Source organism: Sphingobium sp. B8D3A, from assembly GCF_025961995.1.
Taxonomy (GTDB): Bacteria; Pseudomonadota; Alphaproteobacteria; order Sphingomonadales; family Sphingomonadaceae; genus Sphingobium.
In genome coordinates, this window is the sequence record NZ_JAOQOS010000001.1 from 2781553 (window position 1) to 2838622 (window position 57070).

Genomic DNA, 57070 nt, shown 5'->3' on the forward strand with positions numbered 1-57070 from the left:
CCATAATGGATCAGCACCCGATAGAAGCCGCGCCCGAGATCCTCGACCTGATAGCGATAGGAGGCATCGACGGTCGGCACGTCGAGCACCTTCACCGTCAGCAGCACCACCCGCTCGTGCAGCACCTTGTTATGCTTGAGATTATGCAGCAGCGCGTGCGGCACGCCGTCCGAGGTGGAGGTCATGAACACCGCCGTGCCCTGCACCCGCACGGCGCTGTTGGCGGCCGAGGCGACGAAGACCGGGATCGGCATGGCCGCTTCGCTCAGCCGATCGACCATCAGCCCACGGCCCTTGGCCCAGGTGGTGAGCATGGTGAAGATCACCAGACCGACCAGCAGCGGGAACCAGCCGCCGTCCGGCACCTTGGTCAGGTTGGCCCCGAAGTAGGCGATGTCCACGATGAAGAAGATCGCCAGCGCGCCATAGGCCAGCAGGCGGTTCCACTTCCACAGCGAGAGCAGCAGCACCGCGAGCAGGCAGGTGTCGATGAACATCGCCCCCGTCACCGCGATGCCATAGGCCGCGGCGAGATTGCTGGAGGAGCGGAACGAGAGCACCAGCAGGATGACCATCACCATCAGGCCCCAGTTGATTACTGGGATATAGATCTGGCCCTGCGCGCTGGCGCTGGTGTGCTTGATCTTGAGGCGCGGAATGAAGCCGAGCTGGATCGCCTGCTGGGTGAGCGAAAAGGCGCCGGTGATCACGGCCTGGCTGGCAATGATCGTCGCAACGATGGCGAGGATGACGAGCGGCAGGCGGAAGTTTTCCGGCGCCAGCAGGAAGAAGGGGTTGCGGATCGCGTGATCCACCTGATCCGCCGGCAGCGAAAGGATGAACGCCCCCTGCCCCAGATAATTGAGCATGAGGCCGGGCAGCACGAAGAACAGCCAGGAAACCCGGATCGGGTTGCGCCCGAAATGCCCCATATCCGCGTACAGCGCTTCCGCGCCGGTGACGGCGAGCACGACGGAGCCGAGCGCAAGGAAGGCCAGCAACTTGTCGGTCAGGAAGAACTGGAAGGCATACCAGGGATTGAGCGCCAGCAGGATCGCCGGATCGGTCGCGATATGCATGATGCCGAGGCCCGCAAGCGTCGCAAAATAGACCAGCATGATCGGCCCGAAAAGCTGGCCGACCCGCGCCGTTCCGCGCGACTGGATAGCGAACAGGCCGATAAGGATCGCCACGGAGATCGGCAAAACCAGTGGCGCGAAATGCGCGTTGACGGTGATGAGACCTTCCGACGCGGACAGCACGGACATGGCCGGGGTGATCATCGAATCGCCGTAGAAGAGCGCGGTGGCGAAGACCCCGAGGATGACGATCGGCCCGGTCCAGCGCTTGCGCCCGCTGCGGCGGTTCACCAGCGCGAGCAGCGCCAGGCTGCCGCCTTGCCCCTTGTTGTCGGCCCGCATGATGATCGAGACATATTTGATCGTCACGACGATCATCATCGACCAGAAGATCAGGCTGAGCACGCCGTAGATATGCAGCGCATCAGGCGCGAGCGGGTGATGCCCCGCGAACGTCTCGCGGAAGGCGTAGATCGGGCTGGTGCCGATATCGCCGAAGACAATACCCATCGCCGCCAGCGCCATCTTGCGCAGGCTATCCGGGCCATGCCCATGACCAGCGGCCGCAGGATTCCCCGCCGCAAAGTCTCGTGGCTGTTCGGTGGGGCTCACTTGCCCGCCTGACTCGCAATCATCAATCGCGCTTCCCTTGCCCAGGCCCTGCCCTGAACGCGCGGCGCCCTAGCACTTCGTCGAGAGGCACGCAACGCACCATCAGGGGCCGGCATTTCCGCTTTGGGGCGCCCCAGCCTGCGGGGCATCGCCCTGAGATGGGCCACCCTGCGCCATGGCATCGCGCCGCTCGATGAGCGCATTGAGCAACGCCACGTTGCGGATCAGCTCTTCACGCAGCTCGAAATCCTCCGGCAGGCGCGCTGCCAGCTTCAGCCAGACATCACGCGCGCGGTCGAACTGACCCGATTCCGCTAGGGCAAGCCCATAGAAATAATTGGGAGAAACGCCGTCCGGCTGGAAATGCAGGGCCTGCGCGAAGGCATAATCCGCCGCCGGGGTCAGCGTGCCATTGCCATGCGCGACCAGCGCATTGCCCAGCCCCACCCAGATGTTCGCGTCATCGGGATATTCTTTCAGGCCCGAGAGCAGCACATTGGCGGCGCCGGCCGTGTTGCCCTTGCGGGCGAGCGCGTCGGACACGACGAACCATTTGGTCGCGCCGGTCAGCCGCTCGCCGATTTCCGAGCGCTTCTTGGCCAGCGCCTCATCGAACTTCACGCGCGAGTCGTTGGCTGCGACCGGCTTGTCGGCCAGACCCGGACTGCCCTGCCAGGCATAGCCGGCGAGGCCGAGCAGCAGCGCAGTGGCAACCGGCGCGGCATGGCGGAGCGGCAGGCGCGCACCCAGCATGATGCCGATGCCGACCATGAGCGCGATGCCCGCTGCGATCAACAGGCCGGTCATGCCTTCGCTCCCTTGCGGCGGCGCATCCGCCCATATGCGAGCGCCCCGCCCGCGCCCAGCAGCATCAGCGGTGCCGCCCAGAGCGGCCAGAGAATGGGGTCCGCGGTCGGCTTGTAGCTGATCCAGTCCCCATAGCGCTCGATGAGCCAGGCGCGAATGGCCTCAGGGTCTTCGCCCGCGGCGATGCGCTCGCGGATGATCGAGCGCAGGTCCGCCGCCATGCTCGCGTCGCTGTCCGCAATGGACTGGCTCTGGCATGTCAGGCAGCGAATCGTGTGCATCAGCTCGGTTGCCTTCGCCTCCAGCGCCGGATCGTCGAGCTGGCGATTGGCATAGGGTGCGGGCGGCAGTGCCGTCTGCGCGAAGGCGGGCGCCGGCAAAATCACAAGCAAGGCCGGCAGAATGAGCGCGCCTCTCATGATTGCGCCTCGCGCAGCTTTTCGAGGATCATGTCCACATCCTGCGGGCCGATCACGCCGATATGCTGGTAGCGGATGATGCCCTTGCCATCGACCACGAACGTCTCCGGCACCCCGGAGGAGCCCATATAGAACTGCAGGGCACTGCGCTCATCCAGCCCGATGCGCTGATAAGGATTACCGTGGCGCGTGAGGAAGTCGTCCACATCGGCACGGGCATCGCGGATCGCGACGCCATCAATGGGGACGCCGCGCTGGGCGAGTTGCAGGAGCACCGGCGCCTCGGCGATGCAAGGCACGCACCAGCTCGCGAAGATATTGAGTAGACGCGGCTGGCCGTCCGCCATCGCCTTGGTCGAGAGCGTCGGGCGACTGGAGGCGCCCGCCGGCAGGTCCATCGGCGGCACCGGTTTGCCGATCATCCGCGATTGCACCACCGTCTGCTGCTCACGGTTGAGGCCGAGCGAGGCCACGCCGAGGAAGATCACATAGGCGATCAGCGGAATCCACAGGATGAGCGAGCGCTTGCCGAACTTCATGCCAGCGCCTCCTGCGGATGCTCCGCAGCGGCGCCAGATGCGCGCGCGATCCGCGCCTGCTTACGCTCGCGCCGGACGCGGCCGACCAGCGCCAGCGCGCCGCCCAGCGCGATCAGGCCCGCGCCGCCCCAGATCAGCGTGACGAACGGCTTCCACCAGATGCGCAACTGCCAGCGGCCATTTTCGAGCGCTTCACCGAGCACCAGATAGAGCTGGCCGTTCCAGCGGGTGAGTTGGATGGACTCGTTGGTCGGCGTCGGCGGATCGGTGAAATAGCGGGCCTGAGGCCGCGCGGTGCCGATCACCTTGGCGCCACGCCGCACGACAAGCTGCGCTTCCATGGCGGTCCAGTTCGGCCCGGCATAGGGCCGCACTCCTTCCATGGTCACGGTGTAGCCGGCGATCTCGAAAGAGTCCCCCGGCGCCGCCGCCGCCAGCCGCTCGGATGAAAAGGCCGATTCGCTGGCCATGCCGGCCAGGCTGACTGCGCAGCCCAGATGCGCGATCACCATGCCATAAGTGAACATCGGCGTGCGCCGCAGATTGCGCTTCCAGAGCGGCGCGACGCTGGCCACGGCAACGGCGGCGGCCATAACGAGGCCCAGCAGCGGCAACCAGCCGATCGGGCGATCCGCAAACAGCAACACGGCGATCAGCGTGACCACGGCAGCGCCGATGGCGGGAGCCGAACGCCGAAGCGCCGCGCCCGACTCGTCCCGCCGCCAGCGCAGCAGCGGCCCGACGACCAGCGCGGCCATCAGCACCAAAGTGATCGGACCGATCACCGCGTTGAAATAGGGCGGACCGACAGAGACACTCTGGCCCAGCATTTCGGTCAGCAGCGGATAGAGCGTGCCAATGAGCACCAGCCCCAGGATCACACACAGCAGCAGATTGTTGACGACGAGCAGCGCCTCCCGGCTGAGCGGATCGAACCGCGCGCCCTCGTTCACCGTGTGAACCCGCATGGCGAACAGCGCCAGCGCGCCGCCGATATAGAGGCCGAGCAGAATGAGGATGAAGCTGCCACGCGTGGGATCGACCGCGAAGGCATGGACGCTGGTCAGGATGCCCGAGCGCACGAGGAAGGTGCCGATCATCGACATGGCGAAAGCGACCACTGCCAGCATCACCGTCCAGGCGCGCAACGCATCGCGGGCAGCCAGGACCGAAGCGCTATGGAGCAACGCTGTCGCCGCCAGCCAGGGCATGAGCGAGGCATTCTCGACCGGATCCCAGAACCACCAGCCACCCCAGCCCAGCTCATAATAAGCCCAGTAGGAGCCGGCAGCGATGCCGATGGTCAGCAGGACCCAGGCACCCAGCACCCACGGCCGGATCGCACGGGCGAAGCGGGCATCCACCTGCCGGGTAAGCAGCGCCCCCACTGCGAAGGAGAAGGCCACGGACAGGCCGACATAGCCAAAATAAAGCGTCGGCGGGTGGAAGGCGAGACCGGGGTCCTGCAACAGTGGATTGAGCCCCTGCCCCTCGACCGCCGGGGGATTGAGGCGCTGGAAGGGATTGGAGGCAAACAGCAGGAAGGCATAGAAGCCAAGGCTGATCGCCGCCTGCGCGCCGAGCGTCGCGAAATGGGTCGCGCGATCGAGGCTGCGCTCGAACAGCGCCACCGCGCCGCCAGCAAGGCTCATCACTGCCACCCAGAGCAGCATCGAGCCCTCGTGATTGCCCCAGGCTCCGGCGAATTTGTAGATGAACGGCTTGAGCGAATGGCTGTTCGCCGCGACCAGATAGACCGACATGTCGGAGATCAGGAACAGGACGATGAGCAGCGCCATGGCGAGACCCGCCAGCACGCCCTGCGCCACCGCCAGCGGCCGGATGAAGCGCGCCGCATCGGCATTGCCGCGCGCAACGGCCAACCAGGCGAGCAGCAATTGCAGGCCGGCGAGCGTGGCCGCGAGCCACAGGGCGGCAAGGCCGGCTTCAGCGATCATTGGCCGCTTGCATCCACCTGATGGGTCTGCGGATCATATTTGATGCCCTCCATCTCGCGCGGCATGTAGCGCTCGTCATGCTTGGCGAGGATGTTGGTCGCGCGGAACACGCCGTCTTCCCCAAAGGCACCTTCCGCCACCGCGCCGCTGTTCTCGACAAAGAGGTCGGGTGTGATGCCGGTGAAGGAAGCCGGCAGGGTGGCCTTGCCGTCGGTCAGGCGAAAATCCACGGTTGTGCCGTTGGCGTGGCGCTTGATGCTTCCTGCTTCGACCATGCCGCCCAGACGAATCGCGCGGCCGGGCTCAACCTTGGCGGCCAGCGCTTCGGCGGGCGTGTAGAAATAGGCAGCCTGCGAGCGCAGCGCGGACATCGCCAGCAGCACGCCCCCGATCATCGCTGCCAGCGCCAGCACCACGAGGATGAGGCGCTGATGCTTGCGCTTGGGGCCAGCTCTGTTCGTCGTCACCGCAACCATTTCAATCCCGCTCCAGCAAATCCCGCGCCCGGCGCTCCGCCTGCCGCGCGCGAGCCCAAGCCCACAGGCTGGTCGCAACCGTCGCAACGAAGGTGAGGCCATAAGCTGCAATCACGAAAGGCCAGGGATTCATCGTTTATCCTCAGCCCCGCGACATCCGGCGCAACCGCGCCTCGATCCGATTTTCCGCCAGCATCGCCCGCATCCGCAGCAGCACGATCGCCGTGAACCAGAGGGTAAAGCCGAGCACGGTCAAGCCCAACGGCCAGAGCATGGAGGGCGCGATGCTGCTGCTCATGCCGACCACGCTGATGCTCTTGGCCTGGTGGAGACTGTTCCACCACACCACCGAATAATGGATGATCGGCAGATTGAGCGCGCCGATGAGCGCATAGATCGCCGTCACGCGGCTGACGCCGCCGGCATCGCCCCGCTCCACGCTGGCGCGCGCCAGCGCGATGTAGCCGATGTAGAGGAACAGCAGCAGCAGCATGGAGGTCAGGCGTCCGTCCCACTCCCACCACGTCCCCCAGGTAGGCCGGCCCCAGATCGATCCGGTCGCGAGGCACAGGGCGGTGAAAACCGCGCCCGGCACAGCAATGGCCCGACCTGCCACACTCGCCAGCGGGTGGCGCCAGACGAGCTGCATGATCGCCGCGATGGTGAGGCCACTCCAGCCGCCCATGCCCAGCCAGGCCGCCGGCACATGAATGTAGAGGATGCGGAAGCTGTGCCCCTGAAGATAATCCGCCGGGGTCATGAACAGCCCGGCCCAGCAACCGGCGAGAATCAGGAGGATGCCGCCCCAGAAGCACCAGGGCGTCGCAGGCACGGCAATCGCCAGGAAACGTCGCGGGTTCGCAAGGACGTGCATCCCGCCCCTTTAGAGGCAGCGGGGCAGGCGCGCCAGTGGCTTTGGCCAGAGAATGTGACGCCGCATGTGACCCCGAATGTAACGTCCCGCCGCGCTCAGCGCAGATAGGGGTTGGCGCGCTTGCGGGTCTTGCGGTCGATGCCCATCAACAGCCCCAGCGAGATCATGATCGAGAGCATCGCGGAGCCGCCATAGGAGACGAGCGGCAAAGGCAGGCCGACGACCGGCGCGAAGCCGACGACCATCATCATGTTGATGGAGATGTAGAGGAACAGGCTGCACGTCAGCCCCGCCGCCAGCAGCTGGTCGAAACGGCTGGCAGCATCCCGCGCGACGTTCATGCCCCAGCGCAGCAGCAGCCAGAACAAGGCGATGATGACCGTCGCGCCGAGCAGCCCCCACTCCTCGGTTATGGCCGGAAAAATGAAATCGGTATGCGACTCAGGAAGATAATGGAGATGGCTCTGACTACCTTGCAGGTAGCCCTTGCCGAAGAAGCCGCCCGAGCCAATGGCGATGACCGACTGGGTGATATGATAGCCCGCGCCCAACGGGTCAGCCTCCGGGTTCATGAAAATCGTCACGCGCCGCTGCTGGTGCGGCAGCAGGAAGCTGTAGATCACCGGGATCAGCACGATCGCGGCCGCGCCCGCAGCCGCGTAGAGCCGCAGCGGCAATCCCGCGAGAAAGGTCACGACCGCCACGGACAGCACCAACATCATGCCCGTGCCCAGATCCGGCTGGAGCAGGATGAGCGCGAAGGGCACCACCGTGAGCGCGACCGGCGGCCATAATGCCGTGAAGGAGCGCGTCGCGGCGGGCGGCAACATCTCGTAGAATCGCGCCACCATGCCGATCACAGCCAGCCGCACGAACTCGGAGGGCTGCAACTGCATGAAGCCGAGATTGAGCCAGCTCCGCGCCCCGCCCCCCACGATGCCCATCATCAGCACAATGATGAGCAGCGCGAGACTCGCCAGATAGGCCGGGAAGAGCAGCGGCTTGAACTGCTCGGAGGGGATGTAGGAAATCACCAGTGCCAGGATCAGAAACAGCGCAAAGCGCAGCAGATGCGCACCGGCCCACGGCACCATCGAACCACCAGCCATGGAATAGAGTGCGAGCGCGCCGACCACCGCCAGCGCCGTCACGATGCCGATGGCACGCCAGGACTGGTTGGCGATCGCAGGCGGGACATGCACGAGCATCATTGGACGGATCTTGAACCGGAGTTTGGGAGAGCGACGTTGCCCTACCCGCCTAATGCCTTTCCGCCTCCAGTGAAAGCACGCGCTTCACCCCTTTGCCTCAGGCAAGCGCTCGGCAGATCGAGCGGGCTTGCCACGCCTGACCTGCCGAAGCCATGTTTTCTCCCATTCTCATCCCGGCAAAGCGTAGGCGATCACTTCATCGCCAATCGGTGTCTCCATGAAATGGTGCCCACCCGCCATGATGACGAGATACTGCTTTCCGTTCACCTCATACACGCTCGGCGTCGCCTGACCGCCCGCCGGCAGCGTATCCTGCCAGAGGGTCTTGCCCGTCTCGATGTCGATGGCGCGGATCAGATTGTCAGTGGCTGCGGCGATGAAGGCCACACCGCCAGCCGTGACCACTGCGCCACCATTGTTTGGCGTGCCGATGTTGATGGGAAGCATGGACGGAATCCCCCAAGGGCCATTGCGCCGCGCGGTGCCGAAGGGGCGATCCCAGATCGTCTGGCCGGTCCGCATGTCGATCGCGCGAATACCGCCATAAGGGGGACGCTTGCAGAGTAGGCCAGTCAGCGACAGCCGCCAGCCGGCATTCACCGAGATGGCATAAGGCGAGCCGGCCTGCGGGTCTTGCGAGCCGTGACCGCCCCCCTCGCTCATGCTGCCGCCCCGCGCCTTCTCGTCGCCACGCGGCGCCGGGAAGCCGCGACGGTCCGCCTCGGCGCGCGGCACCAGGCGATTATAGTTGGGCATATTATTGTAGTTGGCGAGGATCACGCCGCGTACCGGATCGATGGCGAGGCCGCCCCAGTCCGTGCCGCCATTATAGCCCGGATATTCGACGAAGTGCTTGTCCGCCGTGGGAGGCGTGTACCGCCCGCGATATTCTGCCTGCCGATATTGGATGCGACAGACCATCTGGTCGATGGGGGACATGCCCCACATGTCGCTTTCCTTGAGGTCGGGGAAGGCGAGCGTGTGGTAGGTGGAATAAGGCTGGGTAGGGCTGCGCCGCTGCGGCTCCACACCGGTGCGCGGCACCGCCCGCTCCTGCACCGGGAAGATCGGCTGGCCGGTGCGACGGTCCAGCACATAGATTTCGCCCTGCTTGCTCGGCAGGATCAGCGCCGGCACCGTGCCGGAGCCATTGGGGAAATCGACCAGCGTGGCCTGCGCCCCGAGGTCATAATCCCACACATCCCGATGCACGGTCTGGAAGCGCCAGCGGGGCTTGCCGGTCGTCACGTCCAGCGCAACCAGCGAGGATGAAAAGTCGTCCTCCTGCGGGCTGCGGCTTCCGCTCCAGTAATCCACCGCGGAATTGCCCATCGGCAGATAGACCAGCCCCAGCGACTCATCGCCGCTGGCAATGGTCCACATATTGGGTGTGCCGCGCGCATATTCCTGTCCGGCCGGTGGATCGCCCGCCCAATCCGGGTTGAGCATGTCCCAAGCCCAGCGCTTCTCGCCCGTGACCGCATCATAGCCCTGGATGACGCCGGACGGCGCATCCCGCTTTTGCCCATCCAGCACTTGGTGCCCGGTCACGATGACGCCTCGCACGATGGTGGGCGGCGATGTGATCGAGACCATGCCCGGCACCACCTTGCCCATGCCGCGCTTGATATCGACCGCGCCGTTCTCGCCGAAGTCGGAACAGGGCCGGCCGGTCTGCGCATCCACGGCAATCAGGCGCCCGTCCAGCGTACCCTCGATGATCCGCGTCGCGCAGGCCTGCCCTTCCGTGGCTTGCGGCACGGCATAATAAGCGACGCCCCGGCACGCCGCTGTATAGGGAATCCACGCATGGTCGACCTTGGGATCGTAGCGCCAGCGCTGCTGACCGGTCGCCGGATCGAGCGCGATGAGAATATTAGTGGCCGAGCACAGATAGAGCGTATTGCCGACCTTCAGCGGCGTCGTTTCGGCGCCATATTTGTTGTCGGCCATGTCCTCGGGCAGATCGCCGGTGTGGAACACCCAGGCGCGCTGCAATTTTCCGACGTTGGCGGGCGTGATCTGGCCCAGCGGAGAATAACGCTGCGCTGCGTAACTCCCGCCATAAGCCGGCCAGTCCGTCCCAGGCCGCAACAGCGAGGGATCGGCCACCGTCGAGGCCAGCCGCGCCGGCATCGCGCCCACGTCCGGCAGGTTGAGGCGGGAGATCACGACGCCACCCACGGCCAGCACCAACACGGCTGCCACGCTCGCGATGACCGGCAAGCGCCAGTGCCAACGCACGGGCTGAAGCGCCGGCAAGGTCAGCAGCACGAGAATCAGGAGCACCGTCGGGCCGACGGTGAAGGGAATCAGCGCCCACCCATCGAGCCCGGCCTCAGCCAGCCCCCAGATGATCGAAAATCCATAAGCCGCGAGGTAGACCCAGACGCCCAGCACCCGCTGTCGGATAAGAAGAAAGCCCGCCAGACCGAGGAGCACCCCGGCAAAGAGGTAATAGAGGCTGCCGCCCAGCACCGCGAGCCACGCGCCGCCGATAGCCAGCACGAGGCCGACCAGCGCGATAATCACGCCGACGATGGTTGCGAAGAGGGAGCGAGCACGCGCGCGGGACGTCCAATCAACCGGCATGGCGATCTCCTTTTGCGAGGGAAACAGCCCCCGGGCGGCATGGTTCCGAACTTTATGCCCTTCGCCAATTTTGGCAGCTTCACGCGCTTATGGCGGCCCCACCCGTGCCTAACCCGGCGCATTCACCACCTTTCTTGCGACAATGGGGCGACAAAGCAGTTTGACGCTCCTATATGGCCGGCAACGAGGATCGCGACACGGCGGGAATCGCACCCCGTCGGCTATGAGTAGAGCCATGCTGACCACGCACCCATTTGATGACGACAAGCTGCGCGAAGAGTGCGGCGTTTTTGGCGTATTTGGCGCCGACACAGCCTCCGCCATGGTGGCGCTGGGCCTTCACGCCCTGCAGCATCGCGGGCAGGAAGCCGCCGGCATCACCAGCTGGGACGGTGAGGAGTTCCACACCCACCGGGCCATGGGCCATGTCGCGGGCAACTTCGACAAGGACGATGTGATCCGCCAGCTCGCCGGCCATGTCGCCTGCGGCCATGTGCGCTATTCGACCACCGGCGAGACCGCGCTGCGCAACGTCCAGCCGCTCTATGCCGAGCTGTCCTCGGGCGGCTTCGCCATCGCTCACAATGGCAACATCTCCAACGCGATGAACCTGCGCAAGCGGCTGGTGCGCGATGGCGCGATCTTCCAGTCGACCAGCGATACCGAGGTGATCATCCACCTCGTCGCCAAATCGCGTTACCGGACCCTGCTGGATCGCTTCATCGATGCGCTCAAGCAGGTCGAAGGCGCCTATTCGCTCATCTGCCTGACGCGTGAGGGCCTGATCGCCTGCCGCGATCCGCTCGGCATCCGTCCGCTCGTCATGGGCCGGCTGGGCGATGCGATCATCTTCGCCTCCGAGACGGTGGCGTTCGATGTGGTCGGCGCGGAATATATCCGGCAGGTCGAGCCCGGCGAGCTGATCGTGGTGACGCAGGGCGGCGAAATCCGCTCGCACCGCCCCTTTGGCGAGACGGCGCAGGCCCGCCCCTGCATCTTCGAGCATGTCTATTTCTCGCGGCCGGACTCCATCGTGGACGGCAGCAGCGTCTATTCGGTTCGCAAGGGCATTGGCGCGCAGCTGGCCATCGAGAGCCCGGTCGATGCCGATCTCGTGATTCCCGTGCCGGATAGCGGCGTGCCTGCCGCCATCGGCTATGCGCAGCAATCGGGCATTCCGTTCGAGCTGGGCATCATCCGCTCGCATTATGTTGGCCGCACCTTCATCCAGCCAGGCGACAAGGTTCGCCATTTGGGCGTGAAGCTCAAGCACAACGCCAATCGGGCGCTGATCGCCGGCAAGCGCATCGTGCTGATCGACGATTCGATCGTCCGCGGCACCACCAGCCTCAAGATCGTGCAGATGATGCGCGAGGCCGGCGCCAAGGATGTGCATATGCGCATCGCCAGCCCGCCGACCCGGCACAGCTGCTTCTACGGCGTCGATACGCCCGAGCGCGCCAAGTTGCTCGCGCACCGCATGGACGTCTCGCAGATGTGTTCGTTCATTCATGCCGACAGCCTCGCCTTCGTGTCGATCGAAGGCCTTTACCGGGCGATCGGCGAGGCCCGCCGCAACGATGAGCTGCCGCAATATTGCGATGCCTGCTTCACCGGCGATTATCCCACCACCCTCACCGACTTCGACGATCAGGCCGAAGTGAACCAGCTCGAACTGCTGCGCGAACGCGTGGTCTGAGCCGGAGCGGAGACAGCATGACCGACACGACCGACAACCGGCCCCTGGCCGGGCGCCTTGCCCTCGTCACCGGCGCCAGCCGGGGCATCGGCGCGGCCACCGCGATCGAACTCGCGCGCGATGGCGCGCATGTGGTTCTGGTCGCGCGGTCCGTGCCGGATCTTGAAGCGGTGGAAGAACAGATCCACGCCGCAGGCGGCAGCGCCACCATCGCCCCGCTCGACCTGACCGACGGGGAGAGCATCGGGCGCCTGGCCAAGGCGATCAGCGGGCGCTGGGAAGCGCTTGACGTGCTGGTGCTCAATGCTGCCACGCTGGGCACGCTTGCTGCCGTGACGGCCATCGACACCAAGGAATTTGCCCGGCAGCTCACGCTCAACATCGCCTCGACTCAGGCGTTGATCGCGGCCTTCGATCCCATGCTGCGCAAGAGCGCGGACGCGCGCGTGGTGGCCCTCTCCACCGGCGTCGCGACGGCGCCACGCGCTTATTGGGGCGCCTATGGTGCCTCCAAGGCGGCGCAGGACGTGCTGGTGAGCGCCTATGGGCAGGAAGTCACCAAGATTTCCAAGGTCCGCACCCACATCGTCAACCCCGGCCCCACCCGCACCACCATGCGCGCCCGCGCCTATCCCGGCGAAGACCCGGCCACGCTCAAGACACCGGACGTGGTCGGTCGTGCGATTGCCGATCTGGTGGTCAGCGATGCGGCCGACGGCACGCGGGTCGATCTGCCGCGGTAAGAGTGGCGGCCGGCGTTTAGGGCCGGGCTTACTCGATCAACGATTTGGGGCAGTGCTTTTGCGCCCTGGGCTCCTGCCTGCGCAGGAGCACAAGGTGGTGTGGAGCATCATCTTTTTGCTTCGATTGATATGACGTTCAACTTAAGCCACGAAGCAACGCTGTGCTCCTGCGCAGGCAGGAGCCCAGGGCAGCGAAGATCAACGTCGGCAGCTCGGGTAGAGCTCTGATAAGCGCTCCGACAATCCGCCACCCGCTCAGATCACTCCGTCAAATCGCTCCACACATTCTTGATCTTGCTAAAAAACCCGCTCGACTGAGGACATTCCTCGCCGGTCTCGGTGGCGCGGAACTCCTCCAGCAATTCCTTCTGCCGGGCCGAGAGTTTGGTGGGCGTTTCCACCTCGATCTGGATGACCAGATCGCCCCGGCCGCGCGCATTCAGGACCGGCATACCGGCGCCGCGCTGGCGCAGTTGCTTGCCGGACTGAATGCCGGCGGGAATGCGGATTTCGTGATCCTCGCCGTCCAGGCCCGGCACCTCGATGGTGCCGCCCAAGGCCGCGAGCGTGAAGCTGATCGGCACGCGGCAGAACAGGTTGGTGCCGTCCCGCTCGAAAATCTGGTGCCGCTTCACATGCAGGAAGATGTAGAGATCGCCCGCCGGCGCGCCGCGCGGTCCGGCCTCGCCTTGCCCGGTGAGGCGAATGCGCGTGCCTTCATCGACGCCAGCCGGCACCTTCACGTCCAGCGAACGGCGCTTGTCCACGCGCCCCTCGCCGCGACAGGCGCGACAGGGTGATTTGATCCGCTGGCCCGCGCCATGACAGCTCGGGCAGGTCCGCTCGATGACGAAGAAGCCCTGCTGCGCCCGCACCTTGCCGTGGCCGCCGCAGGTCGGGCAGCTTTCCACGCTGGTGCCCGGCTCCGCGCCGCTACCATCGCAGGCGTCGCACTGAGTGGAGACGTCGATCTCGATGGTCGTGTCACGGCCATGGAAGGCATCTTCCAGCGAGATTTCCATGTCGTAGCGCAGGTCCGCGCCGCGCCGCGTCTGTTGACGGCCACCCCCGCCAAAACCATCGCCGAAGATCGTCTCGAAAATATCGGAGAAATCGGAGAAGCCGGCCTGACCGCCGCGTCCGCCGCCCATGCCCCCCTGCTCGAAAGCGGCGTGGCCGAAGCGATCATAAGCCGCACGCTTTTGCTCGTCCTTCAGGCAGTCATAGGCCTCGTTGATCGCCTTGAACTTGGCTTCGCTCTCCTTGCAGCCCGGATTGCGATCCGGATGACACTGCATGGCCAGCTTGCGATAGGCCGACTTGATCGTCGCGCCATCCGCCGTCCGCTCGACTTCGAGCAGCTCGTAATAATCGATTTTGCTACTCATGCCCCGCAGCAGTCCCAAGCAATCGCCCGGCCGGCCAGTTCATGGGCCGGCCGGGCGTCATTTCCGTTCAATCAGGCTTTGTTGTCTTCGTCGACTTCCGAGAACTCGGCGTCGACGACGTCATCATCAGCCTTCTGGGCCGTGCCTTCGGCGCCCGGAGACGCGGCCGCAGCCTGCTCCTTCTCGTAGATCGCCTGACCGAGCTTCATGGAGACCTGAGCCAGTTCCTGGGTCTTGGTCTTCATCGCCTCGACATCGCCGCCCTCGACCGCGCTCTTGGCCGCGGTGACAGCCGCCTCGATCTCGCCCTTGAGCGCCTCGTCCACCTTGTCGCCATGCTCGGCGAGTTGGCGCTCAGTGGTGTGGATCAGGCTCTCGGCGTTGTTCTTCGCCTCGGCGCCCTCGCGACGCTTCTTGTCTTCCTCGGCAAAGCGCTCGGCATCCTTGACCATCTGGTCGATGTCGGAATCGCTCAGACCACCAGAAGCCTGGATCTTGATCTGCTGCTCCTTGCCGGTGCCCTTGTCCTTGGCCGAGACGTTCACGATGCCGTTGGCGTCGATGTCGAACGTGACCTCGATCTGCGGCACGCCGCGCGGCGCCGGCGGAATGCCGACCAGATCGAACTGGCCGAGCAGCTTGTTGTCCGCCGCCATTTCACGCTCGCCCTGGAAGACGCGGATGGTCACTGCCTGCTGATTGTCGTCAGCCGTCGAGTAAACCTGGCTCTTCTTGGCCGGGATCGTGGTGTTACGGTCGATCATGCGGGTGAACACGCCACCCAGCGTCTCGATGCCGAGCGACAGCGGCGTCACGTCGAGCAGCAGCACGTCCTTGACGTCGCCCTGCAGCACGCCGGCCTGAATGGCAGCGCCCATGGCGACCACTTCGTCCGGGTTCACGCCGGTGTGCGGTTCCTTGCCGAAGAACTCCTTCACCACTTCGCGCACGCGGGGCATGCGGGTCATGCCGCCGACGAGCACGACGTCGCTGATCTCGCTGGAGGAGACGCCTGCGTCCGCGATCGCCTTCTTGCAGGGCTCCAGCGTGCGCTTGATGAGCGCCTCGACCAGCCGCTCAAGGTCGGCACGGGTGATGGTCTTGACCAGGTGCTTGGGACCAGTCGCGTCGGCGGTGATGAACGGCAGGTTCACCTCCGTGGTCTGCGCGCTGGAGAGCTCGATCTTGGCCTTCTCGGCGGCTTCCTTCAGGCGCTGCAGGGCCAGTTTGTCGCCGCGCAGGTCGATGCCTTCGTCCTTCTTGAAACCGTCAGCGAGATATTCGACGATCTTGGAGTCGAAGTCCTCACCGCCGAGGAAGGTATCGCCGTTGGTCGACTTCACCTCGAACACGCCGTCGCCGATCTCGAGGATCGAGATGTCGAAGGTACCGCCGCCAAGGTCGTAGACCGCGATGGTCTTGCCTTCGCTCTTCTCAAGCCCGTAGGCGAGCGCGGCCGCGGTCGGCTCGTTAATGATGCGCAGCACTTCAAGGCCCGCAATCTGGCCGGCGTCCTTGGTCGCCTGGCGCTGCGCGTCGTTGAAGTAGGCCGGCACGGTGATGACGGCCTGCGTCACGGTCTCACCGAGATAGCTCTCGGCGGTTTCCTTCATCTTCTGCAGGATGAAGGCGGAAATCTGCGAGGGACTGTAGTCCTGCCCGCCAGCATTCACCCAGGCGTCGCCATTGGGACCCTTGGCGATGTTGTAGGGGACCAGCTCCATGTCCTTCTTGGTCAGCGGATCGTCGAACCGGCGACCGATCAGGCGCTTGACGGCATAAACGGTGTTGTCCGGATTGGTCACGGCCTGACGCTTGGCCGGCTGGCCAATGAGCCGCTCGCCATCCTTGGCGAATGCCACGATGGAGGGCGTGGTGCGCGCGCCTTCCGCATTCTCGATCACTTTCGGCTTGCCGCCGTCCATCACGGCGACGCAGCTGTTCGTGGTGCCGAGATCAATACCGATAACCTTAGCCATATTTGCCCTCTTGTACCCCATGTGTAGTTGAGCGCCCGGAATTGGGCCGCTGCCGGGGCGGCTCCGCACTCAGGCCGAAACCACCCCGTTGACCGCGCCGATATAGGAGGGTGTTTTCGCGCAACAAGTCCCGAGATGATTTAGCTGACCCAAGCGCGCACGGCAGGCCCGGCCGGACAGGGCAGGAGATGCTCGCCCGAGCAAGCCGGCCCTGTTTTGCTTGGCGGCGTAGATCACCGGGTCTAAAGCCCGGCGAGATAACAAACCTCCCGGAGACCGCACATGCACAAGCCCTCCTCGCTCCTCGTCGCAGCCGCGATGCTGGCGACGCTCGGTGCGTGCAGCGACCCGCCGCCGCTGGATGTCGATGGCGGCTTCCTGCGCCTCAACCCCAATCCCAATGCCCCCTCGGCGGCCTATTTCACGATCCACGGCGGCGCCGATGATGTCGTGCTGCGCGACGTGCTGACCGACGAGGCCGTGCGGGTGGAAATTCACGAGAGCAGCACCAAGGACGGCGTCGCCTCCATGCGCCCAGTGAAGACCGTGGACGTGCCCGCCGGTGCGACAGTGAAGTTTGAGCCGGGCGGCAAGCACCTCATGCTGTGGTCGATCAACCCGCAGGCCCTTGCGGACAAGAAGATGACGTTCACATTCATCTTCTCCAACGGCCAGCGCATTCTCGCCGACGCCATCGTGCAACAGCCGGACACGGAGGGCGCGATGACCGGTATGGAAGACCATAGCGGCCACTGAGCCGCTACGTATTTAGGCACATACGGGCGTCACGGCGCTGCGATGGTCGGCGCAGGGCAGACTGAACCTGCAGCCCAGCCTGATAGCGAAACGATCTCCGATATTAGAACGGATTTAATACTTGCCGGGTTAGAGACTTGCTGCCGCGCGCGCCCGCTTTATGGGGCGGCTGGGCGGAGAAATGTGGTGGGGTCGGTTGATGGAAGACGTGGCAAGCAAACCATTGGGCGGCTTGCTCCTTATCTTGCCCCTTCTCGTTCATCAGTATGAAGGCGATGTCTTCATTGAGCAACAGGCGGCGAATGGCCTGCACCAGTGGATTCGCCATTTCGGCCAGATGACGTTGTGCGTGAAGGTCGTGAGCGCTCCCCCTCCCGCGGATAGCGTCTCGATCGCAGGGCTTGGCTTGGGACCAAATCTTACCGTTGAGCTGATGCCGCGAGGGTGGACACCCCTTTCCTTTGCCAAGGCCTATCCAGAAATGCGTGCCAAATTGTCACGCCTGATCGACAGCCACGCGTTCCTCCATTGTGCCCTTGGCGGGGCATGGGGAGACTGGGCCGCCGTTGCGGCGCTGATGGCCGCTCGCCGGGGGCGGAAAGTTGCCGTGTGGACAGACAGGGTCGAGTCGGAAGTCATGCGCATCGACGCCCTCAGAGCATCGGGCGTCCGGCGCTTTGTCAGGCTTATGAATGCGAGCCTCGCGCGACGCCTGGAGCGTCGCGCGATTGGTTCGGCAGCGCTTGGCCTGTTCCACGGCAATGATTGCTACCAGACTTATCGTGGGTTCAATGCCAATCCGTTTCTTGTGCACGACATCCATTTGAAGCCGCACGACAAAATCTCGGACGAAAGCCTGAACCGCAAAATACGCGACGTCGAGCACGGCCCTCTGCGTCTGATCTACATTGGGCGGTTTCACCCCGATAAAGGTGTCATGGACTGGATAGAAACGCTCCGTCTCGTCAAAGAGGCCGGCGTGGCGTTTCATGCCCAGTGGTTTGGCGATGGCCCGCAACGGGAAGAGGCACGCGCAAAAGTGCTGGCGCAAGGGCTTGAAGAACAGATTGAATTCCCCGGCCTCCTTGTCGATCGATCGGAGCTGCTGGATAAGTTGCGCGCGGCGCATCTGATGCCGTTTTGTCACCTGACACCTGAATCTCCGCGAAACCTGATTGAGGCGCTGGCGTCCGGAACACCCATAGTCGGTTATGAGTCAGCATATCCTCAGGATTTGATTTCGGGCCACGGTGGCGGCGTGCTCACCCCCATGGATCCTCAGGCTTTAGCGGCTGAACTGGTCCGACTGGGGCGTGATCGGGCTGCCCTCGCGGCGTTGATCGGCCGGGCGGCTCAGGATGGTGCGCACATGAACGACGAAGCCGTGTTCGCTCATCGTGCATCACTGATGAAGCTATACTGTCGAGCCGAACCTCGGGGCGTCGAAGCTCCCATCAGCGGGACGGGCCTTGAGGGCGCGCGCCGTGACAGCGATTTCAAACCCTGCGCTTAGTCTGACCGGATAGAGGGGACCGCCTGCCCCCGAGCATGTGACAAGTGCCATCGAAAATCACCCCCAAGCTATCCTTGGCCAGGGGCAAGGTTCTGATCATCGTCGATGTAGGCGCGAAGATCGGCGCCGCATGTATTTGGCTTAGAGCCCGCAAACCGGCGTGAAATGCTGTACGGGATTTGTACCGATCAGCCCATGGAAGAGGCCTTTGTTTTGGGTCCGCCCCGGAAATGCGGTTTTTCATTCGCTCGGAAATGTGCATTAAAAACCCTTGAAATCAGGGCATTTAATGGTGGGCGCGGCAAGGATTGAACTTGCGACCCCACCCGTGTGAAGGGTGTGCTCTACCACTGAGCTACGCGCCCGGCGATCCAATCGCGGAGGCGAGCGCTTTGGCGATTGAGGGGCGGTATGTCAAGCCGCTGTATCGGCCTTCCGTGCGATTCCTTCGGGCACCAGCGCGACACCGCGCTTCGCGTCAGTGCTTGGTCTGCGTCATCCGGTCGACATAGGCGATGCCGATGGCGGAGACGATGAAGAGGCCGTGGATGATCGACTGCCACATCACCCCCTCGCTCGTCACGCGGGCCGTGGGCGTGCCGATCGCGCCGGCCTCGATGAAGGTGCGCAGCAGGTGGATGGAGGAAATGCCGATGATCGCCATGGCCAGCTTCACCTTGAGCACGCCGGCATTCACATGGCTGAGCCACTCGGGCTGATCGCGATGACCCTGCAGGCCGAGGCGGGACACGAAAGTCTCGTATCCGCCGACGATGACCATGATCAGCAGGTTCGAGATCATCACCACGTCGATCAATCCGAGTACCACCAGCATGATCTGCTGCTCGGTGAACTCATAGGCGTGCATAACCAAGTGAATCAGTTCCTTGAGGAACAGGAACACATAGACGCACTGCGCGACGATGAGGCCCAGATACAGCGGGAGCTGCAGCCAGCGCGACCCGAAGATCAGAAGCGGCAGCGGACGGAGCGGAGCGTTGGGATCGGCAGGTGTCATGGCGGCGCCAGATAATGGGCCGCCCAAGCCCTGTCATCCCCGATTCTGGTGGCCGCCCGGTGATCATCGCACGCTGCGCGCGCTCGACCGACCGGCTGCCGCTTGCATGGCTGGTTCCCCTCACCCATATCGCGGCGCATGGCAGACACCCAGCACAGCGCCATGCCGGTCTGGCACGGCACCACCATCCTCTCCGTCCGCGCTTCAGGAAAGGTCGTCGTCATCGGCGATGGCCAGGTCTCGATGGGGCAGACGGTCATGAAACCCAATGCCCGCAAGGTCCGCCGCCTGCATGATGGCAGCGTGATTGGCGGCTTTGCCGGCGCCACCGCCGATGCCTTCACGCTCTTCGAGCGGCTGGAGAGCAAGCTGGAGCGCCACAACGGGCAGCTGATGCGCGCCGCCGTGGAACTGGCGAAGGACTGGCGGACGGACAAATATCTGCGCAATCTTGAGGCCATGATGATCGTGGCGGACAAGGACACGACCTTGATCCTCACCGGCAATGGCGACGTGCTGGAGCCGCTGGAAGGCATCGCAGCGATCGGATCGGGCGGCAATTACGCGCTCTCCGCCGCGCGGGCGCTGCAGGATTATGAGAAGGACGCCGAGACGCTCGCCCGCAAGGCCATGAAGATCGCGGCGGAAATTTGCGTCTACACCAATGACAGCCTGACCATCGAGACTCTGGACAGCGCCACCTGACACATCATCCCGCCTCACCCCGTTCGTCTCGAGCGAAGTCGAGAGACGGACAGACCGGCCTCAACGTGTCTCGACTTCGCTCGACACGAACGGATTTCAAAGCACCCTTATGAACGACAATCTCACCCCCAAAGCCATCGTCACCGCGCTGGATGCGCACATCATCGGCCAGGCCGAGGCCAAGCGCGCCGTCGCCGTTGCCCTGCGCAACCGCTGGCGGCGGCAGAAGCTCTCGCCCGAGCTGCGCGACGAGGTGACGCCCAAGAACATCCTGATGATCGGCCCCACGGGCTGCGGCAAGACCGAGATCAGCCGGCGCCTCGCCAAGCTGGCCGATGCGCCGTTCATCAAGGTGGAAGCGACCAAGTTTACCGAGGTCGGCTATGTCGGCCGCGACGTGGAGCAGATCGTGCGCGATCTGGTTGAGGAAGCGGTGCGCCTGGAGCGCGAGCGCCGGCGCGAGGCGGTGCGCGGCGCAGCCAGCGAGGCCGCCATGGGCCGGCTGCTCGATGCCCTCACCGGCAAGGAAGCCAGCGAGGCGACCCGCCTCTCCTTCCGCCAGCGGATCGAAAACGACCAGATGAACGATGTCGAGGTGGAGGTCGAAGTGACCGACGCGCCGGCCGCGCCGATGGAAATCCCCGGCATGGGCGGCAATATCGGCATGATTAACCTCTCGGACATGATGTCCAAGGCCATGGGCGGGCACCAGAAGAAGCGCCGCAAGATGCGCGTGGCCGATGCCTGGGACAAGCTGGTCGAGGAGGAGCAGGACAAGCGGCTCGATCAGGATGATGTCGCTCGCGTCGCCATTGCCTCGGCCGAGCAGAACGGCATCGTGTTCCTCGATGAGATCGACAAGATCGCGGTGAGCGACGTGCGCGGCGGATCGGTGAGCCGCGAGGGCGTTCAGCGCGATCTGCTGCCGCTGATCGAGGGCACGACGGTCGCCACCAAATATGGCCCGCTCAAGACCGACCATATCCTGTTCATCGCCTCGGGCGCCTTCCATGTCGCCAAGCCGAGTGACCTGCTGCCGGAACTGCAGGGCCGCCTGCCGATCCGCGTGGAATTGAAGGGCCTCACTGAGGAGGATTTCGTCGCGATCCTCTCCGACACCAAAGCCTCGCTGCCCGAGCAATATGCCGCGCTTCTGGCCACCGAAGGCGTGACCATCCAGCTCGCGCCGGACGGCATCCGCGCCATCGCGAAGATCGCCGCCGACGTGAACGAGCAGGTCGAGAATATCGGGGCGCGCCGGCTCCAGACGGTGATGGAGAAATTGCTGGAGGATGTGAGCTTCGAGGCGGACACCCGCGCGGGCGAGACGATCACCATCGATGCCGGCTATGTCGAGCGCCAGCTTTCGGGTATCGCCAAGAACACGGACCTGAGCAAATATATCCTCTGAACCGGACGCCTTAAGGGAGCGATTGCGCATGAGCTATGAGACAGTGCTGGTCGAGCAGCGCGGCGCCGTCACGCTGGTCACGCTCAATCGCCCCCAGGCGCTCAACGCCCTCAACAGCCAGGTGCTGGCCGATCTGATCGCCGTGTTCGAGGCTTATGAGGCGGACGAGGGCCAGCGCTGCCTCGTCCTTACTGGCAGCGAAAAGGCGTTTGCGGCCGGTGCGGACATCAAGGAGATGGCCGACAAGACCGGTGCCGACATGTATCGCGCCGAGATGTTCGCCCAGTGGACCAGCCGCATCGCCGCGACCCGCAAGCCGTGGATCGCGGCTGTGGCCGGCTTCGCGCTGGGCGGCGGATGCGAACTGGCGATGATGGCGGACTTCATCATTGCCGCCGACACAGCGAAATTCGGTCAGCCTGAAATCACATTGGGTGTGGCGCCGGGCATGGGCGGATCGCAGCGGCTCACCCGCGCGGTCGGCAAGGCTAAGGCGATGGACCTGTGCCTCACCGGTCGCCGCATGGATGCCGAGGAAGCCGAGCGAGCTGGCCTTGTCGCGCGCATCGTGCCGGCCGACGATCTGCTCGACGAAGCGCTCAAGGCGGCGGAGGCCGTCGCCGCCATGCCGCCGTTGGCCGTCATGGCCAACAAGGAGCTGGTCAACCTCGCCTTTGAGACCACGCTCACGCAGGGGCTGGTCAGCGAACGGCGCATCTTCCAGCTCCTCGCATCCACCGAAGACAAGGCGGAGGGCATGGCAGCCTTTGTGGAAAAACGCCGGCCGGAATGGACCGGGCGCTAGGCGCCCCCGCCACGCGCTGCGCCGACGAGGCACGGCACAACAGGTCGCCCGAAATAATAACAATTTTAAAGATTTGGAGACGTTTCACCCTCTAGGTGGAGCGCTCACGGCGAGCGGCGCGACTTGATGAGACGAGCCCTCCGTGGTTGACCGAAATAAGATGTGAGATGTGACGGTGGGTAACATCAAAGGCCGAGGCAGCCCCCTGCGTCATCACCCCGAAGCGGTTGAAATCGATCTGATTCGCGGTCTCTTTCACGCCTTCGCGCCGGCGCTGGTCATGACGATCAGCTTTCTGTCTGCGGGGCTGGTGATCCTGAACCGCACCGGGGACAGCATCCTGCTCGTCCTGCTGATCCTGGGCGCGGTTGCGTCCGTCGCCCGCCTCGTGTCGGCGCATCTGATCGCACCGATCATCCATGCCGAAGGGGTGACGATCGAGCAGGCGAGATATCTCGAGCGGCTCTTCGCGATTCCCTATCTCTGCTTTTCCCTTGTGCTTGGCCTGTTCGGCTTTCGCCTGCTCCAGCTTCCCTCGGCGGACACCCATATGGTGGCTGCGGCCCTGTCGCTGAGCTATTGCGCCGGTGTCGCTGTCGGCATGGGATCGCGGATGTGGATCGCCGTACCGAGCATGATGCTGGCGCTCGGGCCGGTGATCGCCGCGATGCTGCTGCAGCCCGACTTTCTCTACAAGCTCAGCGGCGCCGTGATGGCGGCGATCCTGCTCAGCGGCATCCAGAGCCTGCGCGGCAAGCAGAACCGCTCGGCCGACGACATTGCGCTGCGCATCGCCTTCTCGCACCTCGCCCGCAAGGATGCGCTGACCGCCCTCCCCAACCGCATCGCGCTGCGCGAATGGTGGGAGCAGGTTGTTGCTTCCGGGGCGGAGAACAAGCTGGTCGCGGTCCATTATCTTGACCTCAACGACTTCAAGCCGGTCAACGATCGCCATGGCCACCCGGTCGGAGACGCCCTGCTCGCCGCCGCCGGCAAGCGCATCGCCCGGACGATAAGGGACAGCGATATCGTCGCGCGGCTCGGCGGGGACGAATTTGCGGTCATCCAGTATGACATCGTGAACGCCGACGACGCCGCCCAGCTCGCCGCCCGCATCCGGGAGGCGATCACCCAGCCGTTCAGCATCGGCGCGCTGACCCTCAAGATTTCGACCGGCCACGGCTTCGTGGTGTCGCGCGGCCGGGACGAAGCGCTCGAAGACCTGCTCGCCCTTGCCGACAAGGCGCTCTACACCAGCAAACAGGGCGGCGAGATCTCGCAATATGAGGCCGTCGAGACAATCACCCGCCGCGTCGCCTGATCAGCACGTCCATCTCCGCCCCGCCCGGTAGCCACTTGGGTCAACAAGTGTGACGCGCGGGTCAAGCCAGCAGCGTTGGATTCACGCGCCTTGTGCGGCATAGCCTGAAGGCGCGGCCCCACCTGCTCATCGCGCGCAGGCGGCCGAACGTCGGGAGAGGATATGAAGACGCACGGGCTTGCTTTTCTGGCCGCAACGGCGCTGCTGGGCGCCAGCGCTTGCCAGATGACGACCTCCACCACTTCGGTAGCGACGGAAGCCGGCATCGGCCACGCGCAGATGGTGAAGGCCGACGATCAGCCCGGCCAATGGGCATCCTACAGCCGGACCTGGGACGAACAGCGCTACAGCCCGCTCGACCAGATCAATGACAGCAATGCCCATCGCCTCGGCCTCGCCTGGTTCGACGATCTCGATACCTATCGCGGCGTGCAGGCGACGCCGCTGGTGATCGACGGCGTGCTCTACAATGAGAATATCTTCAACGTCGTCACGGCCTATAATGCCAAGACCGGCGAGAAATTGTGGGTTTACGACCCCAAGGTCGGCAAGGAATGGGCCGGCCTCGCCTGCTGCGGCCCCTCCTCGCGCGGCCTTGCGGCCTGGGGCAACAAGATCATCATCGGCGCGCTGGATGGGCGGCTGATTGCCATCGATCGCAAGACCGGGGCCGAGCTCTGGTCCGCGCAGACCTTCGATCGCAAGGAGCAATATTCGATCACCGGCGCGCCGCGCGTCTATGACGGCAAGGTGATCATCGGCAATGGCGGCGCGGACTATGGCTCGCGCGGCTTCGTGGCCGCCTATGATGCCGAGACCGGCAAGCGGCTGTGGAAATTCTACATCGTCCCCGGCAACCCCGCCAACGGCCCGGACGGCGAAGCCTCCGACAGCGCGATGAAGATCGCCGCGCCGACCTGGCACGGCAAATTCTGGAAGACCGGCGGCGGCGGCAATGCGTGGGACAGCTTCGCCTACGATCCCGAACTGAACCTCGTCTACATCGGCACCGGCAATGGCAGCCCGCAAAGCTGGCATCACCGCAGCGACAGCAAGGGCGACAATCTGTTCCTCTGCTCCATGGTGGCGGTGGATGCGACCACGGGCGCCTATAAATGGCACTACCAGATGGTGCCCGAGGAGGACTGGGATTATACCTGCACCCAGCCCATCGTGCTCGCCGACCTCAAGATCGACGGCAAGCTGCGCAAGGTGGCCATGCAGGCGCCGAAGAACGGCTTCTTCTACGTGCTGGACCGCGCGACCGGCGCGCTGATCTCCGCCAAGAGCTATGTGTCGGTCAACACATGGGCCAGCCATGTCGACATGAAGACGGGGCGCCCGGTGGTGCTGCCCACCGCGCATAACACGACCACGCCGCACATCATGAGCCCGAGCTGGATGGCCGCGCACACCTGGCACCCGATGAGCTACAGCCCCAAGACCGGGCTGGTCTATCTCTCGGCGCAGGAGCAGGGGTCGATCTACGCCAACCAGCCGGACGGTGCGTATCAATATGTGCGCGGGCGCAACAACACCGGCTTCGATCATGCCAACCAGCCGGACCTGCGCAAACAGCTGATGAACGAGATCATGGCGAGCGAGAAAGGCTATCTGCTCGCCTGGAACCCGGCAACCCAGAGCGAGGCCTGGCGCGTGCCCTATCCGCATCCGGGCTCAGGCGGCGTGCTGACCACGGCGGGTAACATCCTCGTGCAGCCGACGATCAACAAGACCGTCGCCATCTACCGGGCGGACAATGGCCGGAAGCTCTGGGAGATGAACGTCGATCAGGCCGGCGTCGCGGGCGCGATGACCTATATGATCGACGGCGAGCAATATATCGCGCTCAATGTCGGCTGGGGCGGCTCGCCGGTCTATAATCTCGCCAAGGATGGCCCCTTCCGCTTCGCCACCGCGAAGCTGCTGGTGTTCAAGCTGGACGCCAAGGGCGTGACGCTGCCGCCGATGAAGACGCAGGAAGAGACCGCCTATCTGCCCCGCCAGCGCATCCCTACCGAGGTCGCGGCGCGCGGCGCGGCTCTCTATGGCGAGACCTGCAATCGCTGCCATGGCGACAATGCCGTCGGCGGCATCAAGGATCTGCGGCGGATGAGCAAGGACGCGCATGACGGCTTTCTCGACATTGTGTTGAACGGAACCCTGCTCCACAAGGGCATGCCCAATTTCAGCGGGGTGCTGACCAAGGCGCAGGCCGAAGACATCCACGGCTATCTCATCACCCGTGCTCAGGAAGACTGGTAAGGGCACGGGAACGGGCACCCCGCGCCGACGTTAGACCAATGAGAGACAACAGGCGTGGGACGAGATCATGACGAGACAAGCGAAAACCGATAAACCGAACTCGGCAACCCCGCGCCGCGCGAGGACCAAGGCCGTGAACCCGCGTCAGTTGCCCGTAGTGGTGGAGCATGACAAAAGCACGACGCAGGTCATTGCCGACAAGGCGGTCAAGACCGGCCGCGCCCTTGGCAAGACCAGCGTGCGCCTGGCGCAACCGATCGTCAAATCGATCAAGCATGAGGATAACCGCACGCTCGCCAAGATGGTGGTCGCAGCGGTGACGCCGCGCCTCATCAACTACGGTCTGCGCTTTGCGGTCCGCAATCCGGTGCTGACTGTCGCCGGCATATTGGTGGCTGCGACCATCATCGGCTCGCAGGGTGATGGGGCCGAAGAGGAGAGCTGAGCTCTTCTCCGACAGCGGCACAAACGCAAACGCCGGGGCAAAACCCCGGCGTTGCTGTTTATGGCTGAGGGCGTTCCGGGCGCTTAGTGCGGCCCCTTCCCGTCCGACACGCCGCCCCAATCCTCATTGGCCCGCGCGATCAGATAGCCATGGATCGCCTCGGCATCCTCGGCCGAGATGAGGTCCGCAAAGCTCGCCATCCCCTTGTCGGCATAAATGCCCTTGAGCACGATGTCGTTGAACTTGGCGTGCGTCTCGCGGGTCATCATCCGCAGATCCTTGACGCCGCCGATGGCCTGCTGGCCGTGGCACACCGCACAGGTCTCGGCGAAGAGCTGCGCCCCGCGTGCGACCTGCGCCTCGCTGGCGCGGAGCGGTGGCGGCTCCGGCGCTTTCGCGGCAGGCTGGAGGGCTGGCAATTGCGCCGTGCCGCCCAGCTTGAACACGATCAGCCGGGCCGGCGCACGTGGCATCTCGATGCCCTGCCCGCGCTCGACCATGGCGGCGCCCCCGCCCCAACCGGCATTGACGGCGACATATTGCACGCCATCGAGCGTGTAAGTGATCGGCCCGGCGACCGGCGCGCTCTGCACCGGCATTTCCCAGAGCAGCTTGCCGTTGCGGGCATCGAAGGCCGCGAAGGTCTGGCGTGTCGTGCCCTCGAAAACAAGGTCGCTGCCCGTGACCATCACGCCGCCATTGCCGTGGCGCGGCAACGGGATTTTCCAGGCCGCTTTCTGCTTCACCGGATCCCAGGCCAGGAGATAGGCCTTGTCCATGGCCACGGCCTCTTTCATCAGCTCGCCACGCTTCTTCGCCGCCTCGCCGGTGTATCCACCCCAGCCCGCATTGGAACGGAACGGCTTGGGCTGGAAATCGGGATCGAGCGCCAGCGCCATGCCGGATTCGTAGAGGGGGAAGTAAGCCAGCTTGGTTCGCGGGCTATAGGCCATGGGGAACCAGTTATGCGCGCCGCCCGGCCCCGGCTTCACCAGAAACGGATCCTGGCCATAATGCGCATCCGGGTTCATCTTCGGGCGGCCGGTCTTGGGATCGATGCCGAGCGTCCAGTTCGCAGGCGCAATCTGACCGGCCGAGATAAACGCGCCCGTCGCGCGGTCCAGCACGTAGAAATAGCCGTTCTTCGGCGCCTGCATCAGCACCTTGCGGTCCCGTCCGCCGATCTTCAGGTCCGCAGTGACGATGGATTGCGTGCAGGTGTAGTCCCAGTCCTCCTCGGGCACCATCTGGTAGTGCCAGGCATATTTGCCGGTCTCGACATTCACCGCGACGATGGAGCAGATGAAGAGGTTATCGCCCTTGCCATTGCTGCGATAATGCCAGGAGAGCGGCGACCCGTTACCCGTGCCGATATAGACAAGCTTGAGCGCGGGATCGTAGCCGATGCTGTCCCACGCATTGGCCCCGCCGCCCAGCTTCCAATAGTCGCCGGACCACGTCTTGCGGATCATCTCCATGACATTGTCGGACGCGGCGCCATCCGGCCCCTTGGCGGGATCGCCCGGGGTCAGGTAGAATTTCCAGGCTTCCTTGCCGGTATCGGCATCATAGGCCGCGACGAAGCCGCGAATGCCCATGTCGCCGCCGCTATTGCCGACGACCACCTTGCCGTCGAACACGCGCGGTGCGCCGGTGATGGTATAGGGCATGTCCTTCGGCGTGCTCTGCACCGACCAGACCGGCTTGCCGTCCGCCGCATTGAGCGCAATCACCCGCCCGTCCAGCGTCGCGATGATGACCTTGCCCTTCCACAGCGCCAGGCCCCGCGCTACCGGCTCGCAGCACGCATAGCGCCCGAACTCGCGCTGCACCTGCGGATCATAGGTCCACAGGCGCTTGCCGGTGCGGGCATCATAGGCAATCGTGATGTTCCACGGGAGCGTGTTGTAGAGCACGCCATCGGCATAGAGCGGCGTCGCCTCGACACCCCGGAAGGTATCGAGATCGTCATACCAGGCGATGCCGAGCTGGCTTACATTCTGCGCATTGATCTGGTCGAGCGGACTGTAGCGCTGGGCGCTGTAGGTGCGCCCGTCATGCAGCCAGTCCGTGCCGTCGGTCGCCTGCGCCGCCATCCGCGCGCTGTCGACCTCGGCCCGGCCGCTGGCCTGCAACTGCGCCATGAACGCAACCATCAGCGCGCCCAGAATCAGCAGGGCTATGCCCACCGCTCCGGCGGGCCGTCTCCACATCGCCATCATCGTGTTCAGTCCTTCGGCGGCTGGCCAATCGGCTGCGATCCATCAACCCAGCGACCGACCTTGAACGAGTCCATCTGCGCCTTCGTGCCCGGCGGGCGGTGATAGGCGCCGACTTCATCCCGATCCGGCGTGAACACCTTGCCGGAGACCGGATTGGGATAATGGAACGGCACGATGTAATAAGCGGGATAGGTCAGGTAGACGACCGAGGGCGGCAGATCCGGCGGCGGATCGAACTTGTCCGGCCAGGTGTTGTTCATCGCCCATTTGCCCCAGCCTTCCCAGCTGGTGTACATGGTGAAGGGCCCGGTCAGGCGGCTGATCTTCCAGACGCCATTCTCCTTACGATATTCATTCTCGTAGAGCGGCAGGCCCCAGCCGCCATTGCTCATCACGAAGGCCCGCGCCCGCACCCAGCCGGTCTTGCCGTCGGCGGAAATGTCCGGGATCGGCTGGAACTGCATGTGGTTGGCGAGCACACCCTTCTTGGTGCCGTCCGGCCCGAAGGCCTTTTGCATATATTCGAGCACCCGCGCCTTGCCGAGGAAGATGCCCTTGCCGCCAATCTCCAGCGTGGCATCCTCGGTGAACAGCTCGGACAGCGGATGCCACTGGCTCTTGTCGACGAAATAGCCGTAGCTGCGCTGCAGCTTCTCGATGGCGTTGAGGTCTTCCAGTCGTGTGATGCGCTCATCCAGGGCGGCGAGGCGCTCTGCGGCCGTCTTGGGGGCGGCTTGCGCCGAGGCCTGCGTCACAGGAAGCAGGGCGGATGCGGCGATCAGGGCCGCGACGATGCGGGTCCGGTTCATCATGGTTGCCTCATTCCCTTTGCTGCGCTGCTCTCTTCGCGCTTGCCGCTCTCCATGCCGCGATCCGGGCGGCCAACGATGTCATCGCCCTCCATCGGCAGCGCCTTGAGCGACTGGCCGGTGACCGGATGATCGTAGCTGAAGGCCGGGAGATAAGCGTTCGGGAAGGAGCGGTAGACCTCCGTCGGCGGCTTGTCCGGCGGGAACAACGCGCTCGGCCCGTCCATCTGGATCGCATATTTGGCAAAGCCCAGATCATAATCGGTCATGGCGGTGACATAGAAGTGCAGCGTGTCGAACTTCCACACCCCGCCTTCCTTCACATATTTATTCTCGTAGATACCAACGCCCCAACGGCCGTTCTCGCCGGGCCGGGCGAGCATCACCATGCCCTGCCAGCGCCCCGTCGCCGTGCGGCCATCCGGCGCCACCACAACAATGGGCTGCAGCATCATGTGATTATTGAGGCTGCCCGCGCTCAGGCCCTGCGGCCCAAAGAGCAGCATCGCCTGCCGGATGCGCGCCGGACCGATATAGACCCCTCGCTGCCCATATTCGAACTGCCCGCGCGCGGTGAACAGGTCCGCCGCCTGGTTCCACAGGCCCTTGTCGAAATAATAGCCAAAGGTCGCGGTGAGGTTCTCGATGGCGAGCTGGTCCTCCAGCGCTTGCACCCGCTTCTGATAGGCGGCGACCTTGCCCCGCAGCGCCGCGTCACTCTGGGCGGCAGCGGGCGCAGGTGCCGTGATGACAAGGCCGCCAATCAGCGCGGCCATGATGCTGGTGCGGGCGCTCATTTCACGGTCTCCGACACGGGCTGGCCAGTCACGGGATTGGGCGCGTGGAACGGCGGAAGCGTGCGATCCGGGAAGGCCCGCGTACTCGTCGACGGGCGATCCGGCGGCATGGCCTTGCTGGCCGCGCTGCGTGTCAGCCCCTCACCGGGCTTGAGGCGTGCCCAGCCCTTTTCATAAGGCGCCACGAAATTGATGTAGAGGTGCAACCGCGCGATTTTCCACACGCCGTCCTCCTTCACATAATCATTCTCGTAAATGCCGTCGCGCCACTCGGCGTGCTGCTTGTGCTGGCCGAGCATTCCGAGGTCACGCCAGCGCGCCTTGGCGCTGCGGCCATTGGGCGCGACATCCACGACCGGCTGGAGCGTCACCCACTCATTGAGCTGGCCGTAGATCAGCCCATCCTGACCGCCATGCAGGGCCTTCAGATAATCGCGGATGCGGTCCTTGCCGATATAGACACCATCGGCGCCGATCTCGATACTGCCCTTGTCCGCGAACAGGTCGGCCGCGTCCTGCCACAGGCCCCGGTCGAGATAATAGCCAAAGGCGCGCTGCAGCTTCATCACCGCGCGGGCGCCCTCCAGTTTCTCGACGCGCGTGGTGAGCGTGTCGATCTCGCGATCAATGCCCGTCTGCATCTGCGCCTGCACCGGCCCGGCCGCGATCAGCAGCCCGCACAGTGCCAGCCCCAGTCCCAGCGATGCCGCACGCCTCATCGCAGCTCTCCCATCGGCACGGCCCGCAAGGCGAAGGCGCCTGGGTCCTGCCCCTTGAGGGCGGGATCGAAGAGGAAGCGGCCCTTGCTCTCCACCGCATAGGCAAAGCCATCGAAGTGGGTGACGCCGGGCACGCCATCCATGCCGTCCTTGAGCAGTTTCACGGTCACATCATCTCCTTCGATGGTGAGCAGGCTGATCCGCCCTGCCGGCCCTTCGGCCTGCAGGAAGCGATTGCCCCCGACGGGCCGCAGGCCATCCGGGCCGTTGAGCGGCTGCGAGACATTGAGCTTGGTCAGGCCGGCAAAGCTGCCATCCGCCCGCCGGTTGACCCGCAGCATCGTGTTCTGCCGGACATTGTTGACGTAGAGCGTGCCATCCTCTCCGAACGCGATGCCATCGACTCCGCCGAGCAGGGCCTTATCCTCGACCAGCAGCGACACCGCCTCTGCACCCGGCGCAAGCGTGAAGATGCGCCCATTGGTGGTCTCGGCGATATAAGCCGTGCCATCCTTGGCGAGCGCGATGTCATTACACGCGCTGGCCGGCGCAGGCATCTCGTAGCGCTTCTTGAGATCGCCCGATGCGAGGTCGAAGGCGACGAGCGCGGACACCGCCCCTGCCTGCCCCATCGGCACCGAGCAGGCCCAAAGTGTGTTGGTCCGCTCGTCGACGAGCACGCCCAGCACCGCCGCCAGCTTGTTCTTCTCGTCCGGACGGATCCAGGCGACGGCCTGCGTACTGCCGGGCACCGCACGGTAGATATTGCCCTTGAAGCTGCTGATGTAGAAATTGCCCTTGGAATCGACGTCGGCATTCTCGGGGAACACGCCCTTGTCCGCGACGATGACGTCCTTCGGCAGCGCCTTGGCGAACGGCGCGGGCATGAGATAGGGCACTTCGTTGGAGATCGTCTCGATCCGCGCGATGCGGCCATTGGCGATCTTGAAGATGCTCACGAAACCCACGGTGCGCGCATAATGCGCCTCGGCCGGGTAGCTCTGCCCGTCCCGCCCGGTGAACTGCATCTGCGCCCCGGAGAGGTCGCGATAGCCAATCACAGCGACCAGCCCGCGTGCCTCGTCGACCGCCACGACCTCATGGCGCAGAGCCTCGACCTCACCGAACAGGCCGCGCGTCAAAGGCGCCGCACAGCCGGCATCCTTTGCACTTTTGGCGGCCAGCAAACCGGTCACCGGCACGCCATTCTCGATGGTCGTGCAGCCCTTGTCGAAGCTGACCGCCGGTCCTTCCCCATTCGCGGCGACCGAGGAGAAATAAGCATCGACCAAAGCCTTCATCTGACCGCGCGGCAGACGTGCCTTCGGGCTGAGGCTGCTCGTCAGGCTCTTGGCCGGCGCGTAGGTAACCGGATCACCGAAGGGCTGGCGCCCCTGCTTGCGCCGGATGACGGATTGCACGGCGGCAATCCTGCCGCCCTCCGTCGCCATGTCCATGGCGTAGAAGCCGGGCTGGCCATGATCCTCGACAGAACCGAACCAGACCACGCGGCCCGTCTGGCTGTCCGTCACCACCAGCGGCGCATCATCGACCGCCTTGATGGTGACCCAGGAGCTTTCGCCGATGCGGACCGGCACGCTGTTCTCGGCGTAGAGCACCGGATCGGCCCATGCCACGCCGACCGGATCGGCCTTGGCCATCGCGCTCATAAAGCTGCCCGCGAGCTGGCTGAGGCAGGCGGAGTCGCAAGGCGCAGAAGATTGTGCCGTGGTCTGCGCCATGGCCGGCGCGGTGACGAGCGCGCAGAGCGCGGCTGCGGTGAGAAACGCGCGCCTCATTCGCCCTGCTCCCCATGCTCGCGGCCGGTCGCCCAGGGATTGTGCATGAAATAGGGCACATAGGTGAACACGGCCTCGATCTCCTGAATCGCGCCGTCTCTCACGCGGAAGGCTTCCAAGAGCGTGATCGAGTTCGGCCATTTGAGCGCGGTCTTCATCTCGCGCCCGTCGGTCAGCTTGTAGCGGTCCACCTCATTGTCATGATCGAAGAAGCCGGAGGCGATGACGACGCCGCGCTCCTCGTCGACCAGCGGGAAGCGCCGCTCGCGGATGCGCTTGTTAATGTAGTAGATGCCGAGCTTGAACTGTTCGAGGCAGCCCGAGGCCAGCGAAGCCGCATTGCCATTCGCGCCCGGCTCGGCGGAAACGCCCTTGCCCGGCGCGGTGGTGCTGATGCCGTTCTCCAGCCGCCCGCAATCCTCCGTGAACGGCGCAAACACCGTGCCGTCATTACGCTCGACGGTGTTGAAGTAGCTCTGCGCCACCGCAATCAGCCGCGCCCGCGAGACGCGCTGATCGGGCGGCAGAACCTCGTTGAAGGCAGGGTGATGCGCGACCTTGTCCGGATCGCCAAAGGGCGCCGGCAGACCCGTGCGGCGATGTACGACCGTCTCGATCTGGTCGATCTTGTCGTCCTGCACGCGCATCCGCATCGCATAATATGCGGGCTCGCCATGCTCCCATACGACGCCGAACCAGGCGACCTGCCCGGTGAGCGGATCGGCGGCTTCGAGGCCCGTTGGCGCGACCTTGCTGATCGAGCGCCACAGACCCTTGCCGATCGGGATGACGACATTGTTCTCGGTAAACTGCACGTCCGCCGCGAGCTTGAGGGACGCGGGGTCCTTCTTCGCCAGCGCCGCCATGTAATCGCGCGCATAGCCGATCAGACAGTCGCGGTTGCACGTGGGAATATTGACAGCGCTGCGCTCGCCAAAGGCCTGCGCTATGGCTGGTGTCGCCGTCGTTGCCAGAAGCGCGGCGCCTGCCGCGACCATCAGCCGCGTGTGCCAGCGGTGAACCCTGTTGCTCACAAATTTCCCCTCCTGTCGCCTTCCGCCCAGCGATGCCTGCACTGATCGCTTGTTACGGAGCAGGCCCACCATAGGAGGCGTTTCGCGCGCTTGTCACGCGCTGAAGGTCGGAAAAGTCACGGATTTCCAGATCAGCCCGGCGAATGTCCGGCTCGATCAAGGTCGCCCTGAGGGGCCAGCGTCGAGAGCGCGTCCGGCGGCGGCCTTCTCCCGTGAGGGCGAGCCCTCACGTGCAGATGGTCGCGGTGAGGACCGGAATGCCGGTATACAAAATGCTGACCAGACCGGTGACGGCGCTGGCAAAGGCCAGCCAGGTGAGCAGGTCCATGCGACCGGAGCGGGGCCGAAAGACCCAGCATAGCCATGCCGCCGCGCCGACCGAAACCAGGTAGATGACCACCAGCACCACCCGCGCGGCGCTCACGCTGGCGAGGCCGGCATCGTCCCAGCCCCAGGCGCAGGCGAGGCCCTGCACGGCATATAGCAGCGCGAATGCCGCCGCCCAGGCGATCAGCCCTGCCATCGCTCTGAACAGCGCAGTCATGCCAGCAGTCCGGGAAGATGGGTGCACATGAGCGTGATGGCGCAGACGGCAATGGCATAATCCGCCCAGAGCCGCGCGATCCTGGGCTCGGCACCATGGGTAGCGGCCACAAATCCTGCCCGACGCCGTTGCCAGACGAACAGGCCGATCAACAGAGCGAGTGCCGCATGCAACATGGCGTAGCCGAGCAGCACGGCCACCACCGCCCCATAAGCATGCAGCGTGGGCGCGGGGGCCAGCAGCCAGGCCGTCACGATCAACGCAGCCAGCAACGTCGCCAGCCCACTCCCGGCAATGGCAACATGGCGCAAGCGGCGGCCGAACAGCGTGGTCACTCCCGCCCCCGCGAGCCCTGCCAGCAAAATCGGGAGGGAAGGCAGGACGAGCGCCGGCGGGGGCCAGTTCGGGGCGATGATCCAGAGAAAGGCATGGCCGAACAGGAGCGCGCCGAAGAAGGTGCCATTGGCGAACAGCAGGAACACGCTGCCCCACCAGCCGGGCGATCCGCCTATCTCGGCATGGGGCGGCGCCTCGACCCCATGTCCGATGGGCAGCGCGCCGCGAACCTGCTTATCGCCAAGGAGCCACGCCCAGCGCCAGCCAAGCGCCGCCAGCAGGATGAGCGGCACCGGCGCCAAGATGTAGAGCTTGAACAGCATCAGCAGGAAGAAGCTGCCGGTGACCATCGCCGTCCACAAAGGCAGCGTCGTGTTGCCCGGCAGGACGACGATGTGCTCCACCCGCCCGCTTGCCGTGTCCACGGCCAGCGTCTCGCGCCAACCATGGCGCGGCTCGGCGAGATAGCCCTCCCCGCGCGCCAGCGAAAGCGCAAGGTCGGGCGCCTTTTCGAGCGGCTCGCGGTCATCGACATGGGGCAGGCTCGCGATGTTGTAGGATGGCGGCGGCAGCATCATCGCCCATTCCAGCGTCCCCGCATTCCACGGGTTGCGGCGGGTGCGCGGCGCGTGGAAGATCTGCAGCGCGATATCGATGACGAACAGCGCCACGCCGGTCGCCATCACGAAGCCGCCGACCGACGAGAGCAGATTATAGCCCGTCCAGCCGAGCCCCTCGGGATAGCTGTCGATGCGGCGGGGCTGGCCGAGCAGGCCCACCAGATGCATCAGGAAAAAGGTCAGGTGAAAGCCGGTGAAGATCAGCCAGAAGGCCGCCTTGCCGAGCGTGTAGCTATACTGCCGCCCCGTAAAATGCCCGAGCCAGTAATAGGCCGCCGCCAGCATCGGGAAGACGAAGCCGCCGAACAGCACATAATGGAGATGCGCGGTGACGAAGGCGCTGTCATGCGCCTGCCAGTTGAACGGCACCATGGCGACCATCACGCCGGTCAGCCCGCCCATCACGAAGGTGACAAAGAAGCCGATCAGGTACAGCATCGGCAGCTTCATTTGCGGTCGGCCGGCCCATAGCGTGCCCAGCCAGGCAAAGATCTGCACCCCGGTCGGCACCGCCACCAGGGTCGAGGCGGCGGAGAAGAAAGCCAGCGCCATATGGGGAATGCCGACGGTGAACATGTGATGCACCCACAGCCCGAAACTCAGAAAGCCGAGCGCGAGGATCGCCGCCACGATCCAGCCATATCCAAGGATACGGGTCCGCGCCATGACCGGCAGGATGGTCGAGATCGCGCCGGCGGCCGGCAGGAAGATGATGTAGACCTCCGGGTGGCCGAACAGCCAGAAGAGGTGCTGCCACAGCAGGGAGTCCCCGCCCCGCGCCGCATCGAAGAATGGCCAGCCGAACGCACGTTCCAGTTCGAGCAGGATCGAGCCGAGGATGAGCGGCGGGAAGCCGATCAGCATCATCAGCGCCGTCACCAGCATGTACCAGGCGAATAGCGGCATCCGATCCAGCGACATGCCGGGCGCCCGCAATTTGAGGATCGAGACGACGATATCGACCGCCGTCACCATCGCGGAAATCTCAACAAAGGTGATGCCAAGCAGCCAGAAGTCGGAATTGATGCCCGGCGAATAGGGTTTGGACGAGAGCGGCGTGTACATGAACCAGCCGGCATCGGGCGCGACGCCCAACAGCATCGCCACGATCAGCATCGTGCCGCCGAACAGATAGCACCACCAGCCATAGGCGGTGATGCGCGGGAAGGCGAGATCGCGCGCACCCAGCATCTTGGGGAGCATGTACATCGCGAACCCTTCGAACATGGGAATCGCGAACAGGAACATCATGATGCTGCCATGCATCGTGAACAGCTGGTTGTAGATATCCGGCCCGACGAAGGTGCTGCCCGGCGTCGCCAACTGGGCGCGGATCAGCATCGCCAGCAGGCCGCCGATCAGGAAGAAAATGAAGGCGGTCACCATCAACCGCACGCCGATCACGCTGTGATTGACCGTCGAGATGGTGCCCCGCCAGCCGCGCGGCGTTCCCCAGATGCGCTCTAGGGCACGATGAAGCTGGAGCGCCTTCACTGCCCCTCCCCCGCAACAAAGCGCGCCCAGCCCGCTGGATCATGCGCGACGACGCGGAAAGCGTGACCCGTGTGCCCGGGGCCGCAAAACTCGGCGCACAGGCCATGATAGACGCCCGGCACGCTGGCCTCGATGCGCAGGACATTGCGGTGGCCGGGAATGGCATCCATCTTGCCCGCGAGACGCGGCACCCAGAAAGCGTGAATGACGTCGAGCGTCCGCAGTTCGACATCAACCGGCTGGCCGGCGGGAATGTTGAGCACATCCTGCGTGACGACACCGCCGGTGCGACCGGGCTGCGTGAAGGTCCACTGCCATCGGCTCGCTTCGGCAACGATGCGCAGGATCTGCGCATCGTTGCGCGGCAGCAGCCGCTCGCCAATGACCAGACCATAAGCCAGCAGCGCGACGAGAACGACGGACGGGAAGATGAGCCCGCCGCCGATGATCCACCGCTTGAACGAGGTCGGGCGCTCCAGTGAGCCGCGTCGAAAGGCGAGCGCGAGCAGCGCGCAGACCAGCACAAGGATCGCCACCGCCCCGGCCAGCATGACCCACCATAACGATGCGATGGCATCCGCTGCAGGCCCTGCGGGCTCCAGCGTCGAGTAACGGCCGGCACAGCCGCTGGAGAAAAACGCCGCGCCGGGCATTATGACCCGAGAGCGCAGACAGCGTAAAGGACGGCCATGCCCAGCACCGAACAGCGCGAGGATGCGCTGACCGACCCGATCAGCGCGAACCCCTCGTTCGATGACGCGGAATCGAAAATCGCGGTGTCCGGTCACCCCGTTCACGCCATGCTGGTCTCGTTCCCGATCGGCCTTGCGGCCTGCGCGCTCGGCGCCGATCTCTTCTACTGGTGGACCGGAGACGGCTTCTGGGCGCGCGCGGCGCTGTGGAGCACCGGCATGGCCTTTCTGATGGGCCTGCTCGCCGGCCTTTCCGGAACGGTCGAGCTGCTTAGCGTGCCGGGTATTCGCGCTCGTGCGGCAAGCTGGACGCACTTCATCGTCGCGATCACCTTGCTGTCCGTCCTCGGCGCCAATTGGGGCTATCGGCTGTCCGGCTATGAATCCGCCGTGCTCCCTTATGGCCTGCTGCTCTCCGTGCTGTCGGCCATTTTCGTGGCCTTTGCCGGGTGGCATGGCGGCAAGCTGGTGTTTGACTATCAAATCGGCACCTCGTCGACCGGCAATTGACGGCCGCGCGGCGTCGTCAGCCAGTCCGGCATGGTCAGGTCGAGAGAAGGCTTGCTCAGCACGATCGCAAAGATCGCCGCGCACAGAAGGAGGGCGAGCAGCACGAGCGGCAGGATCGGCGAGGGCTGGCGCTGATTGCCATGCTCGCCCATCCGCACGACGAGATTGCCGATCCAGGCGTGCAGCCCGACCAGCAGCCCCACAAACAGCAGCTTGGCGAACATCCAGGGCACGAACACTTCGCGCAGGAACAGCAGCGCCGTGCCGGCCGAAACCGCGACCACCGCAGCCGGCGTCAGCAAATGGGTATACCCATAATGGGAGAACCGGCGGATGCGCTGATACGCCTGCTGGCCCTGCCCGCGCTCATGCTGCGCCAACAGCAGCGGCAAGGCGATCAGGCCGGCAGCCCACAACAGGATCGCGGCGATGTGCAATCCTTTGATGAGCGGGATCCATGCTGTCACGCGGGCTTCCACCGCCAGCCATCGCTCCAGGCGCGCCGCGCGATCAATCCGGCGATCACGGCATAAGGCAGCATCGCCGGCACCCACATGATCAACCCGGCAAGCTGCTGATCGTGCAAGGGATCGATCCCATAAGCGAGGGGCGCGATGCGGTGATGTGGATAGAGCACGCGCGGCGCGAAGGTGATCAGCGCACCCAGCAGCCCCATCTGCCCGACCCCGGCGGCAAGCGTGACCATCGCCGCCGGCCATGCCGCGCGCGCCGAGAGTATCGCGTGCCAGAACCAGATGGCGGTGCCGAGCAGGGAAATCTGCATCAGCCAGTACAGGGCATGATCATTGAGCGCCGCCGTGTAGAAAGCGGGAATGTGCCAAAGCCAGAGCGCGCCCGTGGATGCGGCGAAGGGCAGCGCCGCGCTGCCGGAGCGCCCGCGCGGCAGAAGAAGCGCAAAGACCGGCGCCGCGCAGGCAACCAGCAGAATGTGGTGCACGGTTCTCGCGGAGAACAATGCGCTTGCGAGCGCACAGAGCGGCGACACGAAGGCGATCAGCATGATGCCGCAACCGGCGGCGACGAGTCCGGGCCGCTGTCGCCCGACGGTCGCGAGCAGCAGGATCGTCCCGCCCAGCATGGCGGCCAACAACCAGGGATCGAAGTTCCAGCTAAGGAGCAGCAGGCTCGGGTCCGGTGGTGCGCCACAATAAGGGATATTCGTGACGATTATACTTCCCCGAAAAGGTCCCAGGAGGAGTTGAGCAGCATCCCCGCCGCCACATGCCAGACCAATTGAACCAACGCCGCCAATCCGTGAGGGTTCCCGCCCGCTGGAGCTGGCAGCACACTTGCGAGAAAAGGTTCCCAGGCTAACACTGGCGGCGTCACCGGGTACATCTGCATCTCGGAGGGTTTATGGACATTTCTGAAGCCGGCGGTCGCACCATTGCGGCCGACATCGAAACCGCCTTCAACAGTACGGACCTGGCCCTGCTCGATCTGGCGCGGCTGACGACAAGTATCCTCGAAACCAAACGTACCACGGTGATTGAGCCGGCGCGCTTTCAAAAGCTGTTGGATGATATGTCTGCCGCTCTATCAAATCTCGTCGAGGGACGTCGCAAGATGGTCGCGGTGCACAGAGCGCTCGTCTTGATCAAACGGGAAAGCAACTTGGCTGAGGTCGACTTCGGATGTTTCGGTATTGCTAACAGAGCAGCCGGCAAGCAGCCGGTCGATTCTCAGCGAAGTTGATACCGTTCAAGCCCGACCTTTCGCGACTGCAACTTGGCTGCTCATGCGTTTCACGAGCCGCAGTGTCAGGCGCCGACCCGCGTCGTTCGCAAATTGACGCTGTGATGAGCCTATGCCATAGGCGTCGCCGCCGCCGCGGTTGCCAAAACGATGCAACAGGGACGGCCTGATCAGCGCGAAACGCCTGATTAGCGGGTGTAGCTCAATGGTAGAGCAGCAGCTTCCCAAGCTGACGACGGGGGTTCGATTCCCCTCACCCGCTCCAGCCTTCAGACATTCCTGCCAGCATTAAGCCACCGAACCGGTTGGATTTTCCCGCTCGCCCGATGCATTTGGGGGTAGCCGCTCCACTGCGCTTGATCCACGCTGCGGAGGTCGGCAGATGCAGCGTGTGATGGCCGCTTCCTGACTGATGCGGCCCATTCGTCGGCTCGGGAGACAAAGAATGCGATCAGCGCTGGCAGCCCTCGTCATGATGATCGGCGCGATGTTTCTCTCGAGCGCAGCGACTGCCCAGCCGGCGCAGGCCTCCTCCGGGGGCGAGCCGTCTTCCGCTGCCTGCGTGAAAGACTCGAACGTCGACAGTTGCTGGCAGGCGGGCGTCACGGCGGAACGGCGGGGCGATGCACGCGCCGCCCTCGCCGCCTATGAAGCATCCTGCGACGCGGGTTTTCAAGTGGGCGGCTGCTATGAGGCCGGGAAGATCTATTTTCTGAACAGCACGCTGCGGGACTATGGCGCCGCGAAGGAGAAAATGGCGCGCGTCTGCGATTCATCCGACATCGGGATCGGCCCCTATGCCTGCAAATATCTGGGGATCATCTACCGCAGGGGCCTCGCCGGCCAACCACAGTTGGACAGGGCGTTCAACATCCTGTCCCGCGCCTGCTTCCTCCACAATGACAGCCCGTTCATCGACGGAAATGGCTGCGAAATCCTTGCGGACGACATTCCCGACGCTGATGCGATGGGCGTCTCCGACGATTTGTGGGCGCCCGACTATATCGCTTATCTGGCCTTCGCGATGGGCTGCACCGACGACATGCCAGCACTCTGCACCCGCGCGCTGACGATCCATGACCGCGCCGTTGCCACATCGGCCGGCTGGCTCGCGCGCTGCGCCGAGGATGCCGGGGCAGTGCAGTTCTCGGGGCGTTGCGGGGATCTCGCGCGCGCCGCTACCATCGACAATTTCGACCAGCGTCAGGCCCTTCGCCAGCGTCTCGTGCGGATGTTCGTTCGCGCGACGGAATATGCGGGATAGAGCACGCCCCCGCATCACCGCCAGGCGCGGGCCGCCCTCTGTGTGTCAGATACCGCCGTCGACCGGCTGAAAACCCGCCGCGACCAGCGCCGCGTTGAGATCGTGCACGCAGGCGTCGAGCCGCGCCTGATCGGTGGCGCGGACTACGAAATTGGCCCCGACCTTGCCTTCGCGGAAGAAGGGATAGCTGCCGATCTGGCACCCCTCGTGCCGCCGCTCGATCTGGGCGAGCTGATCGGCAATTTCGCTTTCGGCGACATTGCAGCCGATCGTCCGCGAGAGCAGCGGCGCGCCGCCCTCCAGCTTGCCGGTCAGTTCCGCGAGCATGCCTGCTGTGATGTGCGGCACACCGGCCATGATGAAGATGTTGCCGACCTGGATACCCGGGGCGCCGGAATAATGATTCGGGATCAGCGCGGCGCCCTCCGGCACGCGCGCCATGCGCAGCCGCGCCTCGTTGATGCCACCGCGCGAGGCGTAATAGGCTTCCAGAATTGCACGCGCTTCGGGATGGACGACCACGGGCACGCCCAAGGCAGCCGCAATGGAATCGACGGTGATATCGTCATGCGTGGGGCCGATGCCGCCGGTGGTGAAGAGATAATCGTTGCGGGCGCGCAGAATATTCACTGCCTCGCCGATCGCCGCCGCATCATCGCCCACCACGCGCACTTCCCGCAGGCGGATGCCCTGCACGTTCAGCCAGGTGCCGATCTGCGCCACATTGCGGTCCTGCGTGCGACCAGAAAGAATCTCGTCGCCGATCACGAGAAGGGCGGCAGTCCAGATGCGTTCGCTCATCGCCCGGCTTTAGACCCGGCGCCGCATCGCGCCAAGCGAGACCGGAAAATTTCTGCCCGGCGCCGTCATCCGCCGCCAGCCGCGCGCTGGGCGATGAGCGCCTCAAGGCGCGAGAAACGGTCGGGCGGGAGGAGTTCCACCGGGTTGTAGGTAGCCTCAAAGCACGGGATATCCTCGGGCAGCGCCGTCCATGGCATTTTGCTGGCGATGAAGATCACTGCGTCCAGCTTCACCCGCGCAGGGTCGTCCAGCGTGCCGACCCGCACCCCCGCGCCGAGCCTGCCCAGCCGGGGATAATAGCTCCAGAGCGCCGTGCCGCATGCAGTGCAACGGCAGATTATGTGGTCGCCGCCACTGCCTGCCTTCACGACATGCTCGCTGAGCGTTCCGCTCAAGAGGTCCACGCTTTCGGCCTCCACGAACATGTTGACGACCGATGTCGATCCCGTCTGCACCTGGCAGCGCCGGCAGTGGCAGTTGTTCACGAAGATCGGCGCGCGCGAAACGCGATAGCGCGCCGCGCCGCACGCGCAGCCTCCGCTGAGGTCCCCTCCGGCTATTTCGGCAGCGTCCTGCATTGCGTCCCCCTTCCCCTGGCAAGCCTATCGCCTTTCCGCACGCCTCCCCCTATATGGAGCGGATGACGACCTATCTCACGCCGACCGCCGAAACCCAGAACGTCCGCACCTCCGCCATCAAGCTGCATGGCCCGGAGGGCTTTGCCGGAATGCGCAAGGCGGGGCGGCTGGCCGCCCAGATTCTCGATGCGATCGTACCACTGGTCGTGCCGGGCGCGAAGACCTCCGACATCGATGATTTCATCCGCCAGATGATGCTGGATGCCGGCGCCGTGCCCGCGACACTGGGCTATCACGGCTATGCCTATAGCTGCTGCATCAGCCTCAACAATGTGATCTGCCACGGGATGCCGGGCGACAAGCCGCTCAAGGACGGCGACATCGTCAACATCGACGTCACCCCGCTGGTCGAGGGCTGGCATGGCGATACCAGCCGCATGTACCTGGTCGGCGATGTACCGGTGAAGGCGCGGCGCCTGGTCGACGTGACCTATGACTGCCTGATGCTGGGCATCGAGCAGGCCAAGCCTGGCAATCATCTCGGCGACATCGGTCATGCAATCCAGAGCTATGCCGAGCGGCATCGCTATGGCGTGGTGCGGGATTTCTGCGGCCACGGCCTCGGCCGGGTGTTCCATGACGCGCCCGAGGTCATCCATGTCGGGCGGCCCGGCACCGGCCCCGAATTGCGGCCGGGCATGATCTTCACCATCGAGCCGATGATCAATGCCGGCAAGCCGACGGTGAAAATGCTCGAGGATGGCTGGACGGCGGTCACGCGCGACCGCTCGCTCTCGGCGCAGTTCGAGCATTCGATCGGCATTACCGAGGATGGCTGCGAGATTTTCACGCTCAGCCCCAAGGGTTTGCACCGCCCGCCTTATTGAAGCTGGTCGCTATCCGGTGCTCGTGTTTCAATAGGCGCAGATCGGTGCCTATTATTTGGGCAACCGCTGCCCAAAATGCCCGAAATCCGGGCAATATCGACAAGTCGTCGCAAAGTGTCCAATGCTTCGCTGGTGATTCGCGAACGGGCGCTGTAGCGTCCGATTTCCTGCGCAGTCGCGCATGTCGCCCGGGTCGAAATCGTCCGGGCAGCATGTCGCGGTCCGCAATCAAACCGCGAAACAAAGGGGTGCGTTTGACATGAAGAAGGTGGAAGCAATCATCAAGCCGTTCAAGCTGGATGATGTGAAGGAAGCGCTGCACGAAGTCGGCGTATCCGGAATCACCGTCACGGAGGCGAAGGGCTTCGGGCGACAGAAGGGTCACACCGAGCTTTATCGCGGCGCCGAATATGTCGTGGACTTCCTGCCGAAGGTGAAGCTCGAAGTGGTGGTGGCGGACGAAATCGTCGATCGCGTGGTCGATGCCATCTCCAGCGCCGCACAGACGGGCCGCATCGGCGACGGCAAGATCTTCGTCATCCCCGTCGAAAAGGCCGTGCGCATCCGTACCGGCGAGCTCGACGAAGCTGCCATCTGACCGTTTCCGTTCGCTGACCGAAGACCCGCAACAACTCAGACCAAAGAGAAGGTAACATCCTCATGGCCAATACGCCCAAAGACATCCTCAAGATGATCGAGGAAAAGGAGATCGAATGGGTCGATCTGCGCTTTACCGATCCCAAGGGCAAGTGGCAGCACCTGACCATGTGCGCCGGTGTGCTGGGCGAGGACGAGCTTGAGGAAGGCCTCATGTTCGACGGCAGCTCCATCGAGGGCTGGAAGGCCATCAACGAGTCCGACATGATCCTGAAGCCCGATCTGGACGCGGTCTATGTCGATCCGTTCAGCGCGACGCCCATGATGATCCTGTTCTGCAACATCGTCGAGCCCTCGAGCGGCGAACTCTACGGTCGCGATCCGCGCTCGACCGCCGTGCGCGCCGAGGCATATGTAAAGGCCGCCGGTTTCGGCGACACTGTGTATGTCGGCCCGGAAGCCGAGTTCTTCATGTTCGACGACGTCCGCTTCAACACGGACTACAACGAGTCCTTCTACAAGATCGACGACATCGAGCTGCCCACCAACACCGGCCGCGAATATGAGGCCGGCAACCTCGGCCACCGTCCGCGCGCCAAGGGCGGCTACTTCCCCGTCGCGCCGGTCGATCCCTGCACGGACATCCGCGCCGAGATGGTCACGACCATGCTCGAAATGGGCCTCCCTTGCGACAAGCACCACCATGAGGTGGCCGCCGCGCAGCACGAGCTGGGCCTCACCTTCGGCACGCTCGTCACCACCGCTGACCGCATGCAGATCTACAAGTATGTCGTGATGATGGTCGCCCAAGCCTATGGCAAGAGCGCCACGTTCATGCCCAAGCCGATCGCGCAGGACAACGGCTCCGGCATGCACACCCACATCTCGATCTGGGACAAGGGCAATCCGCTGTTCGCCGGTAACGGCTATGCCGGCCTGTCCGACATGTGCCTGTACTTCATCGGCGGCGTCATCAAGCACGCCAAGGCCCTCAACGCCTTCACCAACCCGACGACCAACAGCTACAAGCGCTTGGTCCCCGGTTTCGAGGCGCCCGTGCTGCTGGCCTATTCGGCTCGCAACCGCTCGGCCTCCTGCCGTATTCCTTACGGTTCGGGCGCCAAGGCGAAGCGCGTCGAGTTCCGCTTCCCGGACGCGATGGCCAACCCCTATCTGTGCTACGCCGCGCTGCTGATGGCCGGTCTCGACGGCATCGAGAACAAGATCCACCCCGGCGAGGCGATGGACAAGAACCTCTACGATCTGCCGCCCGAGGAGCTGAGCCAGGTTCCGACGGTTTGCGCCTCGCTGCGTGAAGCGCTGAACAGCCTGGAAGCCGACCATGACTTCCTGCTCAAGGGCGACGTGTTCTCCAAGGACCAGATCGACGCCTATATCGAGCTGAAGTGGCCGGAAGTGTACCGCTGGGAAATGGCGCCCAGCCCGGTCGAGTTCGACATGTACTACAGCTCCTGATCCCCAGGATTAAGCGAAACGGAAGGCCCGGGATCGAAAGATCCCGGGCCTTTTGTTGTGGGTGAATGCCGATGACCCACGCCGACTTCACGCATAGGGCGCGCGAATCATCGTCGCTTGTCATCCGCAGGGCCGCTCTCTACCCCTGAGCGAAGCTGGGGGAGGATCGCGCGACAATGAGCGGCAGAAGCGTCTCGATGACGGAAGGGCGGCTGCTCACGGTGCTGCTGCGCGTAGCCTGGCCGATCACCGTCACCAATCTCGCGCAGGCCAGCTTCGATATTGTCAATGCCTTCTGGGTGGGGCGGCTCGGCGAGGCCGCGATTGCCGCTGTGACCGCCAGCGGGCCGCTGTTCTTCGTGCTGATCGGCCTGGGTTCCGGCCTGTCGACCGCAGGCGCGGTGCTGATCGCGCAGAATATGGGCGCGCGGCGGATGGAAGCGCTCGATCATGTCGCGGCGCAGACCCTTTTGATGGTCGGCATCGTCGCGCTGGCCTTCACGCTCGCGGGCGCCTTCTCGGCGTCGGCCGTGCTCACCCTCATTGGCGTGGAGCCGGCAATCCACGCGCAGGCAACCGAGTATCTGCACATCCGCTTCCTGGGCATGGTGCCGATGTTTGGCTTCATGGCCATGCAGGCGATGTTACAGTCAGCCGGTGAGGTGCGCTTTGCTATGCGCGTGCAGATCGGCAGCGTCATCGCCAATGCACTGATCGATCCGCTGCTGATCTTCGGCATCGGGCCGTTTCCCACGCTGGGTATTGCCGGGGCCGCGCTGGCGACGGTAATCGTGCAGATCGGCGCGCTGCTGGTGTTGCTCCACCACATGCTCTCCGGCCGATCCGTCCTGCATGTGCGGGCGCGGCATTTCCGGCCGGACTGGTCGCATATCCGCCTGGCGCTTGGCCTTGGCCTGCCGGCCTCCATTGAGCAGGCGATCCGCACGTTCAGCTCGGTGCTGCTCATGGCTCTGGCCGCCAGCTTCGGCACGCTCGGCCTTGCTGCTTATGGCGTGGGGACGCGGCCGCTGTTCTTCTGGTTTACGCCCATGCTCGGCCTCTCCATCGCCACCGCAGCCGTGGTCGGCCAGAATGTCGGCGCCGGCCTCACCGAGCGCGCGGAGCAGGCTGCGCGCCTCTCGGCCTGGCTCGGCTTTTGCGGCATGACGCTCATCGGCCTCATGAACCTGCCATTCGTGCCAGCGATGATGGCCACGCTGGCGCCGGGCGAACCGGATGTGATCGCCCTCGCCTCGACCTTCGCCTATGTCTACTTCCCCTTTCTGGGCGTGCTCACCGTGCCGCAAGCGTTGCTCGGCGCGTTCCGAGGCGCCGGCAGCCCGAGCCACTCCATGATCATCTCGATCATCATGCAATGGGGGTTCCAAATGCCGGCGGCCTATCTGATCGCTTATGCCAGCCCCTGGGGCATCGCGGGCATCTGGTGGAGCTACCCGATTGCCAATGTCGCGGCGGCGTTGCTCTGCCTCTACTGGTTCCGCAACGGAAGTTGGCGCCGGCGACTGACCACGCCAGTCCCGGCTCAATAATCCTTGGAGATCCGCGCCGCAGCGCTCTGCCGGCCGATAGTGGAGACCGTCGAGATCAAGGCCAGCCAGCGGGTGATCTGATATTCGATGCTGGTGGCGCTATAGCCCTGCCCATCCGTAATCAGCTCGACATAGAGATGATCGCCGATGTTCTTGCCGGCGGCAATGGACGTTTGCCGACCCGTGGTGGTATCGGCCGCCAGCACGCGCAGCCGCGAGAGGCCGGTCGCGCGGCGGACGGCGTTGATCGGGTCGAGACCGCCACCCCCGCCCTGGAAGGCCGCCACGGCCGAGGCGAGCTGCAACGCTTCAGGTGCCGAGAGATTGGCGATGGAGGTGCCGAACAGCAGGCGGGAGAGCAGTTCATCCTGCGCCATCGCTGGAATGCTGGAGAAGGCGATGATCGGCCGCATGCTGGTGCCGGTGACGTTGATCGTCGCGCTCAGATCCTGCACGTCCGCGACCGCGCGGATATCGAGGCGCGGATTGACCGGCGTGCTGCCGGTAAAGGTCAGACGGCCCTCCTGCAGATCGAACCGGCGCCCCGCGAAATCATAGGTGCCGCGCGTCAGCGTCGCCACGCCGGAGAAGGCCGGCGCGGTCGCCAGCCCGCCGATCTTGAGATCGGCCGACCATTCGCTCTGCATCCCCAGCCCTTCGACGATAAGGCCGCGCGGCGCCTTGGCGGCAATGTCGAGCCGCCAGGGCGCATCGGCCCGCGTCCGCTCCACCTGATCGCCCGAGCGGTTGATCTCCACCAGACGCAGACGCGGAATTTCCGTCGACGAACTGGCGCGCCCGAGCGTAAACCGGCTGGAGACGGCCTCCAGATTGCCCGAAATGGTGCCCCCGCTGCCGGAGGAGACGATGCGTAGGGGCCCGGTGACCGTCGCACCAACATCGTCGCGGTCCATCAGCACTGCGCGATCTGCCTGCAGCGCGATATCCATGCCGATGCCGCGCTCGGCGGAGAGATCGAACACGGCCGTACCGGTAACCTTGCCGCTGCCGGCCCGGCCCTGAAGGTCAGGTATCGACAGTTGGGATCCGTTGAACCGACCGTTCGCCTGCACATCGCGGATCACCATGCCGGTCACCGGGCTGGTGATGCGGCCATTGCGCGTGGAGAGCGTCCCCTCGATCCGAGGATCGGACAAGGTGCCGCCAGCACTGGCGGAGAGGCGCAGATCGCCGCCCAGCGAAACGATCTCGACATTGGTGAGCCGCCAGAGCGTGTCGGCATCGCCGGCATAGCGGAACTGGGCCTGCAGGGGCGAGCGGAACAGCCGCTGGCTCAGCGACCCACTGCCGAGCGGCGTCACCAGCGCCTGCGCGCGGCCGACCACCTTGCCGCCACGCGCCACCACGGCGCGGGCTGCCAGCCGGCGCGTATCCAGCTCGGCATTAAGGCCCATATCGATCGGCGCTGAGCTGAGCGCCAGGCCAGAGCGAGTGAGGCCCTTGACGCGCAGGTTGAGCTTGCCGGTCGGCGGCCCGTCGACCGGCGCGACATAATGCGCCGTGCCGTCCATGGTGCCACCCAATCCCAGGTCGTCATTGGCCAGATCGAGCAGCAGCAGCGGCACGGCCTGCATTGTGGCGTTCAACTCCGTGCGCGTTGCGCCGAGGAAGCCGGAGAGACGCAGGGCGCCGCGTTGCATTCGCACGGTCGCCGGCGCCAGACGCCAGCCATCCAGTTCCCGGCTGAGCACCGCCGTTCGGTCGAGCCGGATCGCCGATTCATCCAACGAGCCATCCACATCGATGCTGATCCGGTTCGGCGCGATGCCGGCCCGGGCCTGCAGATCGAAGCTGCGCCCCGTCCGCGCGTTCATGGAGACGGTGGCCGTTCCTTCGCCATTGACCAGCTTCAGCGCGCCGGCGAACCGCCCGATCCGCACGCCGCCCACGCGGACGCCGCGACCCTGCGCATTGGCGTTGATCGTCACCGCGCCAGGACGGAGCAGCGCTTCGCCCTCCAGCGAGCCACGATTGATGACGATGCCCGGCGAGCCTGTGAAGTTGGCCCCGCTCAGATCGACATCGAAGCCGATGCGCTGCACGCCATCGACCATGCCCAGCGTCACCGCGCCCTCGGCGGGACCGGAAAGCGACAGGGCGCCCTGCAAGCCGCCGTCCACCGGCACGAGATCGCCGCGCACCGTGACGCCGCTCACGCCCAGATCCGCCACCGAGATCGTCGCGGCGCCACCGCGCGGCAGCAGGATCGCGCCGGTCGCGGCGAAGGTGCCGAACATCGAGCCGCCCTCGACCGTCATGGCATAGCCCTGATCGTCCGGGGTCAGCAGCGCGTGGACATTGGCGAGGCCAACTGCCGGCAGCGGGCGCGCAAGGGTGATGTCGACCCGGGGGCGATCCGGCTTCCCAGCGAGCGCCAGTTGCAGGGGACCGTAATCGCGATGCTCGCCCTGCCCGCGCAGATCGAGCTGGCCAGCGCCGTCGATCCGCCCTTGGCCGACAAGGGTGAGCGCGGGCGCCACCAGCCGCAGATCGCGCAACGCGATGCCGCCGCCCGGCGCCAGCCCGACCTGACTGGTGATGATCGGCAGCCCCTCCCCAAGGCCAAGCAGGAAGCGATTGTCGAGCCGCCGCATCGTCGCGCGGGCCGTGCCGGAAAAGCTGCTCTGCCCTTGCGGCGGCCGGGCCAGCCGCAGCACGGCATCGAGATCGAGCCGACCCAGGCCGGCAATCTCCAGTCCATTCAGACCGCCGCGAAAACTCGCGAGATAGCTCCCAGAGCCGAGATTGCCTTGCCCCTCGATCTGCCCGCGAAAACCGCTGGCCCGCACGTCCGAGCGATCCATGCGCAGATCATCGCCATTCTTCAGCAGCACGCTCTGAATCACCAGATTGCGCAGCCGCTCATCCACGGCGCGCTGGCCGACAGTCAGTGCCTGCGCCGTCAGCCGGATGGGAAAGCGTCCGCGCGGGCCGTTCAGCCGGCCCTCGCCTTCCAGACGGATGTTGCGAAGCGCCAACCCGCCCTGCCGCAGCTCGGCAGAGGTCAGCAGATACCCCACCTCCATCGCATCGAATGCGCCGGACAGCCGGGCGCGCAGATTGACGGACTGGCCCGCGACGCCCTTCGCCAACTGGCCGGGCCGTGCGACCACCGCCGAAACGCGCAGCTCATCAAATCGATTGCGGCCGAAATCCACGCCGCCATTGGCGGTCAGCTTGGCGGCCGGCATCGCCAATGAGGCGGTGCCCGAGAGCAGCCGATTGTCGAACCGCACGTCCGTCTCGATCTGCGCCTGCTGGCTGCCCAGCACGGTCAGCGGTTCGAGTGGGCCGAGCAACGCCAGCGGCCCCTTCGCCTGATAGCGCCCCTCCACTGCGGTCAGTGCGACGTTCGCGGTGAGGCGATTGGCGGTCAGCGCCGTCAGCCGGCCCTTCCAGCGGCGCCAATCGCCATCGCCATGGATGCGAAGCGACACCGGTTGCTGCGCATCCAGGGTGCCCGCGATCACGCCGCCCTGTGGCCCGACGACAATCGCATCGAGATCGAACCGGCCATCATCGGGCCGGCTGTCCAGCGCAAGACGCAGCACATCGCCCGTGCGCGGCGCGCTCGCCAGAAGATCGATGACCGCGCGACCGGAGCGCACATCGGCATTGCCGATTGCGCGGACGACGTGCGCCTCACCCAGCACCGCCGGGCCGATGCCCAGCCTGTCCACCCGCAGGTCCGCCAGCCGAATGTCGAACCCCGGCAGCAGCGGCTGCTTGGGCGAGGTGGAGGGCTTGAGCGCGGGCCGGCGGGAAAGGTCGGCCGAATGGATGTGCAGCCGATCAAGATCGAGCCGGTTGGAGAGCCAGCCGAGCGGATACCAGCTCACATCGGCGCGATCGACCCTGGCGAACTGCCCTTGCGTATCGAAAAAGCGCACATCGCGCAGCACCATGTCGTTGAAGACGCGCCCCTCAATGGCGCCCACGGTGATACGCAGGCCGGAGGTCGCCTCCCACTGCGCGATCTTGCGGATGATGAAGCGATGGCCACCCTCGCTATCCAGCCAGCGCACCCCACCCCAGAGCGCCACCACCAGCGCCACAATGAGAAGGATGACCGAGAGGCTGAACCCCGAGCGCAGCAGCGAGCGCTTGCGGCGGGGCGGCGGCAGCGCCTGCTCCGACGCACCCTCCGGCAGGGGCTCGTCTTGCGCGGCCATCAGAAGGCCTGCCCCAGCGACACATAGACGCCGATGCGCGAGTCACCCGGTTGCGGATTGAGTGGGGTGCCGACATCGATCCGGATCGGCCCGAAGTTGCTGTAATAGCGAAATCCAAGGCCCGCGCCGACACGCATCTCGCGGATCGTCGGCAGGGGATCGGGCGAAATCGTCCCGGCATCGATGAACGGCACGATGCCGAACTGGTTGAGACTGCCGAAGCGATAGCGCGCTTCCAGCGAGATTTCGCCAAGGCTGCGCCCGCCCACCGGATCGTTATTGAGGTCGCGCGGGCCAATGGCCTGATAGGCATAGCCACGCACGGAGGCGCCGCCGCCGGCGTAGAAGCGCCGCGTCGGCGCGATGCGGTCGGCCGACGCGCCGACGATGGTGCCGAGACGCGCGCGCCCGGCAATGGTCAGCCGCTCGCCGACCGGAATATAGGTGCTGCCATCGATCTGCGCGCGGACATAGCCGAACGCGCCATCCTGCAGGGACAGTTCGGGAGACAGGCGCCCGCCGAGGCGGAAGCCCTTGCGCGGATCGAGCAGATCGTCGCTGCCATCATGGGTCAGGCTCGTCGGCAGGGCGAGAATGAGATAGCGGCGTCGCACCGGATCGGGCGACCCCTCATATAGGCGCCGCTCGTCGCTGACGCGCAGCTCAAGGCCGGCGGACCAGGTCCATTCCTTCTGGAAAATCAGGTTGGTGTGCTTTTCCAGGCTCGCGGCGATGCCGGCGGTCAGCGCGTCATAAGCCGGCTGATCGACATTGGCGATGCTGAGCTCGCCATTGAGAGCCTGATCGCGCTGCCACAGATTGTTGCGCCGGAAGATCGCGGACGCGCTCTGTTCCTGGGTACCGATCACGCCGCGCAGCGTCACCGCCCCTTCCGGCGGCACCAGATTGCGGTGCTGCCAGCGCACTTCCACGCGCGCGCCTTCGCCCGTGCCATAACCGATTTCCCCGGCGATCGTCCGTGGCGGCGCGCGAGTCATGTTCACGACGATGTCCACCGCCTCGCGGTCCGGCCGCGCTTCGGGCGTGATGGTGAGCTGGGAGACCAGCCCGGTCGCGACGATGGCCCGGTTGAGATCGGTGAGTTCACTTTGCTTGAACGGGTCGCCCGGAGAAAAGCGGCTGATGACGGCCACGTGCCGCGCATCGAACGGCGCGCCCTCATTCACACGGATTGAGCCGAAGCGAAGAAAGTCACCGGTATCGGCGTTGAGGCTGAGTAGGGCCTGACGCTGCTGATGGTCGACAGTGAGCACCGGCTCGCGCACCTGCGCAAATGGATAGCCGCCCTCTTCGAGGCTGACACGCAGCGCGCTTGTCGCGGCCAATATGGTATCGGTGTCGGCAGGGTCTCCTACCTTCACAGGAAAGAGCGAGCGCAGCGGCTTGCCGTCCGCCATCGTCCCGTCCAGCCCGAACACCTCCACCGCGCTCAGGGCGAAGCGCTGCCCGGGGACGGCGCGCAGCGCGACGCGGACATAGGGGTCACTCGCTCCACTCACCCCAAAGCGCGCGCGGCTCCGGCCCTCATAATAGCCCCGGGTGCGCAGCAGATCTTCGAGCAGTTCTTCGTCGGTTTGCGCCCGGCGCCGGATCTGCGCGATGCTCGCCCGGTCACCTTCCCCCGTCCGCAGCGCCGATAGTGCATCGAACCGGCTGTAGAACATGGGATCGGCAGCATCATCCAGCCCTTCAAGATTGAGCTGATAACGCAGCGGCTGGGTGGGGTCGAGCGCAGCAAGGGCTGCCGCTTCGCCCGCCGTGCCGCCTAGGGGGTCCGGCTCAGTGCCGGCGGGCGCTTGCGTTGCAGGCGTTGCTGTCCCCTGCCCGCCAGCTAGCGCGGGCTCGGCCTCTCCTCCGGCGTCACTGCCCTCCACTGCCAGAGTTTCCCCCGACTGATCGAGGTCCGGCCAGTCGAGGCCGATGTCGGGCATGTCATCGAGATCGAGCGCGTCCTGCGCGGCGTCGGGCGATGGGGTGGCTTGACCGGGCGACGTTTGCGCCAGCGCGCGGTCGCACGTCAGCGCGCCCTGCGCCGCCAGCAGGATCGCCATGAAAGTCCCACCTGCACGGGAACACCTGCCCAAACGCGATCGCCGCAGCATCAGGCCTGTCTATGAGCTTGTCGCAGGACTGCAAGCGGCATTCGCGCGTGACGCACCGTTTTGCGGCGGGCTGTCCGGCCGGACGGCTCAGAAGGCCCGTTCAAGCCGCGTCAGCAGAACATGCGCCGGATTGATCGGCATCGCCGACAAGCGGGACCTGCGGGCCAGGAACTGTCGCTCGAGGCGGGCCACCCGCGCATAAAGCTCCTCGGAGCTGGCGATGAGCGCGCGCATCTCTGCGTTGAACTGGCAGGAGACATCGAGCGGCGTGAGGGCGGCTGGGCCAAGCCGATAGCGCTCCTCCTCCCGCACAGATTCGCGCATCTCGCCGTTGAAGATCGCGCGCTGCGTGAGCAGCCACGCGATGACGTGCATCAGCCGCGTCGTCACCTTGATCGATTCGCAGGAGAAATCGACCCAGCCGATGCGACCCAGCGACTGACGATGCTCCTCGGCGCGATCATCGAAATAAGAGCGCGCCTCATCAGCCAGCACCATGGCATCGACATACAGGGCGTCGACAAGCTGACGGTCAAGCACGTGCGGGGGCATCGAGTCGTTCATGAGCTTGTGCTGCCACAAGCCGGGCGGAACGTCAGGTCGATTAACCTTCAATATACCATCTGGATGGGTGTGCCCGTTGATCCGGCGGCCGCTTATACCGGTGGGCGGTCAGGCGATAATGTCGGGAATCAGGCTGTTTTCCAGCATGGTGATCTCGTCGCGCAGGCGCAGCTTGCGCTTCTTGAGGCGGGCAAGCTGGAGCTGGTCGGGCAAGGAAAGCTGACCCAAAGCCGCAATCGCGCAGTCGAGATCGCGATGCTCGACACGCAAGGCTTCCAGCCGCTGCTCGATTTCCTCGATCGATAACACCGATTCGCCCCCAGTTCTGAACGGCACGCCTACATGGCAGGGCACCCTTGGCGCGGCAATGCGCAACTGCGCAACAAAAGAAGGTGGTTAGCGACTTTTCTTTCGTGCGCCCGCAAGCTTCTGTCTGCCCACAGAAAGAATGTTTAACGAAAGAACGTGACACCGCATGACGGGTCTCGATTTATCGCAGCTTCGCGCAATTGCGAGAGACAGGGCGCGCGATTGGTGATCTACTGAACCTCCATTGAAGCAATGGCCAAGGAGGACATGATGGACACAAGCCACGTTTCCGCACTGCACGCCAAGCATGCCGGGCTGGAGGCCCGGATCAAGGACGAGATTACCCGTCCTGCGCCGGACAGTTACCGGCTCGCCACCCTCAAGAAAGAGAAGTTGCGCATCAAGCAGGCACTCGCTTCCGCAGCGACCTGAGCGCCAGGGCTATGACAGCCAGGTAGGGGCGCTGGCCGCCCCTGCTCTGGCCAGCCCGACTATCGTCAGACGACTGACGATCCCCCGACGACCAAGCTGAAAACGCCTGCCGGAGCCACATCGCGCGGGACGCTCTGGTGGTGCCCCATCGCGATGGAGCCCGATCAGTAAACGCGCTTCTTCGGCGCGATATAGTCGATGTCGTCGGTCAGCGTATAGTCGTGCACCGGGCGGCTATCGAGCTTCACGCTGCCGCCCTTGCCGCCCCAGCCCTCGAACCAGCCCAGGGTGTGCTTCATCCAGTTGGCATCGTCGCGATCGGCATAATCCTCGCGCGCATGGGCGCCGCGGCTTTCCTTGCGCGCAATCGCGCCGTGAATGGTGACGCTGGCCTGCGAAATGAGGTTATCCAGCTCCAGCGTCTCGACGAGATCGCTGTTCCAGATGAGCGAGCGATCGGTGATGCCGATGTCCGTCATGCCCTCGTAGATCTTGCCAAGCTTTTCGACACCTTCCGCCATCAGCTCCTCGGTGCGGAACACGGCGGCATGGGCCTGCATCGTGCGCTGCATGTCGAGGCGGATCTGCGCCGTGGGCGTGCCGCCCTTGGCATTGCGGAAATGATCGAGGCGACCCAGCGCCAGCTCGTCGCCGCTCTTGGGCAGCGGCTTGTGCGGCGTATCGGGCTTCACGATCTCGGCGATGCGCTTGCCGGTCGCGCGGCCGAACACCACGAGATCGATCAGACTGTTTGAGCCGAGGCGATTGGCGCCGTGCACCGAGACGCAGGCAGCCTCGCCGACCGCGAACAGGCCGGGCACGACATGGTCGGGATTGTCGCCCTTCCGGGTGACGACCTCGCCATGATAATTGGTCGGGATGCCGCCCATATTATAGTGGACGGTCGGCACCACCGGCAGCGGCTGACGGGTCAGGTCGACGCCCGCGAAGATCTTGCCGCTCTCGGTAATGCCCGGCAGGCGCTCGGCCAGCACCTTGGGATCGATATGATCGAGGTGCAGGTGGATATGATCCTTGTTCGCGCCGACGCCGCGGCCCTCGCGGATTTCCATCGCCATGGACCGCGAGACGACGTCGCGCGAGGCGAGATCCTTGGCGGAGGGGGCATAGCGCTCCATGAAGCGCTCGCCTTCCGAGTTGGTGAGATAGCCGCCCTCGCCGCGCGCGCCCTCGGTGATGAGCACGCCCGCGCCGTAAATGCCGGTCGGGTGGAACTGGACGAACTCCAAATCCTGCAGCGGCAGGCCGGCGCGCAGCACCATGGCGCCACCGTCACCCGTGCAGGTGTGGGCGCTGGTGGCCGAGAAATAGGCCCGGCCATAGCCGCCCGTAGCGAGCACGACGCAATGGGCGCGGAAGCGATGGATCGTGCCATCGTCCATGCAGAGGGCGATGACGCCACGGCAGACGGGGCCGTCCGGCGTGTCTTCCATGATCAGGTCGAGCGCGAAATATTCGATGAAGAAGTCAGCGTCATACTTCAGGCTCTGCTGGTAGAGCGCGTGCAGCATGGCATGGCCGGTACGATCCGCCGCCGCGCAGGTGCGCTGGGCCGGCGGGCCTTCGCCCATATTCTGCATCATGCCGCCGAACGGGCGCTGGTAGATCTTGCCTTCCTGCGTGCGGCTGAACGGCACGCCGGCATGTTCCAGTTCGTAAACGGCCGCCGGCGCCTCACGCACCATATATTCGATGGCGTCCTGGTCGCCGAGCCAGTCCGAGCCCTTGACCGTATCGTACATGTGCCAGGTCCAGTGATCCGGCCCCATATTGCCGAGGCTCGCCGCGATGCCGCCTTGCGCAGCGACGGTGTGGCTGCGGGTCGGGAACACCTTGGTGATGCAGGCGGTCTTGAGGCCGCTTTCGGCAATACCCATGGTGGCGCGCAGGCCCGAGCCGCCGGCGCCGACGACGACGGCGTCATAGGTGTGATCGATGATCTTATAGGCTTGCGTCATGATTAGAGCGCCCCTCCGGCCAAGGCGATTTTCGCGACAGAGAACAGGCTGACCGCGGCGCAGCCGATGACGAAGAAGTGCAGCAGGATGAGCGTGGCGAACTTCAACCCCTCATCATGCACATAATCCTCGATAAGCACCTGAAGACCGAGGCGGATGTGATAGAAAACGCTGACAATCATCAGCATCATCGGCACCGCGACGATGGGCTGGGTCAGCCAGCCGGTGATGGCCGCATGATCATGCGCCGGAAGCAGCGCCAGGCTGGCCAGCAGCCAGCTCACCAGCAGCAGATTGCCGATCGCCGTGAAGCGCTGGGCGATCCAGTGATGCGTGCCGCTCCGTGCCGAGCCGAGGCCACGCACGCGGCCCAGTCTGGTTCCGCTGCCCATCAGAATGCCCTCCCCACG

At 64.9% G+C, this 57070-nt stretch carries 51 protein-coding genes and 2 tRNA genes (2 of these 53 running past the window's edge); 19 read left to right on the top strand and 34 right to left on the bottom strand.

Features of this window, described 5'->3' with window-relative positions; genetic code table 11:
* The 10 genes from M2342_RS12920 to M2342_RS12965 all read right to left on the bottom strand — a co-directional run.
* Positions 1 to 1691 carry the 5' portion of a potassium transporter Kup gene (locus tag M2342_RS12920; protein ID WP_264579391.1) on the bottom strand. Its footprint begins 247 nt before the window's first position, so the window shows 1691 of its 1938 coding nt (coding positions 1-1691); its start codon is at positions 1689 to 1691; its stop codon lies off the left edge, out of view.
* A 102-nt stretch (positions 1692 to 1793) separates the two neighbouring features.
* Positions 1794 to 2498 (bottom strand): tetratricopeptide repeat protein, encoded by a 705-nt coding sequence (locus M2342_RS12925; RefSeq protein WP_264579392.1) that lies wholly within the window; start codon positions 2496 to 2498, stop codon positions 1794 to 1796.
* Complete coding sequence (locus M2342_RS12930) at positions 2495 to 2917, bottom strand: cytochrome c-type biogenesis protein CcmH (protein WP_264579393.1); 423 nt, start codon at positions 2915 to 2917, stop codon at positions 2495 to 2497. The genes M2342_RS12925 and M2342_RS12930 overlap by 4 nt, the downstream gene beginning before the upstream one ends.
* Complete coding sequence (locus tag M2342_RS12935) at positions 2914 to 3456, bottom strand: DsbE family thiol:disulfide interchange protein (protein ID WP_181559109.1); 543 nt, start codon at positions 3454 to 3456, stop codon at positions 2914 to 2916. The genes M2342_RS12930 and M2342_RS12935 overlap by 4 nt, the downstream gene beginning before the upstream one ends.
* A complete protein-coding gene (locus tag M2342_RS12940) occupies positions 3453 to 5414 on the bottom strand; it encodes a heme lyase CcmF/NrfE family subunit (RefSeq protein ID WP_264579394.1) in 1962 nt (653 codons plus the stop codon). Before M2342_RS12940 ends, M2342_RS12935 begins: the two co-directional genes overlap by 4 nt.
* On the bottom strand, positions 5411 to 5890 hold the full coding sequence (gene ccmE, locus M2342_RS12945; protein WP_264579395.1) for a cytochrome c maturation protein CcmE: 480 nt from the start codon (positions 5888 to 5890) through the stop codon (positions 5411 to 5413). The genes M2342_RS12940 and ccmE overlap by 4 nt, the downstream gene beginning before the upstream one ends.
* A gap of 1 nt (position 5891) precedes the next feature.
* Positions 5892 to 6023: a heme exporter protein CcmD gene (gene ccmD / locus M2342_RS12950; RefSeq protein ID WP_181559106.1), complete on the bottom strand. Its 132-nt coding sequence runs from the start codon at positions 6021 to 6023 to the stop codon at positions 5892 to 5894.
* A 9-nt stretch (positions 6024 to 6032) separates the two neighbouring features.
* Positions 6033 to 6764, bottom strand: coding sequence for a heme ABC transporter permease CcmC (gene ccmC, locus M2342_RS12955; RefSeq protein ID WP_264579396.1), 732 nt, complete (start codon positions 6762 to 6764; stop codon positions 6033 to 6035).
* Positions 6765 to 6859: 95 nt separating this feature from the next.
* Entirely contained in the window at positions 6860 to 7975 is a 1116-nt protein-coding gene (rodA, locus tag M2342_RS12960; protein WP_264574755.1) for a rod shape-determining protein RodA, read from the bottom strand.
* A 168-nt stretch (positions 7976 to 8143) separates the two neighbouring features.
* On the bottom strand, positions 8144 to 10567 hold the full coding sequence (locus M2342_RS12965) for a membrane-bound PQQ-dependent dehydrogenase, glucose/quinate/shikimate family (RefSeq protein ID WP_264579397.1): 2424 nt from the start codon (positions 10565 to 10567) through the stop codon (positions 8144 to 8146).
* Positions 10568 to 10802: 235 nt separating this feature from the next.
* On the opposite strand from M2342_RS12965, the gene purF reads away from it, so the two are divergent.
* Together purF and M2342_RS12975 are read left to right on the top strand one after the other, a co-directional pair.
* A complete protein-coding gene (gene purF, locus M2342_RS12970; protein ID WP_264579398.1) occupies positions 10803 to 12266 on the top strand; it encodes an amidophosphoribosyltransferase in 1464 nt (487 codons plus the stop codon).
* A gap of 17 nt (positions 12267 to 12283) precedes the next feature.
* A complete protein-coding gene (locus M2342_RS12975) occupies positions 12284 to 13009 on the top strand; it encodes an SDR family NAD(P)-dependent oxidoreductase (RefSeq protein ID WP_264579399.1) in 726 nt (241 codons plus the stop codon).
* A 260-nt stretch (positions 13010 to 13269) separates the two neighbouring features.
* On the opposite strand, the gene dnaJ is transcribed toward M2342_RS12975, so the two are convergent.
* Complete coding sequence (dnaJ, locus tag M2342_RS12980) at positions 13270 to 14397, bottom strand: molecular chaperone DnaJ (RefSeq protein ID WP_264574752.1); 1128 nt, start codon at positions 14395 to 14397, stop codon at positions 13270 to 13272.
* A gap of 71 nt (positions 14398 to 14468) precedes the next feature.
* Complete coding sequence (gene dnaK / locus M2342_RS12985; protein WP_181559100.1) at positions 14469 to 16376, bottom strand: molecular chaperone DnaK; 1908 nt, start codon at positions 16374 to 16376, stop codon at positions 14469 to 14471.
* Positions 16377 to 16658: 282 nt separating this feature from the next.
* Here dnaK and M2342_RS12990 point away from each other — a divergent pair, with 282 nt between their 5' ends.
* Complete coding sequence (locus M2342_RS12990) at positions 16659 to 17132, top strand: copper chaperone PCu(A)C (protein ID WP_264576223.1); 474 nt, start codon at positions 16659 to 16661, stop codon at positions 17130 to 17132.
* A 199-nt stretch (positions 17133 to 17331) separates the two neighbouring features.
* Positions 17332 to 18645 carry a glycosyltransferase family 4 protein gene (locus M2342_RS12995; protein WP_264579400.1) on the top strand — a complete coding sequence of 438 codons (1314 nt, stop codon included), beginning with the start codon at positions 17332 to 17334 and terminating at the stop codon, positions 18643 to 18645.
* A 290-nt stretch (positions 18646 to 18935) separates the two neighbouring features.
* On the opposite strand, the gene M2342_RS13000 is transcribed toward M2342_RS12995, so the two are convergent.
* Positions 18936 to 19010: transfer RNA gene (locus M2342_RS13000), tRNA-Val, on the bottom strand.
* 113 nt (positions 19011 to 19123) lie between these two features.
* Positions 19124 to 19663, bottom strand: coding sequence for a TIGR00645 family protein (locus M2342_RS13005; protein WP_264579401.1), 540 nt, complete (start codon positions 19661 to 19663; stop codon positions 19124 to 19126).
* A gap of 162 nt (positions 19664 to 19825) precedes the next feature.
* Here M2342_RS13005 and hslV point away from each other — a divergent pair, with 162 nt between their 5' ends.
* The 6 genes from hslV (at position 19826) to M2342_RS13035 (ending at position 26615) form a co-directional block, all read left to right on the top strand.
* On the top strand, positions 19826 to 20368 hold the full coding sequence (gene hslV, locus M2342_RS13010; protein WP_264572210.1) for an ATP-dependent protease subunit HslV: 543 nt from the start codon (positions 19826 to 19828) through the stop codon (positions 20366 to 20368).
* Positions 20369 to 20477: 109 nt separating this feature from the next.
* Entirely contained in the window at positions 20478 to 21779 is a 1302-nt protein-coding gene (gene hslU, locus M2342_RS13015; RefSeq protein WP_264579402.1) for an ATP-dependent protease ATPase subunit HslU, read from the top strand.
* Between the two features lie 28 nt (positions 21780 to 21807).
* The gene (locus tag M2342_RS13020; RefSeq protein ID WP_264579403.1) at positions 21808 to 22584 is read left to right on the top strand and encodes an enoyl-CoA hydratase-related protein; all 777 of its coding nucleotides are present in this window, start codon (positions 21808 to 21810) and stop codon (positions 22582 to 22584) included.
* A 175-nt stretch (positions 22585 to 22759) separates the two neighbouring features.
* A complete protein-coding gene (locus M2342_RS13025; RefSeq protein WP_264576269.1) occupies positions 22760 to 23905 on the top strand; it encodes a GGDEF domain-containing protein in 1146 nt (381 codons plus the stop codon).
* 162 nt (positions 23906 to 24067) lie between these two features.
* Positions 24068 to 26170, top strand: a complete 2103-nt coding sequence (locus tag M2342_RS13030) for a PQQ-dependent dehydrogenase, methanol/ethanol family (protein ID WP_264579404.1) — start codon at positions 24068 to 24070, stop codon at positions 26168 to 26170.
* 133 nt (positions 26171 to 26303) lie between these two features.
* Entirely contained in the window at positions 26304 to 26615 is a 312-nt protein-coding gene (locus tag M2342_RS13035; protein WP_264579405.1) for a hypothetical protein, read from the top strand.
* Between the two features lie 83 nt (positions 26616 to 26698).
* On the opposite strand, the gene M2342_RS13040 is transcribed toward M2342_RS13035, so the two are convergent.
* From M2342_RS13040 to coxB, 9 genes are all read right to left on the bottom strand, one after another.
* On the bottom strand, positions 26699 to 28837 hold the full coding sequence (locus tag M2342_RS13040) for a PQQ-dependent dehydrogenase, methanol/ethanol family (protein WP_264579406.1): 2139 nt from the start codon (positions 28835 to 28837) through the stop codon (positions 26699 to 26701).
* 5 nt (positions 28838 to 28842) lie between these two features.
* A complete protein-coding gene (locus M2342_RS13045; RefSeq protein ID WP_264579407.1) occupies positions 28843 to 29649 on the bottom strand; it encodes a nuclear transport factor 2 family protein in 807 nt (268 codons plus the stop codon).
* Positions 29646 to 30443, bottom strand: coding sequence for a nuclear transport factor 2 family protein (locus M2342_RS13050; protein WP_264579408.1), 798 nt, complete (start codon positions 30441 to 30443; stop codon positions 29646 to 29648). Before M2342_RS13050 ends, M2342_RS13045 begins: the two co-directional genes overlap by 4 nt.
* Positions 30440 to 31162: a nuclear transport factor 2 family protein gene (locus M2342_RS13055; RefSeq protein ID WP_264579409.1), complete on the bottom strand. Its 723-nt coding sequence runs from the start codon at positions 31160 to 31162 to the stop codon at positions 30440 to 30442. The genes M2342_RS13050 and M2342_RS13055 overlap by 4 nt, the downstream gene beginning before the upstream one ends.
* A complete protein-coding gene (locus M2342_RS13060; RefSeq protein ID WP_264579410.1) occupies positions 31159 to 32961 on the bottom strand; it encodes an SMP-30/gluconolactonase/LRE family protein in 1803 nt (600 codons plus the stop codon). Before M2342_RS13060 ends, M2342_RS13055 begins: the two co-directional genes overlap by 4 nt.
* Positions 32958 to 33995: a hypothetical protein gene (locus M2342_RS13065; RefSeq protein ID WP_264579411.1), complete on the bottom strand. Its 1038-nt coding sequence runs from the start codon at positions 33993 to 33995 to the stop codon at positions 32958 to 32960. Before M2342_RS13065 ends, M2342_RS13060 begins: the two co-directional genes overlap by 4 nt.
* Positions 33996 to 34221: 226 nt before the next feature.
* Entirely contained in the window at positions 34222 to 34539 is a 318-nt protein-coding gene (locus M2342_RS13070) for a hypothetical protein (protein WP_264579412.1), read from the bottom strand.
* Positions 34536 to 36989: a cytochrome c oxidase subunit I gene (gene ctaD, locus M2342_RS13075; protein ID WP_264579413.1), complete on the bottom strand. Its 2454-nt coding sequence runs from the start codon at positions 36987 to 36989 to the stop codon at positions 34536 to 34538. The genes M2342_RS13070 and ctaD overlap by 4 nt, the downstream gene beginning before the upstream one ends.
* Entirely contained in the window at positions 36986 to 37642 is a 657-nt protein-coding gene (coxB, locus tag M2342_RS13080; RefSeq protein WP_264579414.1) for a cytochrome c oxidase subunit II, read from the bottom strand. Before coxB ends, ctaD begins: the two co-directional genes overlap by 4 nt.
* Before the next feature lie 36 nt (positions 37643 to 37678).
* Here coxB and M2342_RS13085 point away from each other — a divergent pair, with 36 nt between their 5' ends.
* Positions 37679 to 38191: a DUF2231 domain-containing protein gene (locus M2342_RS13085; RefSeq protein WP_220128507.1), complete on the top strand. Its 513-nt coding sequence runs from the start codon at positions 37679 to 37681 to the stop codon at positions 38189 to 38191.
* Here M2342_RS13085 and M2342_RS13090 read toward each other — a convergent pair.
* Both M2342_RS13090 and M2342_RS13095 read right to left on the bottom strand, forming a co-directional pair.
* Positions 38161 to 38658, bottom strand: coding sequence for a CopD family protein (locus tag M2342_RS13090; protein ID WP_264579415.1), 498 nt, complete (start codon positions 38656 to 38658; stop codon positions 38161 to 38163). The genes M2342_RS13085 and M2342_RS13090 overlap by 31 nt on opposite strands.
* Positions 38655 to 39290, bottom strand: coding sequence for a cytochrome c oxidase assembly protein (locus M2342_RS13095; RefSeq protein WP_264579416.1), 636 nt, complete (start codon positions 39288 to 39290; stop codon positions 38655 to 38657). Before M2342_RS13095 ends, M2342_RS13090 begins: the two co-directional genes overlap by 4 nt.
* Positions 39291 to 39568: 278 nt before the next feature.
* Between M2342_RS13095 and M2342_RS13100 the strand changes: the two genes are divergently transcribed.
* From M2342_RS13100 to M2342_RS13110, 3 genes are all read left to right on the top strand, one after another.
* Positions 39569 to 39907, top strand: coding sequence for a hypothetical protein (locus tag M2342_RS13100; RefSeq protein WP_264574731.1), 339 nt, complete (start codon positions 39569 to 39571; stop codon positions 39905 to 39907).
* A 191-nt stretch (positions 39908 to 40098) separates the two neighbouring features.
* Positions 40099 to 40172: transfer RNA gene (locus M2342_RS13105), tRNA-Gly, on the top strand.
* Between the two features lie 180 nt (positions 40173 to 40352).
* Positions 40353 to 41171, top strand: coding sequence for a hypothetical protein (locus M2342_RS13110; RefSeq protein WP_264579417.1), 819 nt, complete (start codon positions 40353 to 40355; stop codon positions 41169 to 41171).
* Positions 41172 to 41216: 45 nt separating this feature from the next.
* Here M2342_RS13110 and M2342_RS13115 read toward each other — a convergent pair whose 3' ends face one another.
* Positions 41217 to 41972, bottom strand: a complete 756-nt coding sequence (locus tag M2342_RS13115) for a competence/damage-inducible protein A (RefSeq protein ID WP_181559035.1) — start codon at positions 41970 to 41972, stop codon at positions 41217 to 41219.
* 65 nt (positions 41973 to 42037) lie between these two features.
* Positions 42038 to 42550 carry a GFA family protein gene (locus M2342_RS13120; RefSeq protein ID WP_264579418.1) on the bottom strand — a complete coding sequence of 171 codons (513 nt, stop codon included), beginning with the start codon at positions 42548 to 42550 and terminating at the stop codon, positions 42038 to 42040.
* Positions 42551 to 42612: 62 nt separating this feature from the next.
* Here M2342_RS13120 and map point away from each other — a divergent pair, with 62 nt between their 5' ends.
* From map to M2342_RS13140, 4 genes are all read left to right on the top strand, one after another.
* The gene (gene map / locus M2342_RS13125; protein ID WP_264579419.1) at positions 42613 to 43437 is read left to right on the top strand and encodes a type I methionyl aminopeptidase; all 825 of its coding nucleotides are present in this window, start codon (positions 42613 to 42615) and stop codon (positions 43435 to 43437) included.
* 259 nt (positions 43438 to 43696) lie between these two features.
* Positions 43697 to 44035, top strand: a complete 339-nt coding sequence (locus M2342_RS13130; protein WP_181559032.1) for a P-II family nitrogen regulator — start codon at positions 43697 to 43699, stop codon at positions 44033 to 44035.
* 62 nt (positions 44036 to 44097) lie between these two features.
* Positions 44098 to 45510 carry a type I glutamate--ammonia ligase gene (glnA, locus tag M2342_RS13135; RefSeq protein WP_181559031.1) on the top strand — a complete coding sequence of 471 codons (1413 nt, stop codon included), beginning with the start codon at positions 44098 to 44100 and terminating at the stop codon, positions 45508 to 45510.
* Positions 45511 to 45686: 176 nt separating this feature from the next.
* A complete protein-coding gene (locus M2342_RS13140; protein ID WP_264579420.1) occupies positions 45687 to 47060 on the top strand; it encodes an MATE family efflux transporter in 1374 nt (457 codons plus the stop codon).
* Here the strand turns inward: M2342_RS13140 and M2342_RS13145 are convergent.
* The 4 genes from M2342_RS13145 to M2342_RS13160 all read right to left on the bottom strand — a co-directional run bounded on the left by M2342_RS13145 (position 47054) and on the right by M2342_RS13160 (position 54249).
* Positions 47054 to 51253: a translocation/assembly module TamB domain-containing protein gene (locus M2342_RS13145; RefSeq protein WP_264579421.1), complete on the bottom strand. Its 4200-nt coding sequence runs from the start codon at positions 51251 to 51253 to the stop codon at positions 47054 to 47056. The two genes, M2342_RS13140 and M2342_RS13145, sit on opposite strands and share 7 nt — an antisense overlap.
* Entirely contained in the window at positions 51253 to 53325 is a 2073-nt protein-coding gene (locus M2342_RS13150) for an autotransporter assembly complex protein TamA (RefSeq protein ID WP_264579422.1), read from the bottom strand. Before M2342_RS13150 ends, M2342_RS13145 begins: the two co-directional genes overlap by 1 nt.
* 138 nt (positions 53326 to 53463) lie before the next feature.
* Positions 53464 to 53940 (bottom strand): DUF1465 family protein, encoded by a 477-nt coding sequence (locus tag M2342_RS13155; RefSeq protein ID WP_181559027.1) that lies wholly within the window; start codon positions 53938 to 53940, stop codon positions 53464 to 53466.
* A 108-nt stretch (positions 53941 to 54048) separates the two neighbouring features.
* Positions 54049 to 54249, bottom strand: coding sequence for a YdcH family protein (locus M2342_RS13160; protein ID WP_181559026.1), 201 nt, complete (start codon positions 54247 to 54249; stop codon positions 54049 to 54051).
* A gap of 270 nt (positions 54250 to 54519) precedes the next feature.
* Here M2342_RS13160 and M2342_RS13165 point away from each other — a divergent pair, with 270 nt between their 5' ends.
* The gene (locus M2342_RS13165) at positions 54520 to 54681 is read left to right on the top strand and encodes a YdcH family protein (protein WP_181561349.1); all 162 of its coding nucleotides are present in this window, start codon (positions 54520 to 54522) and stop codon (positions 54679 to 54681) included.
* Between the two features lie 164 nt (positions 54682 to 54845).
* Here M2342_RS13165 and sdhA read toward each other — a convergent pair whose 3' ends face one another.
* The 3 genes in view from sdhA to sdhC are tightly spaced (at most 2 nt apart) and all read right to left on the bottom strand, a layout consistent with a single transcriptional unit that may run on beyond the window.
* Positions 54846 to 56660 (bottom strand): succinate dehydrogenase flavoprotein subunit, encoded by a 1815-nt coding sequence (sdhA, locus tag M2342_RS13170; RefSeq protein WP_264579423.1) that lies wholly within the window; start codon positions 56658 to 56660, stop codon positions 54846 to 54848.
* A 2-nt stretch (positions 56661 to 56662) separates the two neighbouring features.
* Positions 56663 to 57052, bottom strand: a complete 390-nt coding sequence (gene sdhD / locus M2342_RS13175; RefSeq protein WP_181559024.1) for a succinate dehydrogenase, hydrophobic membrane anchor protein — start codon at positions 57050 to 57052, stop codon at positions 56663 to 56665.
* Positions 57052 to 57070, bottom strand: partial view of a succinate dehydrogenase, cytochrome b556 subunit gene (gene sdhC, locus M2342_RS13180; RefSeq protein WP_264569748.1) — the 3' portion only. It continues 416 nt past the right edge of the window; the window shows 19 of its 435 coding nt (coding positions 417-435); the start codon falls outside the window, past its right edge — the gene reads right to left on this strand; the stop codon is at positions 57052 to 57054. Before sdhC ends, sdhD begins: the two co-directional genes overlap by 1 nt.

Excerpts from the sequence above, each read along its gene's own strand:
- M2342_RS12925 (WP_264579392.1), bottom strand. The coding sequence starts at position 2,498 with ATGACCGGCCTGTTGATCGCAGCGGGCATCGCGCTCATGGTCGGCATC.
- M2342_RS12930 (WP_264579393.1), bottom strand. The coding sequence starts at position 2,917 with ATGAGAGGCGCGCTCATTCTGCCGGCCTTGCTTGTGATTTTGCCGGCG.
- M2342_RS12935 (WP_181559109.1), bottom strand. The coding sequence starts at position 3,456 with ATGAAGTTCGGCAAGCGCTCGCTCATCCTGTGGATTCCGCTGATCGCC.
- M2342_RS12940 (WP_264579394.1), bottom strand. The coding sequence starts at position 5,414 with ATGATCGCTGAAGCCGGCCTTGCCGCCCTGTGGCTCGCGGCCACGCTC.
- ccmE (WP_264579395.1), bottom strand. The coding sequence starts at position 5,890 with ATGGTTGCGGTGACGACGAACAGAGCTGGCCCCAAGCGCAAGCATCAG.
- ccmD (WP_181559106.1), bottom strand. The coding sequence starts at position 6,023 with ATGAATCCCTGGCCTTTCGTGATTGCAGCTTATGGCCTCACCTTCGTT.
- ccmC (WP_264579396.1), bottom strand. The coding sequence starts at position 6,764 with ATGCACGTCCTTGCGAACCCGCGACGTTTCCTGGCGATTGCCGTGCCT.
- rodA (WP_264574755.1), bottom strand. The coding sequence starts at position 7,975 with ATGATGCTCGTGCATGTCCCGCCTGCGATCGCCAACCAGTCCTGGCGT.
- M2342_RS12965 (WP_264579397.1), bottom strand. The coding sequence starts at position 10,567 with ATGCCGGTTGATTGGACGTCCCGCGCGCGTGCTCGCTCCCTCTTCGCA.
- purF (WP_264579398.1), top strand. The coding sequence starts at position 10,803 with ATGCTGACCACGCACCCATTTGATGACGACAAGCTGCGCGAAGAGTGC.
- M2342_RS12975 (WP_264579399.1), top strand. The coding sequence starts at position 12,284 with ATGACCGACACGACCGACAACCGGCCCCTGGCCGGGCGCCTTGCCCTC.
- dnaJ (WP_264574752.1), bottom strand. The coding sequence starts at position 14,397 with ATGAGTAGCAAAATCGATTATTACGAGCTGCTCGAAGTCGAGCGGACG.
- dnaK (WP_181559100.1), bottom strand. The coding sequence starts at position 16,376 with ATGGCTAAGGTTATCGGTATTGATCTCGGCACCACGAACAGCTGCGTC.
- M2342_RS12990 (WP_264576223.1), top strand. The coding sequence starts at position 16,659 with ATGCACAAGCCCTCCTCGCTCCTCGTCGCAGCCGCGATGCTGGCGACG.
- M2342_RS12995 (WP_264579400.1), top strand. The coding sequence starts at position 17,332 with ATGGAAGACGTGGCAAGCAAACCATTGGGCGGCTTGCTCCTTATCTTG.
- M2342_RS13005 (WP_264579401.1), bottom strand. The coding sequence starts at position 19,663 with ATGACACCTGCCGATCCCAACGCTCCGCTCCGTCCGCTGCCGCTTCTG.
- hslV (WP_264572210.1), top strand. The coding sequence starts at position 19,826 with ATGCCGGTCTGGCACGGCACCACCATCCTCTCCGTCCGCGCTTCAGGA.
- hslU (WP_264579402.1), top strand. The coding sequence starts at position 20,478 with ATGAACGACAATCTCACCCCCAAAGCCATCGTCACCGCGCTGGATGCG.
- M2342_RS13020 (WP_264579403.1), top strand. The coding sequence starts at position 21,808 with ATGAGCTATGAGACAGTGCTGGTCGAGCAGCGCGGCGCCGTCACGCTG.
- M2342_RS13030 (WP_264579404.1), top strand. The coding sequence starts at position 24,068 with ATGAAGACGCACGGGCTTGCTTTTCTGGCCGCAACGGCGCTGCTGGGC.
- M2342_RS13040 (WP_264579406.1), bottom strand. The coding sequence starts at position 28,837 with ATGATGGCGATGTGGAGACGGCCCGCCGGAGCGGTGGGCATAGCCCTG.
- M2342_RS13045 (WP_264579407.1), bottom strand. The coding sequence starts at position 29,649 with ATGATGAACCGGACCCGCATCGTCGCGGCCCTGATCGCCGCATCCGCC.
- M2342_RS13050 (WP_264579408.1), bottom strand. The coding sequence starts at position 30,443 with ATGAGCGCCCGCACCAGCATCATGGCCGCGCTGATTGGCGGCCTTGTC.
- M2342_RS13055 (WP_264579409.1), bottom strand. The coding sequence starts at position 31,162 with ATGAGGCGTGCGGCATCGCTGGGACTGGGGCTGGCACTGTGCGGGCTG.
- M2342_RS13060 (WP_264579410.1), bottom strand. The coding sequence starts at position 32,961 with ATGAGGCGCGCGTTTCTCACCGCAGCCGCGCTCTGCGCGCTCGTCACC.
- M2342_RS13070 (WP_264579412.1), bottom strand. The coding sequence starts at position 34,539 with ATGACTGCGCTGTTCAGAGCGATGGCAGGGCTGATCGCCTGGGCGGCG.
- coxB (WP_264579414.1), bottom strand. The coding sequence starts at position 37,642 with ATGCCCGGCGCGGCGTTTTTCTCCAGCGGCTGTGCCGGCCGTTACTCG.
- M2342_RS13085 (WP_220128507.1), top strand. The coding sequence starts at position 37,679 with ATGCCCAGCACCGAACAGCGCGAGGATGCGCTGACCGACCCGATCAGC.
- M2342_RS13095 (WP_264579416.1), bottom strand. The coding sequence starts at position 39,290 with ATGCTGGGCGGGACGATCCTGCTGCTCGCGACCGTCGGGCGACAGCGG.
- M2342_RS13100 (WP_264574731.1), top strand. The coding sequence starts at position 39,569 with ATGGACATTTCTGAAGCCGGCGGTCGCACCATTGCGGCCGACATCGAA.
- M2342_RS13110 (WP_264579417.1), top strand. The coding sequence starts at position 40,353 with ATGCGATCAGCGCTGGCAGCCCTCGTCATGATGATCGGCGCGATGTTT.
- M2342_RS13115 (WP_181559035.1), bottom strand. The coding sequence starts at position 41,972 with ATGAGCGAACGCATCTGGACTGCCGCCCTTCTCGTGATCGGCGACGAG.
- M2342_RS13120 (WP_264579418.1), bottom strand. The coding sequence starts at position 42,550 with ATGCAGGACGCTGCCGAAATAGCCGGAGGGGACCTCAGCGGAGGCTGC.
- map (WP_264579419.1), top strand. The coding sequence starts at position 42,613 with ATGACGACCTATCTCACGCCGACCGCCGAAACCCAGAACGTCCGCACC.
- M2342_RS13130 (WP_181559032.1), top strand. The coding sequence starts at position 43,697 with ATGAAGAAGGTGGAAGCAATCATCAAGCCGTTCAAGCTGGATGATGTG.
- glnA (WP_181559031.1), top strand. The coding sequence starts at position 44,098 with ATGGCCAATACGCCCAAAGACATCCTCAAGATGATCGAGGAAAAGGAG.
- M2342_RS13140 (WP_264579420.1), top strand. The coding sequence starts at position 45,687 with ATGAGCGGCAGAAGCGTCTCGATGACGGAAGGGCGGCTGCTCACGGTG.
- M2342_RS13145 (WP_264579421.1), bottom strand. The coding sequence starts at position 51,253 with ATGGCCGCGCAAGACGAGCCCCTGCCGGAGGGTGCGTCGGAGCAGGCG.
- M2342_RS13150 (WP_264579422.1), bottom strand. The coding sequence starts at position 53,325 with ATGGCGATCCTGCTGGCGGCGCAGGGCGCGCTGACGTGCGACCGCGCG.
- M2342_RS13155 (WP_181559027.1), bottom strand. The coding sequence starts at position 53,940 with ATGAACGACTCGATGCCCCCGCACGTGCTTGACCGTCAGCTTGTCGAC.
- M2342_RS13165 (WP_181561349.1), top strand. The coding sequence starts at position 54,520 with ATGGACACAAGCCACGTTTCCGCACTGCACGCCAAGCATGCCGGGCTG.
- sdhA (WP_264579423.1), bottom strand. The coding sequence starts at position 56,660 with ATGACGCAAGCCTATAAGATCATCGATCACACCTATGACGCCGTCGTC.
- sdhD (WP_181559024.1), bottom strand. The coding sequence starts at position 57,052 with ATGGGCAGCGGAACCAGACTGGGCCGCGTGCGTGGCCTCGGCTCGGCA.